This is a genomic window from Ornithinibacillus liuyingii (genome assembly GCF_055550225.1).
In genome coordinates this window covers 1-56,227 of sequence record NZ_JBPWOS010000010.1, presented here as the reverse complement: position 1 = coordinate 56,227, position 56,227 = coordinate 1, and the positions used below count along the sequence as shown (strand labels likewise).

62 protein-coding genes, 1 tRNA gene and 1 pseudogene (1 of these 64 cut by a window edge) are annotated in these 56,227 nt (G+C 37.4%); 39 read left to right on the top strand and 25 right to left on the bottom strand.

Going from position 1 to position 56,227, the window contains the following annotated elements:
- The 3 genes from ACSKT4_RS14140 to ACSKT4_RS14130 all read right to left on the bottom strand — a co-directional run.
- Window positions 1-134: the 5' portion of a GNAT family N-acetyltransferase gene (locus ACSKT4_RS14140; protein WP_186869538.1), read on the bottom strand. Its footprint begins 367 nt before the window's first position; only the first 134 of its 501 coding nucleotides appear in the window; it begins with the start codon at window positions 132-134; its stop codon lies beyond the left edge, outside the window.
- Between the two features lie 18 nt (window positions 135-152).
- Window positions 153-1,286 carry a virulence factor gene (locus tag ACSKT4_RS14135; protein WP_186869539.1) on the bottom strand — a complete coding sequence of 378 codons (1,134 nt, stop codon included), beginning with the start codon at window positions 1,284-1,286 and terminating at the stop codon, window positions 153-155.
- A 74-nt stretch (window positions 1,287-1,360) separates the two neighbouring features.
- The gene (locus ACSKT4_RS14130) at window positions 1,361-1,576 is read right to left on the bottom strand and encodes a hypothetical protein (RefSeq protein ID WP_465823628.1); all 216 of its coding nucleotides are present in this window, start codon (window positions 1,574-1,576) and stop codon (window positions 1,361-1,363) included.
- A gap of 53 nt (window positions 1,577-1,629) precedes the next feature.
- Here ACSKT4_RS14130 and ACSKT4_RS14125 point away from each other — a divergent pair, with 53 nt between their 5' ends.
- Entirely contained in the window at window positions 1,630-1,842 is a 213-nt protein-coding gene (locus ACSKT4_RS14125) for a hypothetical protein (RefSeq protein ID WP_465823627.1), read from the top strand.
- A gap of 148 nt (window positions 1,843-1,990) precedes the next feature.
- A complete protein-coding gene (locus tag ACSKT4_RS14120) occupies window positions 1,991-3,256 on the top strand; it encodes a cytochrome P450 (RefSeq protein WP_186869542.1) in 1,266 nt (421 codons plus the stop codon).
- Window positions 3,257-3,266: 10 nt separating this feature from the next.
- Here the strand turns inward: ACSKT4_RS14120 and ACSKT4_RS14115 are convergent, their stop codons facing one another.
- Window positions 3,267-3,725, bottom strand: a complete 459-nt coding sequence (locus ACSKT4_RS14115) for a YaiI/YqxD family protein (RefSeq protein WP_186869543.1) — start codon at window positions 3,723-3,725, stop codon at window positions 3,267-3,269.
- Window positions 3,726-4,034: 309 nt separating this feature from the next.
- On the opposite strand from ACSKT4_RS14115, the gene ACSKT4_RS14110 reads away from it, so the two are divergent.
- The 9 genes from ACSKT4_RS14110 to ACSKT4_RS14070 all read left to right on the top strand — a co-directional run bounded on the left by ACSKT4_RS14110 (window position 4,035) and on the right by ACSKT4_RS14070 (window position 9,898).
- Window positions 4,035-4,394 (top strand): PadR family transcriptional regulator, encoded by a 360-nt coding sequence (locus ACSKT4_RS14110; protein ID WP_186869544.1) that lies wholly within the window; start codon window positions 4,035-4,037, stop codon window positions 4,392-4,394.
- The gene (locus ACSKT4_RS14105; RefSeq protein ID WP_186869545.1) at window positions 4,381-5,382 is read left to right on the top strand and encodes an HAAS signaling domain-containing protein; all 1,002 of its coding nucleotides are present in this window, start codon (window positions 4,381-4,383) and stop codon (window positions 5,380-5,382) included. Before ACSKT4_RS14110 ends, ACSKT4_RS14105 begins: the two co-directional genes overlap by 14 nt.
- Window positions 5,383-5,495: 113 nt before the next feature.
- Complete coding sequence (locus tag ACSKT4_RS14100; protein WP_186869546.1) at window positions 5,496-6,002, top strand: GNAT family N-acetyltransferase; 507 nt, start codon at window positions 5,496-5,498, stop codon at window positions 6,000-6,002.
- Window positions 6,003-6,014: 12 nt separating this feature from the next.
- Window positions 6,015-6,821, top strand: coding sequence for a GNAT family N-acetyltransferase (locus ACSKT4_RS14095; protein ID WP_186869547.1), 807 nt, complete (start codon window positions 6,015-6,017; stop codon window positions 6,819-6,821).
- A 192-nt stretch (window positions 6,822-7,013) separates the two neighbouring features.
- Window positions 7,014-7,394: a GntR family transcriptional regulator gene (locus tag ACSKT4_RS14090; RefSeq protein WP_186869548.1), complete on the top strand. Its 381-nt coding sequence runs from the start codon at window positions 7,014-7,016 to the stop codon at window positions 7,392-7,394.
- A 2-nt stretch (window positions 7,395-7,396) separates the two neighbouring features.
- Window positions 7,397-8,302: an ATP-binding cassette domain-containing protein gene (locus ACSKT4_RS14085; protein ID WP_186869549.1), complete on the top strand. Its 906-nt coding sequence runs from the start codon at window positions 7,397-7,399 to the stop codon at window positions 8,300-8,302.
- Window positions 8,274-9,002 carry a hypothetical protein gene (locus ACSKT4_RS14080; RefSeq protein ID WP_186869550.1) on the top strand — a complete coding sequence of 243 codons (729 nt, stop codon included), beginning with the start codon at window positions 8,274-8,276 and terminating at the stop codon, window positions 9,000-9,002. The genes ACSKT4_RS14085 and ACSKT4_RS14080 overlap by 29 nt, the downstream gene beginning before the upstream one ends.
- Window positions 8,999-9,691 carry a hypothetical protein gene (locus ACSKT4_RS14075; RefSeq protein ID WP_186869551.1) on the top strand — a complete coding sequence of 231 codons (693 nt, stop codon included), beginning with the start codon at window positions 8,999-9,001 and terminating at the stop codon, window positions 9,689-9,691. The genes ACSKT4_RS14080 and ACSKT4_RS14075 overlap by 4 nt, the downstream gene beginning before the upstream one ends.
- 57 nt (window positions 9,692-9,748) lie before the next feature.
- The gene (locus ACSKT4_RS14070) at window positions 9,749-9,898 is read left to right on the top strand and encodes a hypothetical protein (RefSeq protein ID WP_186869552.1); all 150 of its coding nucleotides are present in this window, start codon (window positions 9,749-9,751) and stop codon (window positions 9,896-9,898) included.
- A 278-nt stretch (window positions 9,899-10,176) separates the two neighbouring features.
- On the opposite strand, the gene ACSKT4_RS14065 is transcribed toward ACSKT4_RS14070, so the two are convergent.
- Window positions 10,177-11,334 carry an AI-2E family transporter gene (locus tag ACSKT4_RS14065; RefSeq protein WP_186869553.1) on the bottom strand — a complete coding sequence of 386 codons (1,158 nt, stop codon included), beginning with the start codon at window positions 11,332-11,334 and terminating at the stop codon, window positions 10,177-10,179.
- Window positions 11,335-11,524: 190 nt separating this feature from the next.
- On the opposite strand from ACSKT4_RS14065, the gene ACSKT4_RS14060 reads away from it, so the two are divergent.
- Window positions 11,525-12,553: a hypothetical protein gene (locus ACSKT4_RS14060; RefSeq protein WP_186869554.1), complete on the top strand. Its 1,029-nt coding sequence runs from the start codon at window positions 11,525-11,527 to the stop codon at window positions 12,551-12,553.
- 214 nt (window positions 12,554-12,767) lie between these two features.
- Window positions 12,768-13,556 (top strand): squalene/phytoene synthase family protein, encoded by a 789-nt coding sequence (locus ACSKT4_RS14055; RefSeq protein WP_425516496.1) that lies wholly within the window; start codon window positions 12,768-12,770, stop codon window positions 13,554-13,556.
- A gap of 55 nt (window positions 13,557-13,611) precedes the next feature.
- On the opposite strand, the gene ACSKT4_RS14050 is transcribed toward ACSKT4_RS14055, so the two are convergent.
- From ACSKT4_RS14050 to ACSKT4_RS14040, 3 genes are all read right to left on the bottom strand, one after another.
- The gene (locus ACSKT4_RS14050) at window positions 13,612-13,842 is read right to left on the bottom strand and encodes a DUF6199 family natural product biosynthesis protein (RefSeq protein ID WP_186869556.1); all 231 of its coding nucleotides are present in this window, start codon (window positions 13,840-13,842) and stop codon (window positions 13,612-13,614) included.
- 106 nt (window positions 13,843-13,948) lie between these two features.
- Window positions 13,949-14,146 carry a hypothetical protein gene (locus tag ACSKT4_RS14045; RefSeq protein WP_186869557.1) on the bottom strand — a complete coding sequence of 66 codons (198 nt, stop codon included), beginning with the start codon at window positions 14,144-14,146 and terminating at the stop codon, window positions 13,949-13,951.
- Window positions 14,147-14,208: 62 nt separating this feature from the next.
- Window positions 14,209-14,655 (bottom strand): hypothetical protein, encoded by a 447-nt coding sequence (locus ACSKT4_RS14040; protein ID WP_186869558.1) that lies wholly within the window; start codon window positions 14,653-14,655, stop codon window positions 14,209-14,211.
- Between the two features lie 309 nt (window positions 14,656-14,964).
- On the opposite strand from ACSKT4_RS14040, the gene ACSKT4_RS14035 reads away from it, so the two are divergent.
- The 3 genes from ACSKT4_RS14035 to ACSKT4_RS14025 all read left to right on the top strand — a co-directional run bounded on the left by ACSKT4_RS14035 (window position 14,965) and on the right by ACSKT4_RS14025 (window position 17,622).
- Complete coding sequence (locus ACSKT4_RS14035) at window positions 14,965-15,960, top strand: LytTR family transcriptional regulator DNA-binding domain-containing protein (RefSeq protein ID WP_255488107.1); 996 nt, start codon at window positions 14,965-14,967, stop codon at window positions 15,958-15,960.
- 109 nt (window positions 15,961-16,069) lie between these two features.
- Complete coding sequence (locus tag ACSKT4_RS14030; RefSeq protein WP_186869560.1) at window positions 16,070-16,918, top strand: ABC transporter ATP-binding protein; 849 nt, start codon at window positions 16,070-16,072, stop codon at window positions 16,916-16,918.
- The gene (locus tag ACSKT4_RS14025; RefSeq protein WP_186869561.1) at window positions 16,915-17,622 is read left to right on the top strand and encodes an ABC transporter permease; all 708 of its coding nucleotides are present in this window, start codon (window positions 16,915-16,917) and stop codon (window positions 17,620-17,622) included. Before ACSKT4_RS14030 ends, ACSKT4_RS14025 begins: the two co-directional genes overlap by 4 nt.
- Before the next feature lie 227 nt (window positions 17,623-17,849).
- Here the strand turns inward: ACSKT4_RS14025 and ACSKT4_RS14020 are convergent, their stop codons facing one another.
- Window positions 17,850-19,871 (bottom strand): prolyl oligopeptidase family serine peptidase, encoded by a 2,022-nt coding sequence (locus ACSKT4_RS14020; protein ID WP_186869562.1) that lies wholly within the window; start codon window positions 19,869-19,871, stop codon window positions 17,850-17,852.
- A gap of 178 nt (window positions 19,872-20,049) precedes the next feature.
- Here ACSKT4_RS14020 and ACSKT4_RS14015 point away from each other — a divergent pair, with 178 nt between their 5' ends.
- Window positions 20,050-20,379, top strand: coding sequence for a DUF4870 domain-containing protein (locus tag ACSKT4_RS14015; protein ID WP_186869563.1), 330 nt, complete (start codon window positions 20,050-20,052; stop codon window positions 20,377-20,379).
- Between the two features lie 303 nt (window positions 20,380-20,682).
- On the opposite strand, the gene ACSKT4_RS14010 is transcribed toward ACSKT4_RS14015, so the two are convergent.
- A tRNA-Ala gene (locus tag ACSKT4_RS14010) sits at window positions 20,683-20,755 on the bottom strand.
- A 138-nt stretch (window positions 20,756-20,893) separates the two neighbouring features.
- On the opposite strand from ACSKT4_RS14010, the gene nagZ reads away from it, so the two are divergent.
- Complete coding sequence (gene nagZ, locus ACSKT4_RS14005) at window positions 20,894-22,573, top strand: beta-N-acetylhexosaminidase (RefSeq protein ID WP_186869564.1); 1,680 nt, start codon at window positions 20,894-20,896, stop codon at window positions 22,571-22,573.
- Window positions 22,574-22,597: 24 nt separating this feature from the next.
- Here nagZ and ACSKT4_RS14000 read toward each other — a convergent pair whose 3' ends face one another.
- The 3 genes from ACSKT4_RS14000 to ACSKT4_RS13990 form a co-directional block, all read right to left on the bottom strand.
- A complete protein-coding gene (locus ACSKT4_RS14000) occupies window positions 22,598-23,167 on the bottom strand; it encodes a hypothetical protein (RefSeq protein WP_186869565.1) in 570 nt (189 codons plus the stop codon).
- Window positions 23,168-23,322: 155 nt separating this feature from the next.
- The gene (locus ACSKT4_RS13995) at window positions 23,323-25,386 is read right to left on the bottom strand and encodes an ankyrin repeat domain-containing protein (RefSeq protein WP_465823626.1); all 2,064 of its coding nucleotides are present in this window, start codon (window positions 25,384-25,386) and stop codon (window positions 23,323-23,325) included.
- Window positions 25,352-25,894, bottom strand: a complete 543-nt coding sequence (locus ACSKT4_RS13990) for a sigma-70 family RNA polymerase sigma factor (RefSeq protein ID WP_186869567.1) — start codon at window positions 25,892-25,894, stop codon at window positions 25,352-25,354. The genes ACSKT4_RS13995 and ACSKT4_RS13990 overlap by 35 nt, the downstream gene beginning before the upstream one ends.
- Window positions 25,895-26,093: 199 nt before the next feature.
- Here ACSKT4_RS13990 and ACSKT4_RS13985 point away from each other — a divergent pair, with 199 nt between their 5' ends.
- The 4 genes from ACSKT4_RS13985 to ACSKT4_RS13970 all read left to right on the top strand — a co-directional run bounded on the left by ACSKT4_RS13985 (window position 26,094) and on the right by ACSKT4_RS13970 (window position 29,660).
- Window positions 26,094-26,378: a YhdT family protein gene (locus ACSKT4_RS13985; RefSeq protein ID WP_186869568.1), complete on the top strand. Its 285-nt coding sequence runs from the start codon at window positions 26,094-26,096 to the stop codon at window positions 26,376-26,378.
- Window positions 26,375-27,862, top strand: coding sequence for a sodium/pantothenate symporter (panF, locus tag ACSKT4_RS13980; protein ID WP_186869569.1), 1,488 nt, complete (start codon window positions 26,375-26,377; stop codon window positions 27,860-27,862). The genes ACSKT4_RS13985 and panF overlap by 4 nt, the downstream gene beginning before the upstream one ends.
- 233 nt (window positions 27,863-28,095) lie before the next feature.
- Window positions 28,096-28,491 carry a thiol-disulfide oxidoreductase DCC family protein gene (locus ACSKT4_RS13975; protein WP_186869570.1) on the top strand — a complete coding sequence of 132 codons (396 nt, stop codon included), beginning with the start codon at window positions 28,096-28,098 and terminating at the stop codon, window positions 28,489-28,491.
- Window positions 28,492-28,592: 101 nt separating this feature from the next.
- A complete protein-coding gene (locus ACSKT4_RS13970; RefSeq protein ID WP_465823625.1) occupies window positions 28,593-29,660 on the top strand; it encodes a DUF4097 family beta strand repeat-containing protein in 1,068 nt (355 codons plus the stop codon).
- 179 nt (window positions 29,661-29,839) lie between these two features.
- Here ACSKT4_RS13970 and ACSKT4_RS13965 read toward each other — a convergent pair whose 3' ends face one another.
- The 4 genes from ACSKT4_RS13965 to ACSKT4_RS13950 form a co-directional block, all read right to left on the bottom strand.
- Window positions 29,840-31,819, bottom strand: coding sequence for an acetoacetate--CoA ligase (locus ACSKT4_RS13965; protein WP_186869572.1), 1,980 nt, complete (start codon window positions 31,817-31,819; stop codon window positions 29,840-29,842).
- A gap of 228 nt (window positions 31,820-32,047) precedes the next feature.
- Window positions 32,048-32,572: a type 1 glutamine amidotransferase domain-containing protein gene (locus ACSKT4_RS13960; protein WP_186869573.1), complete on the bottom strand. Its 525-nt coding sequence runs from the start codon at window positions 32,570-32,572 to the stop codon at window positions 32,048-32,050.
- Between the two features lie 87 nt (window positions 32,573-32,659).
- Window positions 32,660-32,905 carry a DNA alkylation repair protein gene (locus tag ACSKT4_RS13955; protein WP_186869574.1) on the bottom strand — a complete coding sequence of 82 codons (246 nt, stop codon included), beginning with the start codon at window positions 32,903-32,905 and terminating at the stop codon, window positions 32,660-32,662.
- 60 nt (window positions 32,906-32,965) lie between these two features.
- Entirely contained in the window at window positions 32,966-33,415 is a 450-nt protein-coding gene (locus ACSKT4_RS13950; protein WP_186869575.1) for a YueI family protein, read from the bottom strand.
- 111 nt (window positions 33,416-33,526) lie between these two features.
- On the opposite strand from ACSKT4_RS13950, the gene ACSKT4_RS13945 reads away from it, so the two are divergent.
- Window positions 33,527-33,715 carry a hypothetical protein gene (locus tag ACSKT4_RS13945; protein ID WP_186869576.1) on the top strand — a complete coding sequence of 63 codons (189 nt, stop codon included), beginning with the start codon at window positions 33,527-33,529 and terminating at the stop codon, window positions 33,713-33,715.
- Window positions 33,716-33,727: 12 nt separating this feature from the next.
- Window positions 33,728-33,994, top strand: a pseudogene (locus ACSKT4_RS13940) (lysoplasmalogenase family protein); the annotation flags it as partial.
- 186 nt (window positions 33,995-34,180) lie between these two features.
- On the opposite strand, the gene ACSKT4_RS13935 reads toward ACSKT4_RS13940, so the two are convergent.
- Window positions 34,181-34,354 (bottom strand): YfhD family protein, encoded by a 174-nt coding sequence (locus ACSKT4_RS13935; protein WP_186869578.1) that lies wholly within the window; start codon window positions 34,352-34,354, stop codon window positions 34,181-34,183.
- Window positions 34,355-34,457: 103 nt separating this feature from the next.
- Window positions 34,458-36,452, bottom strand: coding sequence for a lipoteichoic acid synthase (gene ltaS / locus ACSKT4_RS13930; protein WP_186869579.1), 1,995 nt, complete (start codon window positions 36,450-36,452; stop codon window positions 34,458-34,460).
- Between the two features lie 250 nt (window positions 36,453-36,702).
- Between ltaS and ACSKT4_RS13925 the strand changes: the two genes are divergently transcribed.
- Complete coding sequence (locus ACSKT4_RS13925) at window positions 36,703-37,566, top strand: YitT family protein (protein ID WP_186869580.1); 864 nt, start codon at window positions 36,703-36,705, stop codon at window positions 37,564-37,566.
- Window positions 37,567-37,705: 139 nt separating this feature from the next.
- Here the strand turns inward: ACSKT4_RS13925 and ACSKT4_RS13920 are convergent, their stop codons facing one another.
- Window positions 37,706-38,326, bottom strand: a complete 621-nt coding sequence (locus tag ACSKT4_RS13920; RefSeq protein ID WP_246521609.1) for a spore coat protein — start codon at window positions 38,324-38,326, stop codon at window positions 37,706-37,708.
- 214 nt (window positions 38,327-38,540) lie between these two features.
- Between ACSKT4_RS13920 and ACSKT4_RS13915 the strand changes: the two genes are divergently transcribed.
- Complete coding sequence (locus ACSKT4_RS13915; protein ID WP_186869581.1) at window positions 38,541-39,488, top strand: MBL fold metallo-hydrolase; 948 nt, start codon at window positions 38,541-38,543, stop codon at window positions 39,486-39,488.
- 147 nt (window positions 39,489-39,635) lie between these two features.
- On the opposite strand, the gene ACSKT4_RS13910 is transcribed toward ACSKT4_RS13915, so the two are convergent.
- Window positions 39,636-40,391 (bottom strand): exodeoxyribonuclease III, encoded by a 756-nt coding sequence (locus ACSKT4_RS13910; RefSeq protein WP_186869582.1) that lies wholly within the window; start codon window positions 40,389-40,391, stop codon window positions 39,636-39,638.
- Between the two features lie 307 nt (window positions 40,392-40,698).
- Between ACSKT4_RS13910 and ACSKT4_RS13905 the strand changes: the two genes are divergently transcribed.
- The 6 genes from ACSKT4_RS13905 to ACSKT4_RS13880 are packed head-to-tail and all read left to right on the top strand — an operon-like array spanning window position 40,699 to window position 45,917.
- Window positions 40,699-41,088, top strand: coding sequence for a GntR family transcriptional regulator (locus ACSKT4_RS13905; protein WP_186869583.1), 390 nt, complete (start codon window positions 40,699-40,701; stop codon window positions 41,086-41,088).
- Window positions 41,085-41,774 carry an ABC transporter ATP-binding protein gene (locus ACSKT4_RS13900; RefSeq protein ID WP_186869584.1) on the top strand — a complete coding sequence of 230 codons (690 nt, stop codon included), beginning with the start codon at window positions 41,085-41,087 and terminating at the stop codon, window positions 41,772-41,774. Before ACSKT4_RS13905 ends, ACSKT4_RS13900 begins: the two co-directional genes overlap by 4 nt.
- On the top strand, window positions 41,771-42,601 hold the full coding sequence (locus ACSKT4_RS13895; protein WP_186869585.1) for a hypothetical protein: 831 nt from the start codon (window positions 41,771-41,773) through the stop codon (window positions 42,599-42,601). Before ACSKT4_RS13900 ends, ACSKT4_RS13895 begins: the two co-directional genes overlap by 4 nt.
- Window positions 42,602-42,605: 4 nt before the next feature.
- A complete protein-coding gene (locus ACSKT4_RS13890; protein ID WP_186869586.1) occupies window positions 42,606-43,880 on the top strand; it encodes a hypothetical protein in 1,275 nt (424 codons plus the stop codon).
- Window positions 43,881-43,896: 16 nt separating this feature from the next.
- On the top strand, window positions 43,897-44,589 hold the full coding sequence (locus ACSKT4_RS13885; RefSeq protein WP_186869587.1) for an ATP-binding cassette domain-containing protein: 693 nt from the start codon (window positions 43,897-43,899) through the stop codon (window positions 44,587-44,589).
- The gene (locus ACSKT4_RS13880; RefSeq protein WP_186869588.1) at window positions 44,586-45,917 is read left to right on the top strand and encodes an ABC transporter permease; all 1,332 of its coding nucleotides are present in this window, start codon (window positions 44,586-44,588) and stop codon (window positions 45,915-45,917) included. Before ACSKT4_RS13885 ends, ACSKT4_RS13880 begins: the two co-directional genes overlap by 4 nt.
- 93 nt (window positions 45,918-46,010) lie before the next feature.
- Here ACSKT4_RS13880 and ACSKT4_RS13875 read toward each other — a convergent pair whose 3' ends face one another.
- A complete protein-coding gene (locus ACSKT4_RS13875) occupies window positions 46,011-46,535 on the bottom strand; it encodes a CotY/CotZ family spore coat protein (RefSeq protein WP_186869589.1) in 525 nt (174 codons plus the stop codon).
- Between the two features lie 416 nt (window positions 46,536-46,951).
- On the opposite strand from ACSKT4_RS13875, the gene ACSKT4_RS13870 reads away from it, so the two are divergent.
- Complete coding sequence (locus tag ACSKT4_RS13870; protein WP_186869707.1) at window positions 46,952-48,022, top strand: D-alanyl-D-alanine carboxypeptidase family protein; 1,071 nt, start codon at window positions 46,952-46,954, stop codon at window positions 48,020-48,022.
- Here ACSKT4_RS13870 and ACSKT4_RS13865 read toward each other — a convergent pair.
- Window positions 47,998-48,561, bottom strand: coding sequence for a hypothetical protein (locus ACSKT4_RS13865; protein WP_186869590.1), 564 nt, complete (start codon window positions 48,559-48,561; stop codon window positions 47,998-48,000). The two genes, ACSKT4_RS13870 and ACSKT4_RS13865, sit on opposite strands and share 25 nt — an antisense overlap.
- A gap of 196 nt (window positions 48,562-48,757) precedes the next feature.
- On the opposite strand from ACSKT4_RS13865, the gene ddlA reads away from it, so the two are divergent.
- Window positions 48,758-49,858: a D-alanine--D-alanine ligase gene (gene ddlA / locus ACSKT4_RS13860; protein WP_186869591.1), complete on the top strand. Its 1,101-nt coding sequence runs from the start codon at window positions 48,758-48,760 to the stop codon at window positions 49,856-49,858.
- A 259-nt stretch (window positions 49,859-50,117) separates the two neighbouring features.
- On the opposite strand, the gene ACSKT4_RS13855 is transcribed toward ddlA, so the two are convergent.
- Entirely contained in the window at window positions 50,118-50,681 is a 564-nt protein-coding gene (locus ACSKT4_RS13855) for a nitroreductase family protein (RefSeq protein WP_186869592.1), read from the bottom strand.
- A 194-nt stretch (window positions 50,682-50,875) separates the two neighbouring features.
- On the opposite strand from ACSKT4_RS13855, the gene ACSKT4_RS13850 reads away from it, so the two are divergent.
- From ACSKT4_RS13850 to ACSKT4_RS13840, 3 genes are all read left to right on the top strand, one after another.
- Window positions 50,876-51,328, top strand: a complete 453-nt coding sequence (locus ACSKT4_RS13850) for a DUF2269 family protein (protein ID WP_186869593.1) — start codon at window positions 50,876-50,878, stop codon at window positions 51,326-51,328.
- A 191-nt stretch (window positions 51,329-51,519) separates the two neighbouring features.
- Entirely contained in the window at window positions 51,520-51,981 is a 462-nt protein-coding gene (locus ACSKT4_RS13845; RefSeq protein ID WP_186869594.1) for an SRPBCC family protein, read from the top strand.
- A gap of 14 nt (window positions 51,982-51,995) precedes the next feature.
- Window positions 51,996-52,538 carry a histidine phosphatase family protein gene (locus tag ACSKT4_RS13840; protein ID WP_186869595.1) on the top strand — a complete coding sequence of 181 codons (543 nt, stop codon included), beginning with the start codon at window positions 51,996-51,998 and terminating at the stop codon, window positions 52,536-52,538.
- A gap of 46 nt (window positions 52,539-52,584) precedes the next feature.
- Here ACSKT4_RS13840 and ACSKT4_RS13835 read toward each other — a convergent pair whose 3' ends face one another.
- Window positions 52,585-53,652 carry a D-alanyl-D-alanine carboxypeptidase family protein gene (locus ACSKT4_RS13835; protein ID WP_186869596.1) on the bottom strand — a complete coding sequence of 356 codons (1,068 nt, stop codon included), beginning with the start codon at window positions 53,650-53,652 and terminating at the stop codon, window positions 52,585-52,587.
- A gap of 181 nt (window positions 53,653-53,833) precedes the next feature.
- Between ACSKT4_RS13835 and ACSKT4_RS13830 the strand changes: the two genes are divergently transcribed.
- Window positions 53,834-54,850, top strand: a complete 1,017-nt coding sequence (locus ACSKT4_RS13830; RefSeq protein WP_186869597.1) for a serine hydrolase domain-containing protein — start codon at window positions 53,834-53,836, stop codon at window positions 54,848-54,850.
- Between the two features lie 63 nt (window positions 54,851-54,913).
- Window positions 54,914-56,098, top strand: a complete 1,185-nt coding sequence (locus tag ACSKT4_RS13825; protein WP_186869598.1) for an MFS transporter — start codon at window positions 54,914-54,916, stop codon at window positions 56,096-56,098.
- Window positions 56,099-56,227: the final 129 nt, after the last annotated feature.

The following is a 56,227-nucleotide window of genomic DNA, read 5'->3' as shown; positions in this document are numbered from 1 at the left end:
ATGTTCTTTTGGCTTTCAGAAGAAATTTGTCTCTCTCCAGCTTCCCAAAGCATGTACTCAGAGCTTGCTTCAACCTGTAGGATCAGCTGTGCTAATTTTGGCGCATCACTTAGAATTACTTCCCTAATTCTCATTTCTTTCCCCCTTTTTCTCTATGGCTTGTCTTTATTGATTAACTGTGTCATTTGATGCCAAATAGACCCTTTCGCTTCTTCTCCCCCTTGGATTCTAGCTAACGCCATTTTGACCTGCATTCGCACTTCAAATTCCGGATCGTCTTGTGCTTCGAGAAGGGCAGGGATAGCGGATTCGTCACCAAGCTCATACAGGAACATCGCAGCTCGCCAGCGTACTAATCTACTTTTATCTTTTAATGTTTTTATCATTTCGGGCATTGCTTCTGTAAAGCTTAAGTCTGATAAGCAATCACCAGCTGTTCGTCGTACATTTACTGCTTTATCTTGTAAGGCTTTATATAAGTATGGTAATACCTTTTTGTCATCTATCATGCCTAAGTATGCTGTCGCAAGTCTACGTATAGAGGCTTTTTCATCATCTAATGCTTTATCCAATACGGGCAAATCTTCGATAGTTGGATCCATTCGATCGAGTGCGGCATAACGTGCTCGCCAATCCGAATTATCAAGCATCTCTAGCGTAACTTTTTTCCATGGGGTTGGAACGGTTTTATTGTCTAACGCATACGTCACGAGCTCCTTTAAGCGGTTATCATCATAGGAAGCAGAGATTTCCTCGACTACTTCACTTCCGATTTCTTTTACATCACCGTAACGTGGGCTTTGTTCCACCCATTTACGCTCCATTAACATATTATCGGATGCTGCGGATGCCTCCATTGCAGCATTCATAAACCGCTCAGGTAATCCGAATCGTTGTTCTATTTCGCCGTCTTCTAGCTTTACTTGCATCGGAATGTAGCGGAACATTTGAATGTACACTCTTACTTCGCCGTAATGGTCATCAATGGATGCTTCGGAAGTTTTTGTGTCGCTTTCATTTTCTTCTACAGAACCAAGCGTTTTCCGTACCTCTGGTAAAACTTCCTCCCAAGGTGTCCGAGCATCACGCTCAAGGGCAATAAAGTCAATAACGCGGTAAATTCCTTTCACCCCATTAATGGCAAATAATTCTTGTATATAGAAAGGGGCATTTGATAAGTCATCGCCAAGTTTGTAGTTTTCTGTTATACCATCTGGCATCACTTCGTCGACAATTATTTTCATGGAGTATGGACTTGGTGTTGGTTCAATCGATACAATCCTCATAGAAATATCCCCCTAGGTTTTATTATAGGTAAGTCAATTCTACCAAAGGGGGAACCTTCTAGCCATTCGTTTAATTAATAATGTGCTAATAATCCCTTTTTCATAGCAATACGTTCACAATATAAGAAGAAAATTAGCCCGAGTAAGAAGTAGAATATCGCATTAAAAAAGAGCGAGAAATAATCAAAAGCTGTAAAGTCCGCTAAAGATAACCCATCAATCATCGTAGCTCGAATTAGATCGACACCTTTGACTATTGGAAGAAAGGCTAGGAATGGAGCAGTGGACAAAGGGACAAAAACTAATCCACTAAAGAAAGCATTACCACTACTACCGTAAACTATTGAATGATACACATGCAGGAGTCCATCCAATGGATGTAGCGCTTAGAGAAGTGAATAAGTCTTATCAAGCGCTCTGCTATATGGAATTAGGAGACGAAGAAAAGGCGGAAAAAACAGCCAAGGATAGCGTTGCAATACAAAAAATATATCCCCGTACGACCTATTATCACTTTGCACGCAATGTACTAAAGGAAGTACAACAAATGAAATAACCTGAAGCTACTTCGGGTTATTTTTTTGTTTCCTATTACCCTAAGAGCTTATCTATTCATTATATGAAATTAAATGAACGGTGTATAAAGTTTTTGAAGGATAACAGACTATACAAGGAACAGAACTTAAGAGAAGTGAGTGATACATATGCCATATCGAGAACAGATTCCAATTGATACAGGTATCGACAATACTGTAAAGCTATTACTGGAAGGCTATAACTATATAACGAATCGCAGAAATCAATTTGGTAGGGATATATTTGAAACAAGGCTACTTGGTGGGCAAAAGGCAATCTGTGTTGCAGGGAAAGATGCGGTAAACATGTTCTACGATGAGAAAAAGCTGATTCGGCAAGGGGCAGCACCGAAGCGGCTTCGACAAACCTTGTTTGGAGAGCATGCGATTCAAACGATGGATGGGGAGAGTCATCGACATCGTAAGGAATTATTTATGTCTTTGATGACAAGCGAACGTCTAGACGATATCAAGACCATTATGAGGAAACATTTAGAACGAGCTTCGGAAAAGTGGGTGAAGCAACAAGAGGTGGTGCTATATAGTGAAATGTGCCAGCTGCTGACAAAGGTAGCCTGTGAATGGGCTGGTGTACCACTTAAGGAGAATGAATGGAGCAAAAGAGCGAATGAGCTTGAGGCAATGTTTGATAGTGCAGGGGCACTTGGGGGGAGGCATTGGAAAGGCAGAAATGCTAGAAATTTTGCAGAAAGTTGGTTAAAGGGTCTTGTTCAAGATGTCCGCAATAATGCTATAGAGGTTCCTCAAAATACGGCGCTATACAAAATGGCGTGGTATCAGGATAAAGATGGTGTGCTTTTACATGACCAGATCGTTGCAGTAGAATTGTTAAATATTTTACGACCAATTGCTGCGATAGCTGTTTACATTACCTTTGGTGCGTTAGCTTTATATGAGCATCCAGCAGAAAAAGAGAAGCTTCAAACAAAACCTAGTGTTTATTTTGAATTGTTCGTCCAGGAGGTAAGACGTTATTACCCATTTTTCCCAGTATTAGTTGCAAGAGTTCGTGATGATTTTCTATGGAATGGCCATGATTTTCGTAAAGGAAACCTCGTGTTACTTGATATTTACGGTACGAATCATCACCCTGATATTTGGGAGTATCCAGACATGTTTGACCCAGAACGCTTTAAGGATCGTGATGATAATCTGTATGATTTTATTCCTCAAGGTGGTGGGGACTACTATCGAGGTCATCGCTGTCCAGGTGAATGGTTAACAATTGATTTAATGAAAGAAACGATGGATTTTTTAATCAATCATGTGGAATATGAAGTACCGAAGCAAGATTTACGATTTAGTATGAGACGATTTCCAAGCTTGCCTAAAAGCAGATTTATCATTCATCACATTCGTCAAAAAAACGGATGAAAGGGAGCGGTTAAGTATTGCTCCCTTTTATTTGTTTAATTGTTTTCTCCAGCAATTCTTTAAACTTTTTACGGTCCTCATCGGTAAATGGTTTCGGTCCTTTCGTTTTTTGACCACTTCTTCTTGCCTTTGCACTAAGGTGCCTTGTCTGTAGCAATTGGTCGATGTTTTCATTCGTATAGGCAAAGCCTTTGTGATGTAATACAAGACAACCCTTCCCCAGTCCTAGAGAAGCAAGACCATAATCTTGGGTAATGATTAAATCTAATCGTTTAGCCAGCTGCATGATCCGATAGTCTGCTGCATCGGCTCCTGTATCAACGTAAATCGTCTGTACCCCATCCACAAGTTCATCATGTGAGTAGTGACTAATGCTTTTAACTAATACGACTGGTATCTGATATTGTTTCGCAACTGAGATGACGATATCTTTCACTGGGCTTGCATCTGCGTCTACATATATTTTCATGTTAATTCTCCGTTTCTTTGTGTCTACTTCCATGAAAGCGAATTATTGATGATTTGTCAATCACTCTTGCTTTTTATTCGTGGGAGATGTTGGATTGGCTTGCTTACCGGTATTCAGTAGTGTACTAATAAAAAAATAGCTGAGGTTAATATGGACTCCTAACGACGATAAGGGCGATCGAACTAGCTTGGAGAATATCCAAAAACATGATTGGATTGTGTATAATCCATCATGTTTTTTATTTTATAATAATATGCACTTTACAATAGTGTGCGTCATACACTATAATGAAAACAGGAGTTGATCAAGATGAACGAACAAGAACATATTGATAAGTTATTGCTTGAATTACGAAGAGGTACAATCACCATTGGTGTTCTTAGCCAGCTATCTAATCCCCAGTATGGTTATTCACTTGTTACGAGATTAAACGATAGGGGAATTCAAGTAGAGCCTGGAACTTTGTATCCACTACTCAGAAGATTGGAGAAGCAAGGTTTACTGGCTAGCAGTTGGGATACCAATGAAGCAAGGCCTAGGAAGTATTATGTCTTAAGTGAAATGGGTAAAACGGTTTACAAGCAACTATGTACAGAATGGGAAAGTATGGTCGAGAGTCTGGATAGTCTTATTCATAGGAAAGGAGCAAATGAAGATGGAGATGATTGAACGGTACATTTATGCAGTTACCCAAAAGCTACCGCAATCCCAACGAGAAGATATTGCAGTTGAGCTTCGTGGGTTAATTGAAGACATGGTGGAGGAACGTGTTGGAGATACTGCAAATGAAAAAGTGGTGGAAGAAGTTTTATTAGAATTGGGCAGCCCAAGGGAAATGGCACTAAAATACACAGGGAAGAAAAGGTATTTAATAGGTCCAGAGCTTTTTGATCCATTTCTTACTGTTTTAAAGATTGTATTAATATCGCTGACAGCTGCACTTGGTATCGTCTTCGTGATTCAAACTATGATTAATCCGATTGATTTATTAGATGCCTTTGTAGGGTTGATTGTTTCGTTAGTTACAGCAATACCACAGGCAGTAGGGTGGGTTATCCTCATCTTTGCATTGGTGGAGTACAATGGTGGATATAAGGCAGAGGATTTAGCTCTGGATAAAACGTGGAGCCCGTCATTACTACCAGAGATTCCGGATCGTAAACGACAAATTAAACGCTGTGATCCAATAATTGCGATTGTTTTTTACGTCTTGGTGATGGTGCTATTTACTTTCTCTAGTAATTTCTTTGGTGTATATGTATTTCAAGATGGAACATTTCAGCATGTGATTCCTTTTTTAAATGAGTCTACCCTTTCACAATATCTACCATTCATATTGCTATCACTTGCTTTATTTATTGTCAAAGAATGTCTAAAGCTAATTTCCGGTAAATGGACGATGAAACTGGTAGCTTATACCTTGATTATCAATTTGATTGGGATAGTAGCTGTTATTTTCTTAATCACCGGAGATGCATTCTGGAATACTCAATTTATGAGTGACTTGGCGCAAGCAGGAGTTGTTGCTGAGGGGTCGGATGGATATTCTGTTGTCGAAGCCATTTGGATTAATTGTACGAATATTGTACTCATCATACTATTAATTGGATTAGTATGGGATGTAGTAGATGGATATATCAAGGCAAGAAAACAATAATATGCTTTTCAATAAGCAACGAATTGATTATGATAAAAATAATTAATTCGTTGTTTTTTAAAGAAAAGAAGGCATCAAGTTTTGGATAAGTTAAAAGAATTAGGGTGGAATAGATGACAAATACACATATTGAAATTGAAGAAATGAAAGCAGAAGATTGGGAGTTTGTTCGTAGTATTTATATGGAGGGTATACATACAGGAAATGCAACATTCGATATAAAGCCACCTAGCTTTGAAGAATGGGATCATGGCCATATTACGGATTGTCGGTTAGTAGCCCGATATAATGGACAAGTAGTTGGGTGGGCTGCCTTAAGCCAAACGGCCCATAAAGAAGCTTATCGTGGTGTGGCAGAGGTGAGTATATATGTCTCGATTACAAGCGCCGGGCAGGGGATTGGCTCGTTATTACTAGAGCGGTTGATTCGGTCTAGTGAGGAGGCAGGATTTTGGACGTTACAGGCATTAATCTTCCCAGAAAATACGAATAGCATTAAGCTACATACTCGTTATGGATTTGAAATAGTGGGAACAAGAAAACGCGTTGGGAAGTTACATGGTGTATGGCGAGATGTTGTATTCTTAGAAAGAAGAAGTGAGGTTGTAGGAGTAGATTAGGAGGGATTAGAGGTGGTTCATGTGCTCACAAAGGAGTTAGCGAGAAGAATTGAAGTTTCTGAGATTGATGGACTTAAATCAAGACTTTCTGCTATTCAATCATTACCAGGTAATCCGATGGGGATACATATCAGGCAGTTTGGTACCGCAACTGCTTTTATAGCAGAAGGGATTCCAGGGCCAGCATTTAATACCATTAGAGGACTCACATCTGAAGATATTCAAGAGCTGGATGGGATTCTTGATTACTACAAGGAACATAACATTAGAGTTCAACTTGAAATTGCACCAGGATCTAGTAGTGAGGATTTGCTCCGAACATTAGCCGATAAGGGACTCTGTCAAAAGGGGTTTCATAGTGTTTTATATGGCGATAGTATGGATTTAATTGGAGAGGTAGATTCTACCATAACTGTACGAAAGCTGCATTCAGATGAGTTTGACTTATTTGCAGATTTATATGTGAGAGGATTTGGTTTACCTAGCTTTATTAAACAAGGTATTGCTCAAAATAATCAGGTCTTATATCCGCTCGATTCTTGGAGCTTTTATGTTGCAATGGTAGATGGCGAGCTAGCTGGTATTGGTGTTTTATTCATTCAAAATGGAATCGCCACGCTATCAGCATCAGCAACTGTCCCAGAATTGAGGAGGAAAGGCGTTCATCGTGCTCTCATTTTAGAAAGGGCAAAAGATGCAAGAGATAGAAATGTAGAGTACATAACGGGTCAAGCTAAATTCGCAAGTATTAGCTCAAACAACATGGAACGACTCGGGTTAAGGATTGCGTATACAAAGGGGATATGGGGAGACATGTAGGTTGTTTTGAACGTTTAAGTACCCATGAAACTAGATACATTAACAGCAGGATTAGATCAAGTTATTTACCAATTAAATAGTTAAGTGAAAATGCTCTCACTCAATGGAGGGCATTTTTTCTTGTCAAAAAAGCACAAATCATATATACTACATTACAACACTAATGCACTATGTTTGTGAGGGGGGTACGGTATGCTTTTAAATTCGGGTAGTACAACTCCGATCTATGTACAGATTGCGGAATGGCTAGAGAATGAAATTTTAAATGGCAATCTCGAAAAAGGTGATAAAGTATTCTCCCAATATAAGCTTGCGGATAAGTTTACTATAAATCCTGCAACTGCTGCTAAAGGCTTGAATCTCCTTTATGAAGAAGGGATTTTATATAACAAGCGGGGATTAGGTAAGTTTGTTTCCGAAGAAGCAATGGAGATTATTTTAGAAAAACGTAAAAATCAGAAATTAAAAGGTCTGCTAGTTGAAGCGGTTCAAGAGGCAAAGCGGCTCCAGGTCTCGGAAAATGATCTGTTACAAATGCTGAAAGATATGATGGAGGAGAAAAAGGGGGATTAGTTGTGAATGTAGTTGTGGAATGTAATCGTCTTGTGAAGCAGTATGGTAACTTTAAGGCATTAGATGAATTAACTTTTTCTTTAAAAGAGAACACCATTACCGGACTGATCGGTCGAAATGGGGCAGGTAAGACTACATTACTAAAAATATTAGCAGGATTTTGGAGGGAAACAGCTGGAGAGGTTAGCGTATTTGGTAAACGTCCGTTCAATACTCTTGATGTATCCATGAACGTTATATTTGTTGATGACATGATGAGTTTTACGAATACCTTAACCTTGAAAGAGATATTAGATGAAGCGGGGAAGTTTTACCCGAACTGGGATCATGAACTGGCCTTGGGATTGATGGATTATTTTCAATTCCATCTAAATCATAATCATCATAGTCTATCAAAAGGGAAACGGAGTACCTTTAATATGATAGTGGGCCTTGCTGCCAAATGCCCGCTTACGATTCTAGATGAACCTACTACAGGGATGGATGCAGCAGTAAGGAAGGATTTTTACCGTGCATTGTTAAAGGATTATTTGAATTCTCCTCGTACAATTGTTATTTCGAGTCACCATTTAGAGGAAATGGAAGATTTACTAGAGGATGTCCTTTTAATTGATGGGGGTAAAAATATCTTACATCTCCCAATCGATGATCTAAAAGAATATGCGGTAGCTTTAAGTGGGAAATCTGTTGCGGTTCTACAAGCAATAGAGAAGAAAGAGGTCCTATATAAACAAAATATAGACGCTGATAATTGCTATGCTGTTGTTCGGAACGATTTTTCTCATGATGAAATGAAACAATTAGGGATAGGGGTTGTGCCGGTTACGCCTAATGATCTATGTGTCTATCTCACGAATCAAACAAAAGGGGGAATTGATGATGTCTTTAACAAGCACAAGTCTGTCTAGTATAGTACTTACGCAATTCCGTTATAAAATGAAAGCTTATATAGGAGTATTTCTTGCGTTAATTCTTGTTCAGGTTCTAGGAATATTTCTTGCGATTTTAGGGACGTCATTCTGGTCAGTATCAAATAATTTGTATACCATTTACTTTGAAGGTTACTCCTCTAGCGCTGTTATAATTCTCACCTTTATTTGGGCATTTATGAATGCCATTTTAATTACAACAAAGGCTTATCGTGAGGATGACTTTACGTTTGTATCAACCCGAATATCGTATAATCTCGCTAATATGTTGTTTCTCATCACAATAAGTGGCATTGGAGCAATAACGGCCTTACTATCCAATGGAATAATCCGTTTATTCGTATACTTCACCGCTGATGTTGATGTATTTCTGGCACTAAATAGTGAAGTGGGAATCTCCCATTATGGAGTAGGGCTTATTTCTACGTTTTTGTATGTCTTACTATTTGGAATAGCAGGCTACGTAATTGGCATGATGATTCAAATTAGTAAACTATTTCTATTATTAATCCCAGCTATCTTTATTACCTTTACGTATCTAGAGCGTTTAGAAATGATAGTCGGATTTTATTTCATGGAACAGTCCTTTCTTGTATTTGTCGTAAAAGTAATAACTACTATACTAATTGGTAGTACCTTCATATTAGTACTATCCAATCGATTGGAGGTAAGACGATGATGGCTCTCGTGTCTCTTCTTCCAATAGTAATTGTAATTGGAATAATCATCTTCTTTGTGCTTCTCAACAAACGATTTCAAGTGAAACCTGTAACGTTTCGGAAATCAAAATGGATTATCATTGGTTATGTTTCGATTCTGTTAGTTGCGGCGATTGGTTCCTTGTTTCTCCCATCAACTAAGGCGAAAGTAGTTGATAATAATCTTGATGAAGACTGGGAGAATAGTTACTATCAACAAGCGCTAAATGGTAATTTTTCTTCAATAGACTCTAAAGAGATTAAAAAGAGTTGGGAATTCCCATTAACAGGTAATACTCTTTCTTTCGATTCATCCAACTATGAAGAAGCGTTTATTATAGAGCGGAATTCGGACCTAAAGGATAAAGTGGAGGTGTATTACATTGAAAATTGGCATGTTATGGAAGCGGGTTCGGTAAAGGTCGACATTAGTGATTATATACCAGATGTTAATATCACTATGGATCAAAATGTACTTCGAGTGATAGGGAAAGGTACAACCAATGTAAAAATTGCTTATTCTGATCCAGAGTTTACCACGGCACAATTCTTATCAGAATATGACTTAGGCAATGGATATACTGGATCCCGCTTTTTCTATATCCGTGTCCCGGAGAACTTGAACATAGAAAATGCTAATGAAATATTAGCTGAAGAAGTAAACAATTAACCAATACATATCCCCCCGAATATACTGACAATGACATTATATTTGGGGGTCCTCACTATGAGCTATGTAAAAAGTGGTCTAGCCTTTTTGGGATTTTTAATTACCGGAATGGGAATTGGGTTGTTCTTTCATAATATGGAGGCTGGAGGAACGGTAGGGTTCGGATTAGGAATTTTATCTATCGTGCTGCTGCGTAAAGATAATTAATGAAACAATGTACCCCGAGGAATTCTTTATAACACTAGATAAGGATAGAAAATAAACAGGCTTGAGGGAGATTACTGCCCTAGAGCCTGCTTGTTTATGATGAGATTTATGTAAGTAGGTTTAATAATCAATCTAAACTAGGGTCCGATAAGAATTGAACGATAAGGATCATCAATTTAAACACCCAATTTATAACGAACAATAGAAAGCCTTTATCATTCATCAGCGGCGAGAATGAAGCTAAAATGAACAATAAAGGCAAATTTAACTATTTATAATTATTCTTCATCAATCTGATAAGGACCGTATTTCTCACCATAAAATCGGTTGTATCGCTCTTTAAATTTTTGATACATGTATGAAACAATGACTTTTAAGATGGCATATCCTGGTATACCAAGAACGACACCTATTAGCCCAAATAAATTACCAGCTACTAGTAATACGATCATAATCGTTAATGGGTGGATTTTCATCGTTTTTCCCATAATATTAGGCGATATGAAGTTCCCTTCTAAGAATTGAACAACAACCCATACGATTGCCAGCTTTAATAGCATTAACGGTGAATTAACTATCGCAATAATGACAGCTGGGATAATGGAAAGGGTTGGACCTAAATATGGAACGACACTTAAGATACCTGCTAAAATTGCTAATGTGATAGCGTAATCTAATCCGATGATAAAGTAGCCGATATATAATAGGATTCCTATACAGGTTGCAACAATAATTTGCCCCTGAATATACGATCCTACTTGTGCATCCATATTGACTAATACTTGATTCGCATCTCTTCGATATTTAGGTGGTAATAATTTTAAACTATATTCCTTAAAGCGATTACCATCCTTTAATAGGAAAAAGAGAACGAAAGGGAAAGTTACCATGGCTACAACAACATTCGTAACGGTTCCCGCAAAGCTTCTTACCCCTGCAAATGCATCTAATACATAGGAACCGATAACACCTGGAATATTACTGAAATTAGACACAACCCAGTTATAAGCCTCGTCATAATAAGGTTCAAGAAGTGTATTATTCTGAATCCAATTGTTTATATCCAACCATAATGTTTGTACATAATTTGGGAATGCAGTGATTAAGTCGGAAATTTGTTTTTCGATAGCTGGAGCAATTAATAGGATTAATCCAGTTGCTAATCCACCGATCCCAATGATAATAATCACAATGCCCCAAATTCGTTGTATCTTAAGCTTTTCTAGTAAATCAACAATAGGATTTAATAGGTAAAAAGCAATAAAAGCTAGAATAATTGGCGGTGTTATGGTCGATAAGATTACGATTAACGGATAAAAAACAAAAGAAATCTTGTTATAGATTAAAACCGTTATCCCAATCAAAATTAGTACAGCTAAGACGAATACTATGTTTTTTCCCCCGAGGAACTTGATGAATTGATTATCTGAATTCATAGAATTGGGACTCCTTTTTTCTTTTTATTATAGAGGAAGCGAGAGTAAGATGCCATTTAAGATTTACAATTTATTTCTATTTATAGTAAAAAGGTATGATGCTAGGTTGATAAATTAAGTATAAAGTCCTGTTGATGATGATTATGTCCTATGTCTATATAATAGTTAAGATCAAAATAGGAGTGGGATAATGAAAATGAGAGTAGAAGGCTTTATTGTTCTTATTATAATACTTGTTATTTTAGCTGCATGTAGTAATTCAGAGGAACAGACAAATGGTAACGAAAGTGAAGAAGAAATAAAGACAAGTGAAGTGGAGAAAATAGAAGAGCAGGAGGAAGAAGAGCAAGATTCTGAAAAAGTGTCATTTGAAGTTAAGGATACAACTGCTCCGGAAGACCAAGGGGATTTAAACGTATGGTTTGAAGGGGATTTCCATGTTGTTGGAGATAAAGTGAGAGTAAATGGAACAACTAATCTATTACCGGGTTCTAAACTTCAACTGATGACAACCCCAGTGGCAGGAACGTTTATCGGTGGTGGCGCTCAAGGGAAAGTAGAGGAATCTGGTGCCTTTGAATTAGAAGCGAATCTTCCAGACGATTACGAAGGGATATTACATATTGAATTAACCTTTAAGGTGGGGGACCAATATACAGAAGAATTAGCAGAGTATTACATAGAAGGAATTAGGGGTGATTTTGCTCAAATCTATTATGACGCTTTTGAAGAAGCGATGTTCGATAAGGCATCCTTTGCTCAGATTGTAGTAATTGATGGGTCCAAACAATCTTTCTCCATTACAAAGCCTGAATGGAACATTCCAGATGATTTAGGGAGTAAGCATGTTAGAATAACGCCTACATTAGAAAGACAAGGTGATTATATTGTACTTAATATTGAAAGCAATCTACTGGAAGAGGCAACCATTCATGCTCGTGCCGAAATACCAAATTATATTACAAGTGGATTCCAAGGGACAAGTGAAGTAAATCCAGATGGAACAGCTGTTATTTATATAGTAGACCCAGAAAAAGACGATAGAATCAAGGACTTAGAAGAATACGAGATAGTTATTTCATTTGAACCGGATAATAATCAAAGTATCAATGTGGTAGAAGCATACGGTGAAAACGGTGAAGAGCTAGAAGGGGATTTAGTTGTAAATACAGAAAATGGGAAAAACGTCGTGCAAAGACTATCAATCACAGTAGAGTAGGCGCGTAAATTGAAGCAAGTTCTGTAAAAGTTTGTTATACTTTAGTTATATTAAGAGTAAAATGGGAATAGATTGATATAACGTATAAAAAATGGGGATTCTAAGAAAGTGTGTAATCTTTCAAGGAATCCCTTTGACACAAACAAACTTAGGCTTAGTTTTTTAAGGAGGATTTACCAGCTTGAATGACGTGGCGAGATTAGAAAAAGAAGCAATGCATATGCTTAAAGAAACTAGTAGAACTTTCTATATACCTATAAAGATTTTGAAACCAACATTACGAAAAACGGTTGCATCAGCTTACCTTTGTATGCGAGCAATTGATGAAATAGAAGATCATGAAGAGCTGGACTCGGATTCAAAGCAATATTTATTACGTTCGACTAGTGAATTGTTAAAAGGGGACTTTAATAACGAATCATATAACCAATTAATTAAACCTCATGAATCCATTTTACCAGAGGTAACCAAGCGTTTAGGGGATTGGATCCATTTCTGTCCGAAAGATATTGTGGATAAAGTATTAGAATCAACTAGTATCATGGCGAGAGGAATGGCAGACTGGGTAGAGAAAAACTGGAATATTAAAACAAAAGAAGATTTAGATGACTATACATACTATGTTGCTGGACTTGTCGGTGTTATGCTTTCCGACATTTGGCGATGGTATGATAATACGGAAACGAATAAAGACTTGGCAATTGGCTATGGAAGAGGTCTTCAAGCTGTAAATGTATTGCGTAATGTAGATGAGGATAGAGAGCGCGGTGTACAGTTTTTCCCTGATAATTGGACAAGAGAAGATATGTTTGAATATGCATCTGCCAATCTAGCGAAAGCAGATGAATATATGAAGTCTATTAAGACGAAAAACATCATTCTATTCTGCAGAATACCACTTGCTTTAGCTAATCGAACCCTTCATGCGTTGAAAATGGGCAAGGAAAAAATATCTCGTCAAGAGGTAGAAGCAACCGTAGATGACATACTAAAAAATAGCTAGAAAACCACGGCATAATGGTCGTGGTTTTTTCTTTGTAAGCAAACAGATATTTGGTTTATGAAAAGTAAAATATTTTAAGTAGGATGCCTGCCAGTACACTTATCGCGAGAAATATACTGATAACACCACTAATACGAACCTGCCATAAATATGCCTCGGATGCTTCTTCTGCGTCCAATGTCTTCCATTTTTCTGAGTTTTCCCAACCAATCTCTGGCTTTAAGATAGCTAAAAGACCATAAACAATAAGAATTACAATGAGAGTAAGTAATAATACATATTCCATCCCAATCCCCCTCACTTATTATTACGAATTCAAGTGGTAATTGTTTCATAAAAAATAGAAAAAGAGACCATATGGCCTCTTACTTATTATAAGATAAATAATATAACTAATTCGTACTCTTACTAACGAGTGCTCGAAGTGCTAGGTAGATTATTGCGATAGCAAAGACAACAATGACAAGTCCACCTATTAGTTGAAGGATTTCCGCAATTTGCTCTGTAATGATGGTCGAAGTAGGTACGTTAGCAAGCGCAAATCCTGCTAAAATTGCTGCAATATATAGTCCTACAAGTCTATCCCACATACATATCCCTCCTTCCACTATAGGTTATGCAGAAGGAGGGGACATTGTTTATTACATTTGTCCTAGAAGCATTGGAAGGACGCAACACGATCTAGGTCAATGCCAAAGTATACCCAACGATTAAACTGCCATCTGAATCCGGCAACGGAATTTCTTCCGACAAATGTTGGATAGAACCAGAAGGCGTTACCGTTCTCTAACCAAATATAGGTAAATCGAAATAAGCAGCCTCTAATTGCTCCAGGGTCAATAGCAAATGTTTGAAATTGTGGTTGTTGTGGTATAAACGCCGGTGGCGGAGTAGTTGGAGCTCCTACTTGCCCCCCACCGGGTTGGCCAGGAAAACCTCCACCAGGGAATTGTCCTCCAGGCTGACCAGGGAATGGCCCACCTGGGAAGAACCCTCCAGTTTGCCCTCCTCCAGGAAATCCGCCAAAAAACTGTCCTAATAAATATCCAGGTAAATTAAATTGTCTCTCATCATCATGTGGTGGCCAAAATTGATTCAACTCGTATTCCTCCTTAAAATGTCTTCCATTTAATATATGGGGAAAACAACTAGGATGGGAGTCTATTGGGGAAGAATGGGCTAATATAAAAAGAAGCACTTAGTTTACTAAATGCTTCCTTCTTTTCATGAATTAACAAATAAAGACTAGAAAATTCTGGTTAGTCAAGCTAAGATTAATTAAAGACTGTCTTGACCGATGATAGAATGAAAGACTATGCATTCGTTAACGAAGTCAATAATTGTTATGAAATATTACTAGGGAAAAACGGGGGATAATGGTTTCATGAGTGTTCTCGCTATACATAATTTGGAAAAACAAGAAAAGGATATGCTGCTATTTCCAGCTTTTGAACTGGGAATAGAGAAGGGACAAGTCGTTGTCATTCACTCTAATCTTAATATTAGAGTAGCTATATTAGAGATGTTAGCTGGTAAAGAGCCGATATTCAAAGGGGAAATAACGCTATTAGGGGAGAAAATCTATAAAAAAAAGAAGGAGACGGAGCTAAAGTTAGGAATATGCTTCTTTGAAGTGGGGCTTTACCCTAGATTAACGGTATTGGATCATATTAATTTTTATAAGCAGCTTTATGGTTCAGAGCTTTCCAATGAAACCATTCTAGATGTGGTACAGCTGGGGGTTGTAAAGAATAAAAAGATAAATCAGCTGACTTTTTCTGAAAAAAGACGGGTTCACTTTGCCCTTATCCTCATACAAGATCCAATTGCGTATATATTTGAAGAGCCAGATTTAAATGTTGATATGGAAACAAAACGAGTATTTCTAAATATTCTTGAGGAATTAAAAGAAAAGGACAAAGCGATACTTGTATTAACCAATAATATGGAAAGTGCTATTACGATGTCTAATGATGTATACCGATTAGGTCAATCGGGTTTAAGTAAAGTACAAATGGAAGATGGATCAGAGGCTAAAGATAAAGAAGAGGGTCAGGTTGCTCTTAATTTTAATAAAATTCCTACTAAGGTGAATGAGAAGATCATTCTCTTTGACCCACCTGAGATTGATTTTATTGAAAGTAATGATGGTCAATCCATTGTATTTATAAAAGGAGAATCATTCCCAAGTGTATTTACATTGAATGAATTAGAACAACGGTTAAAGCCGTTTGGATTTTTCCGTTGTCACCGTTCTTATATTGTGAACCTGCAAAAGGTGCGTGAGGTTATTACATGGACAAGAAATAGTTATAGTTTAGTTTTAGATGATAAACCGAAGTCCTCCATTCCACTTTCAAAGGCAAAAATGGCCTTACTAAATGAAATGTTGGGCCTAAAATAAGCTCCATTCAATCCCAAATATGCTCTTTTCGCGGAAAAAATAGTGCAGAAACCCTTATTTTTCAATAATCTATGAGTACAAGAGAAAATAACTATCACGGAGGAGAAAAATGGAAAATATCATTCAAGTTAAAAATTTAGCCAAGATTTTTGGGAATCAAACGGCATTAGAAAATGTAAATTTTAATGTAGCAAAAGGGGAAACGTTTGGATTTTTGGGACCAAGTGGGTCTGGAAAAACTACAACGATAAAAATATTAACTGGTCAGCTACTGCAAACTTCTGGTGAAGCGGAAGTTTTTGGGGTAAAGAATTCTGCACTCAATAAAGGATCTTACCGGAAAAGAATAGGCGTTTTATCGGATAATAGTGGTTTATATCAAAGACTTTCGATAGAAGATAACATGAAGCTTTATTGTGAATTATATGATGTTCCGAAAAAAAGAATGGATGAAGTGTTAGATCTAGTTAACCTTCTAGAAGAAAAGAAGAAAATTGTTTCCAAGCTATCAAAAGGGATGACCCAGCGTGTACTTTTAGCAAGAACATTATTACACGAACCAGAATTGTTATTCTTAGATGAGCCGACTTCTGCATTAGACCCAGCGAACTCTAAGCAAATTCATGAAGGGTTACGTCGCTTAAATGAAAAGGGGATAACCATCTTCTTGACTACACATGACATGAGTGAAGCTGAAACACTTTGTAATCGAGTGGCATTTTTAAATAAAGGAAAAATCCAACTATTAGATGAACCGAAAGCATTACGCAGGAAGTTTGCAGATGGAACTTTAATAGTGGAATTGAAGGATGGTAGGGTCGTTCAAGTTCCAGGTGGTGCAGAAGGGGCGGATGAGGTTTATACCTATATGTCTAAGAATGAAATTGCTTCGATTCATTCCAATGAGCCAACATTAGGAGATATTTTCGTAGAGATTACAGGGAGGGAATTAGTATGACATTATCATGGAAACGAATTTATGCGATTTTTAATAAGGATTTAAAGGATTTATCTAAAAATATGTATGTTAGTTCTGTCCTTATCATGCCAATTGTCTTGGCCTTTCTATATAGTAATATGGGGGAAGTAACGATAGAGCTACATTACCTAGTTATTAACATGACGTTAGCGTCCGTAACGGCATTTATCCAGTGTGCGGTTATAGCGGAGGAAAAGGAAAAACATACATTGCGAGGACTCATGCTCTCGCCGGCTTCCTTAACAGAGATTCTTACTGGAAAAAGCCTAGTCAGCTTCTTTTTATCAATTATTGCGATTGTAGTATGTGCCATGATTACAGGCTATGAACCTACTAATCTACCGGTCATTGCTGTGGCGTTAGTTATTTCCATGTTATTTTACTTAGCGCTGGGAACGATTATGGGGCTATTATCAAGAACGGTTTTAGAAGCATCGGTTATTTTCTTACCAATTATTTTTCTGTTCGGTTTTGGTTCCCTGTTAGTACTGTTAGTGGAACAATACCCTGCATTATCGTTTATCGAGTACTTACCCAATATCCAATTGGTTGAAATCGCTTATGATGTAGAAGCGGGATTAGGATTTGGTGATGTATGGTTGAATTTAGTAATTTTACTAGCATGGGCTGTCGTTCTCTCTCTGTTAACTGCCTTTGTTTATAAGAAGAAGGAAATGGATTAAAGCGTTAGAGGTTTTAACCCTTTTGGAAGAGAATGTAGCAAATTTAAGCAATAAATACCCTAAAGCTGCACAGGTATTCTATTCTATAGACTGCTGGTTAGCAAGGGCTACTATTAAAGTTCTTAGTAGCCCTGCTCCTAGTAGTCTTTTTGCGTATGCTACTTACAAGGAGGCAATATAGAGTCTCCTTGAGTTAATTCCAATAAGATGCTTAACTTGTCTTATTTTTACTGTAATTCCTTATCTAAGAACGCATAAAAATCTACCCATTCTTCAATTACCTTCGAAGTTGGCTTCCCTAATCCATGTCCAGCTTTAGCCTCTAGACGTAAGATAATGGTAGAATCTTTATCTGCCTTTTCCATTAAGGTTGCTGCAAACTTTTTGGCATGTGCTGGTACAACACGGTCATCACTTTCAGCAGTGGCAATGAGAACCGGTGGATATTTAACACCATCTTCAATATTATGAAGTGGTGAATATTTATAAAGGAATGGGAACTGCTCTGGATTATCTGCACTACCGTATTCTGGAATCCAATAGCGACCAATAGTAAATTTATGATAACGAAGCATATCAATTACAGGAACACGGCAAATAACAGCGCCATAAAGGTCTGGTCTTTGCACCATACAAGCAGCAACTAATAATCCGCCATTTGATCCGCCCATAATAGAAAGCTTTTCTTTTCGTGTATAGTTGTTTTCAATTAACCATTCTCCAGCTGAAATAAAATCATCAAATACATTTTGCTTGTTTTCTAACATTCCAGCACGGTGCCATTCTTCTCCGTATTCAGTTCCTCCACGAAGATTGGCTACAGCGTAAATGCCGCCTTTTTCTAACCATCGTAAAATAGCAGGATTAAAAGAAGGTGTCATATTGATGTTGAATCCACCATACCCGTACAAAATAACGGGATTATCACCATTTAATTCTAAGTCCTTTCGATGTGTTAGGAACATTGGAACCTTTGTCCCATCCTTTGAAGTATAGAATATTTGCCTCGTTTCAAAATCTGATGTATCGATTGGCAATGTTGACTCTGCAAAAACAGTAAGCTTCTGGGAATCAAGATTATACTGATAGACAACGGTTGGACTTAAGAAAGAGGTTACGCCAAAGTAAATCTCATTATCATCTTTGCTACGTGAAATATCGGTCAAAGAGCCAAGGATTGGTAATGGGATATCATTTTCGTAGGCTCCATCTAGACGATATACCTTTAATTGATGATGAGCATCATGCAATAATCCAATTACTAGCTTGTCATGAAGAGCAATAACAAAATCTATTACATCAGACTGTTCCGGTATTACCTCTTCCCAGTTAGAAGGGTCAGGATTATCCAGATTAATGGCGATTATTTTGCCATTCGGTGTGTTTAAATCTGTTTTAAAATAAAAGGTAGTATCTTTATTCGTTACATATTGGTATTCAGCATCTGATTTATCTAATAGCCTAGTGAAAGGTTCATCAGAATCAATTGGTCGTAAGTAGAAACGATTTTCTGTAGCTGTACCTAGGAATACATATAAACAGAGATATTTATCATCATCACTAATAAAGGATGAAAACATAAGCTCTTTGTCTTCTGGCTGTTCGTGTACTAATTGATCACTTGCTTGTTTGTCCCCGATACGATGGAAGTAAACTTTATTATAATTACTTTCGTCCTCAGGTGCTACACTACCTGGTTCTGGAAAACGGCTATAGAAGAATCCAGAGCTATCAGGAGACCATATAATACTAGTAAATTTAACATGTTGGATATGGTCCTCTAAATCAGTGCCTGTCGCTAAATCCAAGACGCGAATCTCTTGCCAGTCACTTCCGTGGGTAGAGGTTGCGTAAGCTAAGTACTTGCCGTCTTTACTGAAGGCGTAATTCGTCATCGCGACTGTTCCGTCTTCACTAAGTTTATTAGGATCTAGCACGACTGTCTCCTTTTCATTGTCTTTTCGGAAAAGGATGGCTTGATTTTGTAGTCCATCATTCTTTTGATAGTATAGCTTGTCCTTAATCTTCTTTGGTACAAAATATTTAGGATAATTCCACAGTTCCTCTAATCTCTTTCTATCTGTATCGCGAGTACCGATTGGGGCAAAATAATCGTAGCATTGTTTTCCCATCCAGTTACTCCATTCCACTGTTTCACTAGAATTAGCATCCTCTAACCATCTATATGGGTCACTTACTTTTGTACCATGGTAATCTTCTATAATCGAATCTTTTTTTACTGTTATCATGTTCGTCCCCCCTGTAATATAGCTACTTACATTAATATTCGAGAAAGTTGGCTTAAATCCTTTTTATTATTGAAAAAACTTCGAGTATCGTAAATAAAAATATTCATAATAAATGTATACTTGTTATATATAAATAAAGGTATAATAAACTCAAATTAAAAACGTTGGAGGAGATAAAATGGGTTCTACTGAAGATGATCGCTTGTTTGCCATGTTATTGTACGTGTTGAGTTTTCCGTTTCCGGTGCTAGGTCCTTTATTAATTTGGCTAATTAAACGGGATAGTTCAGATTTTGTCGACTATCATGGGAAGGAGTATTTTAACTTTATTATTTCCTTTACGATTTACTCGATCGTTAGTAGTATTTTAATGATCATCTTAATTGGATTCTTGTTAATCGTAGTGGTTGGTATTGTGTGGTTTATCCTAACTATCGTTGCTGCAGTTAAAGCATATCAAGGGGAGACATATCGTATTCCATTGGTTATCCGATTTATTAATAATTAGTAAAGGGAGAAAACGTTCAAGCTCAGGTGCTTGAACGTTTTCTCGTGTTACATGATAAGCTTAGCTACAATTTCTCCATCTACCATGATGCATGTCTCTACAAAACCAACGGAATGATAGAGATGTCTTGCTACCTTATTTTCTGGACTATAAGAAATATAAAAAGCCCCTAAGTGGGTGTCCCTAGATGAAGCTATTGAGCAAAATGAAAGTTTGATGGTTCGTTTGGATAAGAATGATTGGATAGTGAGGGAGACTCTTGTTTTAAAGGAACTGAGGAAGATTCTTGAAGTAAAAAAGTAATGGAGCATAGCGGGCTCGAACCGCTGACCTTTGCACTGCCAGTGCAACGCTCTCCCAGCTGAGCTAATGCCCCAAACATTCTAGTAATATTATAATCATTCCTTCGCTTTATTTCAATACTGTTAGATTACGAGTATAGTGAAAGGAAAAAGACACTTCTCGGATATTTCGTCTAATCAAAGGATAGAATAAAGGAGAGGGAGTGTGTTTAATGAAAAGATTTCTGGTTATTATTGGTATCACCGTAATCCTTCTCATAACATTAGCTATCGTAAATAATGCAGATAATCGAAGTACTTCTTCTGTGAAGGATGCGCAGCAGGCAAGGCATCATCCTGTTGAAAAAAGTCTTGATCAACAAAGTTCGATAAACCGATTCATTTCTGATATACAAGCACAAGCGAAGGAGGGCAAACTACCCGGAGTATCATTCATTGCTGGGGAGACACTATTGGATGATGTTACCGATCAATGGGGAGATCCCGCTGATTCAAGTCCTTCCGGTGAGACTGTATATATCGATTATCCAGATAAGAAAGTAGCCTTGGGCTATAATGGGGATATTATATTCGATATCCGTTCCTTTGAAGATAGGCTCTCAGACATACGCTTTGCTGATATTATCAAGTCGTTAGGTGAAGCAGATGAACAACGTTATTATGAAGATGATCAAGTGGACCAAATTATTCTCGTGTATCAAGTGAACGGTACATACCAACTAAAATGGGTGCTGCCAAGACCAACAGATAAGGAGGGTAATCCAGCACTCCATCATATTTCATTATCGATTGACCCTACTAAGTTAACCAGTAATCAACCAAGCGTTCTAGAGACGTTGACTCTTGATGAAAAAATAGGCCAAATGATTATGGCTGGGATTGAGGGGACAACACCAGAACCAGAAACAATACGTTTACTTGAAAATTATAAGGTTGGTGGCATTATATTCTTTCGTAAAAATTTAACTAGCTATTCGCAGTCTTTGCAGCTAGTGAATGGAATTAAACGTGTAAATTCGGTCAATCCAATTCCATTGTTTTTATCTGTCGATCAGGAGGGCGGCCGGGTAACTAGACTTCCAGGCCTTGAAGAACTGCCTACTAATAAAGAGATTGGTTTACGGAATGACCCTAAATTGTCGTACCAAATAGGAAGTATATTAGCAGAAGCGTTACACGCATTTGGTATGAATATGAACTATGCTCCAGTAATCGATGTGAACAGCAATCCTAAAAATCCCGTAATTGGCGACCGTTCCTTTGGAGATAATCCAAGTTTAGTAAGTACCCTTGGCATTCAGACGATGAAGGGTACGGAAGCGAATGATATTATACCAGTAGTCAAGCATTTTCCAGGACATGGGGATACATCAGTTGATTCACATCTAGAACTTCCTCAAATAGATAAGAGTTTAGAGGCGTTACATGAATTAGAGCTTATCCCATTTATCGATGCGATTGATGAGGGCGCTGATGTCGTCATGGTTGCGCATATACTTTTCCCTTTACTCGACTCAGAATTTCCGTCATCGATGTCCAAAGCGATTATGACGGATTTACTAAGGGAGGAGCTACATTTTGATGGTGTTATTGTAACCGATGATATGAATATGGATGCAATAGTCAATCATTATGAACCGGGAGAGGCTGCTGTTCAATCTGTAAAAGCTGGAAGTGATGTGATTTTAATTAGTAAGGAATATAACGATATCGTTCGTTCAATTGAGGCAATTAAGTCTGCTGTTGAAAAAGGTGAAATCAGTGAAGAGCGAATAAACGAGAGTGTTCAAAGAATATTAGCTGTAAAGGGAAAATATCAGATTACCGATGAGCAGGTAGCATATTATGACCTGGAACAGATTAATAAAAAAATTAAAGAGGAGCAGCAATAGGGGCTTTCTGGTAAGTTCCTATTGTTAGTCCTCCCAATAAAATAGCGCATCAAAAAGCTTATACGGTGGATCGGCGAGAATGGTAGGGATTTTTGTTTGAAAAGGAAGTGGTTCATTCAAATAGGTCTTATCTAAAATGGTGAAGTGGAACTTCTCTAAGACTCTTTTTATCTCACTTATCTCATCTTCCCAGTCTCCTGGTGGAAGCGAGCCGACTGAGTGATTTGAAATGAAATCACTAGATCCACCATTTCTATGTTTCGTAATCTCGCTTTCTCCGAATATAGCTACCGGGGCAAGCCGATTAATATATACCCTAATTCCATCAATCCATAGCTCATAATCCTTTTGTTCCGAAGAGCTACCGTCCTTTTTATAGCAGAATACATCTACATAAGAAGCATAACCACTTCCATAGCTATCAAAGTTTGCCTCAATAGCTAGATTCTTAATTGCGGAGATTGATCCAACTACACTAGCAATATAATCATTCACTGCCTCATGGTCATATTCCTCCAAGTTATATGGATGAAATTCGCCAACCGGATTTCCCTTAATAATTCTTTTTAGTTCTTCATTTGTGAATGTGGACATAACTACCTCCTAAGTAAAAAAATCCTATCATATTAAAACAATGTCGATACTAGTGATGTACTTTCATTATACATCAAAAATGAGTGGGGATATATTATGGTTGCAAGTGGAATTGGAAAAGGAGAAAGGCACAACAGCCTTCCTCCTTTTTTTCATCATGGTGTCCATGCATTGTGCAATATTCCTACTAACTTCCATTCGTTGTTGTATGGTTCAAAGATTAACGTCAATTGAAGCCAGCTTAAATCATCTCCTGGTATAGTTTCATTGAATGAATACTGGACCATGTGGGCATCAGGGTATTCTCCTCGTATAATGTCGGTAAAAAACTCTGGACCACTTAGGTCTTGTTGATTGATAAAGATAGAATCTGGTTCTTGTTTGGTATAAACATAGTTATCCAAGTACTCAGCAGGTGACATATCAATCGGTAAGCCGCTTGATCCATGGTCTCCCCAGTGATAAACCGTTTTATTCTGTAATAACCCAGAAATCTCGTTAGCTTGGAAGATTACTGGTTCGTGCTCTTCTGTTAATGGTGTTGAATTTAGCTGTAGGAATGGTGCAAAGACAACACCTTTTTCAGGGTGAACATGATTAGCGAGTTCAGTCATATTTCTTGTTGCAAGTAAATCGAATACGGTTTCTGCATGTTCAACAATACCAGGTTGTTTGTAAAGTAGCTCCAGTGATAAAATAGCTGTTTCTTCCTTTGGATAGGTTACGGTACCATCAAAAGAAAACCGGAGCTCATAATGATCTAAGCTATAGGATAGATAGCGTAATCCGTTTGCTTCATCCATATAGGTGGAACTTGGCTGCCCTAATGCCGCTTCGATATCATTTACAGTTACATTATCACCAGGATTTAATTCATACTGGTATTTCGTATATAGATTTTCCCCCCCGGACTTAATAAATAGATGGTCGCCATAAACATCTGCCACACCATTCTCTACTGTAAATGATTCAAACGCTTCCCCGTACTGATTAGGGAAGATGGAAGAATCTGCTGGAAGCTGAATGGTCATTAAATTAGGTAATCTCCCTATAGAGGCATAAGAAAGTAAATCAGCCGTTAGCATTTCTTCAAGCGTTGGAATCTCAGATGCCATCCATCCTTCATATTCATACCCTTCCACTAATTCAGCCCCATGTTGAATGAGCAGGTCTTTAATAGACTGATCATTAAATTTACTAGCCATCCATAGTACGGTCACATCATTATTAGAAGTAACGGTTGTATTGGGATTGGCATTAGCTTCTAATAAAAGTTTCGCCATCTCGGTCTGATGTCCATAAACTGCTAGAACTAGTGCATTATAATCACGTGCATTGCGGTGTTCGATATTCGCTCCATTTTCGATAAGCAGGGAAGCGACTTCTGTACTAGTTGTCAATGTTAGTGGGGTGTCCTTATTTTTGTCTAAACTGTTCGGATCAGCTCCAGCAAGAAGTAATGATTCCACCACTGTATCCAGGTTATCTTTCGCAGCAAGCTGTAGGGCACGATCTGGATTTGCTCCTTCTTGTATATGCCCTAAAATAGTGTCCCAATCTCGTTCGCTAGGTGCCTTTGCTAACTCTTGATCTATTAATTCCTCTACATTTATACTTTCCTCTGGCTGCTCTTCTGGTTCATCTTCCGAATCTTCTACAACTAAATATTCATCGGTGTAGAAAACTTCTTTGAAATTCTGCCATTCTGCTGTATTCATCTCATACTGTTTACCATCTATCATAACCACATTGGAATCACTGAAATGAAAGGCTCCTATTAGCTGATTCTGGTTGTTGTATACCTCTAGTGTTTCAGCAAACTGGGTATCGCTAGCTACAGTTTCTACTAGTTCCGTATCCTCCATCGTCTCGTAGAACAAGTTAATGATAGCTTGATCGTCTGAGGTGTAGGTATTACCGTTAAGCTCTCCACTAATTTTAGAAACCTCATCCTCTATAAAATTAGTTAATAATAAGGTGGACTGCTGTTCTTTGCCAAGGGCTCCATACAGTAATAGGCTGAATATAAATGCTGCTGCTAAAGCACCGATTGTAGCGGCTATACCCTTATAATTTCGTTTTTTCTTCGGTTTAATATTCGCTGCTCTAGTATTTAAGATGGTTCTCTTTATCTGTAATTCTCTTTCTTTATTTAAGTTAGGCTTTGGCATTATACGTAAGTGTTCATCTAGCTGCTCTAGGTGATTTAGTTTCTTCATAAGAGAAACACCTCCTTAACTCTTCGTGTAAGGCTATTTTTGCCCGATGATGTGTCGACTTTACTTTACTTTCGCTCCATTTCAATATATTGGCCGTTTCTTGTACAGAAAGTTCCTTGATTCCACGTAGAATAATCACATCTTGGTAATTAGGCTTTAAGAGTTGAATGCATTCATAGATAGCCTTTGTATCTTCATTTAAGTCTAGTATGGCTTCGGGAGAATTCACTGTTTTAGGTTCATTGGCTTGATCAAGTGGCACGGTAGTAGCGTATTTTTTGGCCTTCTTTTTCCTAGTTTCATCAATGGCTAGATTTCGCGCGATACTAAATAGCCATGTTTTCGGTGTAGCATTTTCTTTAAAGCTTGTAAACCCCTTCAATGCTTTTATAAAGACTTCCTGCAGCAAGTCTTCAGCATCTCTTGGGCCAATCCTGTATAGTAAAAAATGATAGATATCATTTCCATACTGTTCAAACCAATTCGATATAATCTCATTATGCGACACAATCCATCACCTCCTGGTTTTCAATAAATTAGACGTAGAACAGAAAAATAAATTGCATTTTATTCGGATATTTTTAATAAATAGGCTAGGCTACAATTATCCTATTTTTGATATAAGGACGCTGTATTGCTATTTCATTCTAGTTATCTATATAATTGTAGAAGTATATAGCTTTACATAAGATTAAGGGGGGATTACAGTGCAGAACAATAAACATAATTTAAATAAAATTGCTAATCGAGAAGCATTAATAGGTGTCGGGTTAGCCGTCATTAATTTTATTTGGTGGTATGCTTTTGCATATGGTTTAGGAAGTAAGGACCCTGCGGAGTATAAGTTTATCTTTGGTTTACCAGATTGGTTTTTTTATAGTTGTGTAGTGGGATTTATTGTAATGGTAGTTTTAGTCATCATTGTTGTCAAGGCATTCTTTGTAGAGGTTCCCTTTGAGGACGAAGATGAAGAGGGGGATAGTGAACGATGAATATAGTTGCAATCATACCATTATTTGTATTTTTAGTACTTATTTTTCTAGTTGGGTTGTATGCTAGCAGATTTGTGCAGTCGTCTAATTCGTTTATGCAGGAGTATTTTCTAGGGGAGCGTAGTTTAGGAGGATTTGTCCTTGCGATGACAATGACAGCTACATATGGAAGTGCAAGTAGTTTTATTGGTGGACCAGGAACAGCCTATACACAAGGGCTTGGTTGGGTTCTACTTGCAATGTCTCAGGTGGTTACTGGATATTTTGTATTAATGGTATTAGGGAAAAAGTTTGCTATCGTAACGCGGAAATATAAAGCGATAACGATGGTAGATTTCTTGAAGGGACGTTATAAATCACCAGTTGTCGTAGTACTTTCAGCAATTAGTATTGTTGTCTTTTTATTCTCTGCTATGGCCGCACAGTGGATTGGTGGGGCTAGATTAATTGAGTCCTTAACCGGTATGTCGTACACCACAGCCTTATTTATCTTTGCGGTTTCCGTACTCATTTACGTAACCATTGGAGGATTCCGTGCCGTGGCGTTAACGGATGCCATACAAGGAAGCTTCATGTTTGTAGGGACGTTAATCCTGCTTATTGCAACCATAATTGCAGGTGGAGGCATTCCTAACATTATTGCGGATTTAACTGCTGAAAATCCAAACCTTATCTCTCCTTTTGGAGCAGAAGGAACCTTATCACCTGCCTATGTATCATCTTTTTGGATTTTAGTTGGTGTAGGGGTAGTGGCATTACCACAAATCGCTGTTAGAGCTATGTCTTATAAAAGTGCCAAATCGATGCACCGTGCTTTGATCATTGGCACGATTGTTGTTGGTTTCATCATGCTGAATATGCATCTAATTGGTGTATTTGCTAGAGCCATTCTTCCGGGTATAGAAATTGGAGATCAAGTAATGCCATTAATTGCTTTAGAAACGATGCCAGCATGGTTAGCAGGAATTGTACTAGCAGCTCCAATGGCGGCCATTATGTCAACAGTAGATTCATTGCTTATTCTAGTTAGTTCCACGGTCATTAAAGATGTATATATAAATTATGTTAAACCAGATGCATCACAACAGACCGTTAAAAGGATGAGTCTATCGGTTACGGCAATACTAGGCGTAATTGTCTTTATAATGGCCCTTAATCCACCTGAGTTGATTATTTGGCTTAACCTATTTGCCTTCGGAGGGCTAGAGGCGGCGTTTATTTGGCCGATTGTTCTAGGTCTTTACTGGAAAAACGGAAATAAGTATGGTGCAATTGCCTCCATTATTACTGGAGTAGGAATTTATTTGTTGTCCGATCTTTTACCAACACTATTACCATCGTACAATGATACCTTCGAGGTCATATTCAAGCCTTTCGGTATCCACGCTGTAGTAGTCCCAGTTGTTGTGTCATTCTTTGCCTATGTCATTGTTAGCTTAATTACAAAGAAATCGATACCAAATGAATTAAAACCAACTTATTAAAAGGAATAGACCGGGGAGAGAGTAAAACTAAATGTCAGACTGAGTGATATACGGTACTAGCTCGGGAAGTATATGGTTGCTTTATCGGGTGGTTGAACTTATTGTTCGTTTAAATGACACCTGTAAACTGTAAGTATGTTTCCTGAATGAAGTCTTTATTAATCATTCGGTATTGGGTTTTCTTCAATATTATTGTCCCGGTCTTTTTCTAAAAGGGAAAGAAGGTTTTGTGAATGAGAAGAATCATCCTATTCGATGGGGTTTGTAATTTTTGCAATTCTAGTGTCCAATTTATCATTAAAAGAGATACAAAAGGGCGCTACAAGTTTACCTCATTACAAAGTCCCATTGGCCAACAGCTATTAAAAGAGAATGAGATTCCAGATGAATTGGATAGCTTTATCTATTTAGAAGGAAATACAGTTTATTATAAATCGACGGCAGCATTGAAAGTATGTAAAGGGTTGAAGGGACCTTGGAAGTTCATGTATGCATTTATAGTCGTACCTAGACCGATAAGGGATTTAGTGTATGGAGTTATTGCCAAGAATCGCTATAAATGGTTCGGTAAACGAGAGAAGTGCATGATACCAACTCCTGAGCAGCGGGAACGTTTTTTAGATGCATAATTCAGCCTTAAGACGGAGCTTCACTACTTCATCAGTACGTTGTGTAATCTGTGCCCTGTATTAAACTAGAGATAGTAAATCGTTCACAGGAGGATACGGGTATGGTTACGGATATTATCAGTAGGATATTTGGTGGTACGAAACAAAAGGTTGTTCAAGAGGAATCCATTGCTATTCACAAATTAAGTGACTTGATTATCTCGGTTGATTCGGCAGAGGTGGAGGTTATTCCACATGAATCGCCGTCAGTAGATATAAAGCTTGAGTCTTTTGAAGGTGGGCCAGTTTTAGAGACTACTAAAACAGACGACACATTATTGATTACAGCAAAAAGAGAACGGCAGGGTATCGTTTTTCTATGGGGTAATGTAACGAAGTGTAAACTACAACTCCATATCCCTGTTGATATAGCGGATAATGTAGACATTACAGCGACATCAGGAAAAATAACTTTAACCCACCTAATTGCCAATACAGTTCGAATAATGGCAACCTCTGGTACCGTCAATCTAGCAAAGGTAACTGCTAGTAAGCTGACGTTAAATACAACATCAGGGAAAATAAGAGCGAAAGAATTAAAAACAGAGAAGCTATCCTTCGTAGCAAACTCTGGTATAGCAGAAATCCATTCATCTTATGGGAATATCCATGGGAGCGTTGGTTCAGGCAGTATACGATTAACGGAAGCTAAGGGAGAAGAGTTAGAATTAAAAGCGGGTTCTGGAAAATTGATCCTAAGAGAAGTCTATATGAAGCAAGCTACGGTTCGTTCCAATTCCGGGATGATTGAAGCAAAAAGCTTCTATGGCGAGACAACAAATGCCCATGTAGGTTCTGGTAAAATTAGCTTTCGTGACTTTAGTGGAGCGTTAAAGGCTAACGCTTATTCAGGTAATATTAATCTATCTGTTTCGGAGAACGCTGGCTTAGATTTAAAAACTGGAAGTGGTAATATTCGCGTAGGGTTCCAAGAATATGAACTAAATTCCGTGTTTGATATTAAAACGGGATCAGGTAGTATTGTTACGAATCTCCCTATGAAGATAGAACAACGAGAGAAACATCATATAGTAGGTAAATCTGGTTATGCAGATAATCTGATTCGCGTCCGTACCGGTTCTGGAAATGCAGAACTATACACAGAAAAATCATCGATTATGAATCAATAAAGGAAGAGAATTGTCTCTTTCTTTTTTTGATGGGGAAGATTTGTGCATAATTTGGTGGATTCGCTTGATACTCAAACCATAACAATGATGATGAAGAAAACTTTTCTAACTGAGAATAATTAAAAAAGATGACGAGAAATAGTCTCATCATCTTTGTGTAACGTATAAAAGTTCATAGCTTAAAGTCGTTCCTTAGCAAATCTCACAAAGTAAACAAGAGATTCAGGGTTACTTAACGAGCCTTTATTAGCTACTTTTTCCAATGGCTGACCCATTAATATCTTTTTAACTGGTATTTCTAGTTTTTTCCCATTTAATGTTTTTGGTATGTCTTGAACAGGAATGACCTCCGTTGGAACATGTCTTGGTGAGCACTGGGTTCGAATCTGATACTTAATGGCATCAATAATTTCCTCCGTCAGCTGTTGATGATCTGCCATGATTACAAATAATGGAACAAGAGAGTCGCCGTTTTCAAGCGGAATATCAACTATTAAACTATCCTTGATTTCTTTGATCTGGTCTACCGCACGATAGATTTCACTTGTACCAATTCGTATCCCACCACGGTTAATCGTAGCATCAGAGCGACCATATATGATACAAGTACCTCGCTCCGTAATTTTAATATAGTCGCCATGTCGCCATATTCCTGGGTACATATCAAAATAGCTATGATGCATCCTACTGCCATCTTCATCATTCCAGAAGTAGATTGGCATAGCCGGGAAAGGCTCCGTTAAAACCAATTCCCCAACTTCATTTATCTTTGGATTACCATCATCATCGAAGCTTTCTATTTTAGCTCCTAGTCCCAGGCATTGCAATTCCCCAGCATAGACTGGTAGTATTGGTACACCTAAGATAAAGGCTGTACATACATCGGTACCTCCACTAATCGAAGCAATGGATAGGTCCTCTTTAACGTGATCATAGCACCATTTAAACCCTTCTGGAGGAAGTGGAGAACCGGTGGAACTAATCGTCTTCAAATGACTTAAATCAAATTCCTCTAAAGGAGAGAAGCCCTCTTTCATACATGCTGTAATATAGCTTGCAGATGTTCCGAATATCGTCATTTTCGTTTCTTCTGCTAACTTCCATAGCATTCGTTTATCTGGATAAGTAGGATTTCCATCATAAAGGATAATCGTACTTCCAGTTAATAATCCGCTCACTAAATAGTTCCACATCATCCAACCAGTCGTGGTAAACCAGAAGAAGCGGTCCTCCTCATGTAAGTCTGTATGGAATGTTAGTGCTTTTAGGTGCTCGATTAATATACCACCTTGGCTGTGAACGATTGGCTTTGGCTTGCCTGTCGTTCCGGATGAAAATAATATCCAAAGTGGATCATTGAACTCTACATCATGATATATTAACTCCTGCCCTGTATAATGGGTTGCATCATTCCACAACGTAACGGACAGTAAATTTGAAAATGGCTCTGTTGTATGGAGATAAGGTATGGCAATCGTTGCTTTTAAAGTAGGGAGTTCAGCCTGTACTTCCTTCACAACGTCCATTCGATTATATTCTTTTCCACCATAACGGTAACCATCTACTGTAATCATGACCTTTGGTTCAATTTGTTTAAATCGGTCAATGACACTTTGCTTACCGAAATCGGGTGAAGCACTTGACCAAACCGCACCAAGGCTTACTGTTGCTAGTAGGGAAACAATTGATTCATATATGTTTGGAATATACCCAACAACGCGGTCGCCTTGTTTGACACCAAGATTGATTAATGTTTGTTGCAGTGCTGCTGTATCTTCATATAGCTTTTCCCATGTTACTTCATCACGATTTGGCCGTACTTCTGATGTATGAATAATAGCGGTTTTATCCTTCTTATAATTACGAAAGATATGCTTTGCATAATTAATAGAAGCACCTTCAAACCACTTAGCACCAGGCATGTCATGGGAAGATAGTACATGATGATACGGCGTAGACGATTGGATATGAAAGTACTCCCAGATGGTTTCCCAAAATTCTTCTATATGTTGCACGGACCATTCCCAAAGGGATGTATAGTCCGGCATTGAAAAGCCTTTATTCTCGTTCAGCCAGTTCATATAGGTTATAATATTGGCTTGATCGATACGTTCTTTCGTTGGCTTCCAAAGTAACGTACCTTCTTGAACTTGTTTCATGTAAATCCTCCCCCGATTTTCATAACTACTTTCATTATATGAAAACGGTTTCTATGTGTAAAGAATAGACCAGTTACGGTACAAACATAGAAAAACCCATTACTACAAATAATGGGTTTTGTATTTAAAAAAGAAAATCTCTGATTTCTAGCAGCTAATATTGCAATACTAAATTTCCATGAAGGCAAGGCGGAATTTCACGCTACCAAATGGGGTATGGGGCTTGTCTTAATTTCCTGCTAGTATATCCGCAAACTCCTTAACGTAAGGTGGTAAATCTGGTGGACGGCGACTAGATATAATGTGTCCATCTACGATAACGGCTTCATCATACCATGTGGCACCAGCATTTGTCATATCGTCCTTGATGCCAGGAGTACTTGTAACCTTTTTACCTTGAAGAATGTTGGCTGAAATTAACACCCATCCTGCATGACAAATTTGCCCAATAGGTTTCTTTGTCTCATCCATCTCTTTTACAAACTGAAGAACTTCAGGGTAGCGTCTTAACTTGTCTGGAGCCCATCCACCTGGGACTAAGATGGCATCATAGTCATCTGTCTTTATATCGTGAAATGCGTAATCTGATTCTGCTGGAACACCATATTTGCCTATATATTTTTTCTTCGCTTCTTTTCCTACTAGGTGAACAATTGCCCCTTCTTCCTGTAAACGTAACACAGGATACCAAAGCTCTAAATCTTCAAAATCATCTTCAACAAGAGCAATAACCTTCTTATTTTCTAACCGCATCAAAACACCTCCATGATAAGTTTAACAGAAAATAGAGCATTATATGTACTTATATGAAATATAAAAACCACAGATGCGTCTGTGGTTTTACACCGGCCGTTCCCCAAACTTAGCAAATGTATTTTCATCTTCTACTAATCCACATGAACCACATTGGATTCGGTATTTTGGTCCGTTATACACAGCATGAAATGGCTCGACTTCACCAGTTGAATAATCATTTATTACCGCACCAGTTTGCGGGTCTAATTTAACCGGTTTTGCTATTTGTTCAATGATATTAAAGCGTGAACGATTTGTTTTGCAATTGGGGCATCGATATTTTTGTGCCATCTTTCACACCTCCATTGTTAGTATGAAACCAACATGCTTTTTTATACGAGGAGGGGAAAGCTAAAAAAGTCGTTTTAGCTTAGATAGAAAACCAGTCTTTTCCTTATGATCTGTATCTTCTTCAGAAGGGGTATCTTCATTATTTTCATTCATAAAAATTGCTTCTTTATCTATGGCATAGTCATAGGTTAGAACAGCACCAATATCAGTTTCTACTGCTTCGTTATTGATTACCGTATAAGAAATATTATATTTATTTGCTAATTCCTTCTCAGCTTTAAGAAATCTGGATGCAATTTTCCCATTAAATAATAGCTTGGCATCGGGATAATGTTTCATATTTTCTTCTAGGATTTGTATCCCTTTATCCGTCATTACCTGACCAATTGTTAAGGCGATGACAATTCGCTCTCGTAATGTACCAAGGAAATAATCTCTTTCTTCCTGCTTGGGTAATCGAGTACCATATATACCTTCTGTAAGATAGTCCTCAACGTTTTTCTTACTCATTTTGAATACCTCGCTTTTCATCCTAATTGTAAATGAGAACATGCACTGCTGGCAAAGAAAAGAGGAGTTTTTCACTAAGTTGTAGAATTTGTAAGAGGGAGGGAGCGCATCATGCAGGAAATACTGCTTGGCGTAATAATTTTATCAACTACGTTATATCTTATTCTGGCTATTTACTTTCAAAATAAGCTAGTTAAATACATATTAAAGCTTGGAACAATGCTATTTATACTAGTGCTCGAGGTATATGGGTCGGGATTAAACAGCATGTATAGTTATTTCATTGTACTAGCACTCTGATTATCACTAGTTGGTGATATCTTTTTAATGCTTACGGATAAGTGGTTTATTCATGGACTGGTTAGTTTTTTATTAGCTCATATTATATATATTTTTGCATTTTGGTATGGTTATTCTTTTTCTATTGCAATGGATCTTTTAATTGTTGGATGTGCGCTTCTGTTTCTTGCCTTAATAGTCTTTTATATATTGTTCCAAAGTGTGAAGCAGGTTGGAAGGTGGAATTTAGTTGTTGCAGTTGCTATGTATATGACAATTATCTCCACATGCTTGGATTAGCTATTCATACTAGCGAAAAAATTCTCATTATCACAGCAACATTATTCTTTATCTCAGATGCGGTGCTGGCGATATATAAATTCTAGGTTCAATTTAAATTAGCAGATTACATGGTGATGAGTACTTACTTTGGTGCACAATTATTATTTGCTATAAGTATAGGTGGCCTAGTGTAAGGCCACCTATTTATTTTTCCTTCGCACGTCTGTCAGCGGCTCTACTTCTCGCTTGAGCTACTTTGTCATCGTGATCGGCAAATTCCTCTGAATACTCTACATCAATTCCATCAGATAATTGATTTTTCGGAGTCTGAGCAAAGAAGTTCTTACCTGTTGCTCTATTATGGTCACCACGTCCCATAACGTTCACCTCTTTCTGGAGTATTCATGTCATAGTATGAACGAAAATGGCAAATAAAAACGAGTAATCAAAAGGAAAAAATTCCTAATGATTACTCGTTTATTTATTTTTCTAATGAAGGCTCTCTTGGATCAATTGGTTTTTCTGGTTGTTCTTCTAGTTGGAAAGGAACGATACCAGTTTCATTTCCGTAACGATATTGAGTCGGATCAACAGGTGTCCATTCTTCATTTGGTGTATAGAAGCGTAATAAGTCACCATTTAACAATTTATCGGAGAGCTCAAGCTCACGAAGTGCCTCATCTCTTACTTGAATCATTTCTTCCGTAGGCTCGATTTCCTCACCAGTGTCATTATCATAGAAAGTACCAGAAATAACACTGTATTCCGGGGTAATTAAATCACCATTACGGAATGGAACGTATTCCTTATGGCCATCAGAGAATAAATCTGTTCCAAATTGGATATAATCTTGTGCATCAATTCCTACTAAGTGTAGTAAAGTTGGCATTACATCGATTAATCCACCATATTTGTGGACTGTTCCCATTCCTTCAACACCAGGAATTTTTATAATGAATGGAACTCGTTGTAATTGAGCATTTTTAAATGGTGTAATTTCTTCACCAGTAATTTCTTTCATTGCACGATTATGGTTTTGAGAAATACCATAGTGATCTCCATATAGGAAAATCACAGAATCCTCATATAGACCAGCTTCTTTTAAATCATTAAAGAATTGCTCTAACGATTCATCAAGATAACGAGCGGTTTGGAAATACGTATCAACAGATTTATCTCCTGTTTCCGCAGGTGCAAGTGAAGCTTCTTCATCACCTATAATATACGGATGATGGTTTGTTAAAGTCATCATATGGGCATAGAATGGCTGATCCAATGACTTCAACATTGGCATAGATTGTTCGAAGAAAGGCTTATCCTTTAGGCCATAGTTGATAACATTTTCTTCGCTCATGTCATAATAACTAGCATCGAAATATACATCCACACCAAATTGTTTATAAATTTCATCACGATTCCAGAATGATTTATAATCACCATGGAAATTGGCTGAAGTATAATCTTGTTGCTGGTTCAGTATCGCAGTTAATGATTGGTATGTGTTAGTACCTCTAGTTACGAATGCAGATCCTTGTGGTAACCCATAAATAGAGTTGTCCGTAATTAGCTCTGCATCAGCTGTTTTACCTTGTTCGGTTTGATGGAATATATTATCAAAATACGTAAAGTCTTGTTCAGGATCATTTACTAATGAATTTAGGAAAGGAGTAACTTCTTCCCCATGTAATTTATAATTGATTAAGAACGTTTGGAATGACTCTAAGTGAATTTTAATAATGTTCTTACCTTTAGCAACACCAAATAATTCTGGATTTGGCTCTGCATATTTATTCTTCGTATAGTTTTCAACTTCTGTAATATCATCACTATCCGCAAGTACTCGTTGTGAAGATGATTTAATATTTTGTGCTGCATCATAAATTGCAAAGTTATAAAGTCCTATATACTTTACAATATAGTTGCGGTCAAATGTTCTTTTTAGTAGTTCTGGTCGATCTGCTTCAGCAAGACCTAAATTCAATGAAAATGCAATTAGTCCTATAATAAGCACCAGTATAGGCTTCTTACGACTAATTCTTTCTGTGCTCCAGCCTTTTTTAAACCAAATAAATAAGGCGATAAGGATTACTAGATCTAGTACAAAGAATATGTCTGTCCATTGTACAAGACTTACAATACTGCTTCCTAAACTTCCGAAGTTGCTTGTTTGTGTTAAGGTTGGAAGTGTAATGTAGTCGTTATTAAAACGATAGTACACGACATTGGCATATAATAGTATGGTCATTAATGTATCAACTACAATAATCCATAATCCTACCCGTTTTCCTTTAGCAAATAATGCTATTCCTAGGAAAATGAGGGCTGAGCTCAGCGGGTTAAAGAAAAGTAAAAATTCTTGTGTCCCATTTTTTATATCTAGGTTGAATTCAGTTACGTAAATCAGATACGATTTTAACCAGATTAGTAACACGGCTACAAAAAAGAAGGACATTTTTGATGTTAAAAGTTTTTTCATCTTATTTCCCCCATCTTTTTTTGCTTAAATTGATAGATTTCTTTTTGTGATGAAATCTAAAATAAAGTTATCAAGTTATGATTTTAACTCAAATTAATCTATGAATCAAGTGAATTTCCAAAATTTACTATTGGGAAAGTATGGTGAGGGCTTGTCCGTATTGCACTCAGACATTATTGATTGTATTCAATTAAATAGAAACTATGATAGAATAATATTTGCTTGTTTGTTATAGAAAGGACACAAAAAGATGAAACAACAACATAGAACCGTAATAAAAGAATATGTACTTGTTTTAATTGGTGCTACATTAGTCGCATTATCTTATAATGTATTTTTATTACCATCAAAATTAGCCGCTGGTGGTATTTCTGGGATTAGTACTGTTTTATATGAATTATTTGGATTTAGTCCAGCAATGACGCAATTTGTGATAAATATACCAATATTTATCATTGGTTGGTTAGTCTTAGGAAAGGACTTTGGTGGGAAAACTTTACTCGGTACTTTCTGGGTGCCATTTATAATTGGTTTAACGGCAAATACACCAATTACCATTACCAATCCGGTTCTGGGTGCAATTTATGGTGGAATAGTATTAGGAATTGGACTAGGTATTGTTTATATTGGAAAAGGTTCGACTGGTGGAACTGCCTCAATAGCACAAATCCTGAAGAAATTCACAGGAAAATCCAGTGGTTATACGCAGTTAATTGTTGATGGAGTGGTAGTTTTATCTTCTATATTTGTTTTTAGTTTAGAACTGACACTTTTCGCATTAATGGCTATCTATATTTCGAGTAAAACAATCGATTTTGTTCAACTGCGAACTTCTGCTACTAAGTTAATTGTGATTATTACAGAAGAGGAAGAAAAGGTTCAGGAATTGATACGAACTGGTATTGATCGTGGCTTAACAAAGGTAAGGTCTGTTGGAGGCTACTCCAATATGGATAAGACACTAATATTATGTGTAGCCGAGCAGCAAGAGGCTGTAAAATTAAAAGGAATGCTTCAACAAGAAATTCCGACATCATTCGTCATTTTCCTGAATGCATCCGAAATATTAGGAAGAGGATTTTCGATAGATAAATACTATGGGCAAAAGCTTTAACGAAATAGAGGCAGTTCAAAATAGTTGAACTGTCTCTTTTTATTATTTCTCCAACTTTCATTCCATCTTATATGTATAGAATCATTCAAAAGCAAAAGGATGCCCGTAATGAGCATCCTTTAATAGATAGCACCCCAAATTAATGAGGCATGGTTCCTTGAATTGGAGCAAAACTGTTTATATAGTTTTGCATGTCCTCTTGCTTTAACTGTGGTACTTGATAATATTGATGTTTATTTTGATATAGGAACACTTCATATGCCATCTCAATAATATTTGGAACACTATCGGCAAATACTCTTCTTAAGACAGGGTTAGTGGATTCTAGAGCTGCCATTGTAAAGGCAGATGCATTGGACTTTAGAACTCCCATCATAAAGCCAGTCACACATTCATCATTAATCTCTTGAGGAGACTGTGCAGGTTTTTTCGGTTGGGATGGTGTCATTCCATACAACACATCATTACTCTCGGCCATATTGTACGTTTGTGTCTTAACGGTGGGCTCATTTCCTGTTTTAAGTGTTTCTACCACAGTATTATATAACTGGGTTAGGAATGTTTTATGTTGGTTCATCATGGATTTCAGCTGCGGATCCTGTGCATATTGCTCATAAATCATATATTGCTCCATACCACCAACTAAACCACCGATGGCTTCATGTGCATCAAAAAGCTCGTGACCACCATGGCTTACTTCTGCAGGCATTTGTGAAGTGCCAGTTAATTGTTGGTTTTGCATTTGGTTATTCATGTTCATATTCAAATTAATAACCTCCTTAAGAAGAATCAGGTTTATTATTATCTGTTTCACTGGAAATATCCCAGCCATAAATTAGCTAAAATACGTTTGATTGGCATTCTTTTTTGGGGAGATATGGGCAACACTAAAAAGAAGAAAACGATTGCGAAGAACATGAATTTATTTAGAATACGTGCTACGATGATGGTAGTTAGAATAGGGGGGATTAATCATGCAAGGAAGATTACCAATTCGTCTTCATGATCGAATTCACTTAATTGATGGGTTTGATATGGGAATACCGTCTCGAACAGGTACGTATGTATTGGATGAAGAAGAATTAACTATTATTGAAACAGGACCAAGTCCGTCCATTAAGTATATTAAGCGTGGCTTAGAGGATTTAGGTCACACATTAAGTGAAGTGAAATACATAATTGTCACGCATATTCATTTGGACCATGCAGGTGGTGTAGGTATACTGCTGAAATTATGTCCAAATGCGAAAGTAATTGTCCATCCGCGTGGTAAAAGGCATTTAATTGATCCAAAAAGGTTAACTAGTGGTGCTAGAGCAATTTATGGAGATAGTTTTGCCGAATTCTTTGATCCTGTTGAACCAGTCCCTGAAGAAGCAATCATAGAAAAGAGTGAAGGAGATACACTACTAATAGGACCTAATTGTACATTGCAATTTTTAGATACACCTGGTCATTCACGACACCATATTAGTATTTATGACCCTGTAAGTAATGGGTTGTTCACAGGAGATACTGCTGGGGTAAAATATGAACAGTTGGATCCATTGGGGATTGATTTCTTCTTACCTTCCACATCACCAAATCATTTTGACCCGACAGCTATGCACGAGTCCATTGATCGCTTTATGGAAATGAATGTAGACTTTATTTACTTTGGGCATTTTGGTGCGACATTGAAAACTACTGCAGCATTGCATCAGGTGTCAGAGTGGTTAGATATTTTTGTGGAGGAAGGCGAGAAGGTATTTAAAGAAGGTAAAGGCTATGATGTTTTATCAGGGCGACTGTTTACACGTGTAAAAGAGCACCTTAAGGAACTTGGCGTGCCTGATGATCATCCTGTTTATATATTAATCAATCTGGATATGCAGGTTAGTGCATTAGGAATTATTGATTACTTCCAAAAGTTAAAGCAATAAGAATTAAGTGTATAACGCACTCCGGAAATATACGTAAGGTAAAGGAAGATTAGCTTTTGTATATTTCCGGGGTGTTATAGCTGTGAATGGTAAAGTTTTACATTCAGTTCTTTTTATTTGATACCTATTCCATTCCCCTATTTACTGTTAGATTTCAATTTCCAACATAATTGGACAATGATCGCTACCTAGGATAGCGGAATGTGCATTAGAGTCAATCAAGTTGTCCTTCAGCCTTTCGGAGACAATAAAATAATCAATTCTCCAGCCAATATTCCTCTCGCGCACCGTTTTCATGTAGCTCCACCAAGTGTAAATACCTTCCTCATCAGGATAGAAATGGCGAAGCGTATCAATGAAACCTGCATTCAGAAAGCGTGTCATCTTTTCTCTTTCTTCATCCGTAAATCCGGAATTACCATAGTTTGTTTTGTAATTACGAATATCAATCTCTTGATGGGCAACATTTAGGTCTCCACATAATATAACGGGTTTAATTTTATCGTGTTCCATTATATGTTGAAACAAAGCGTCCTCCCATTCTAATCGAAGACCCAATCGAGCTAAATCACGCTGTGAATTAGGGGTATAAACATTGATTAAGAAGAAATCCGCAAACTCCATCGTAATAATACGACCTTCTGGTTGTGTTTCTTCCTCACCGATTCCGTATTTCACCGATAGAGGCTTCTGTTTCGTAAATACAGCAGTACCAGAATAGCCTTTGCGTTCTGCATAGTTCCAATATTGAAAGTAGCCATCTAGCTCTAACTCAATTTGCCCCTCTTGTAGCTTCGTTTCTTGAACACAAAAAATATCAGCATCTATTTCATTAAAGTAATCTAAAAAACCTTTGCGCACACAGGCACGCAATCCATTAACATTCCATGATACTAATCGCATAATATCTCCTCGTAATTTCTCTGCTTTGTAAAGTGGTTGTTTTTTTAGGTCGAAACAAAGTAAGCTAGTCCTCAGTAGAAACAACCTTTTTAGTTTGTACTCATCATATCACCTTCAGCAGAAATGTTCATGAAAGGCGTCTTTGGGAAAACTATTTTTTAAATGAGGTTGACTCTATTGGTGTATTAATCGTATAATACACTTAATCGGTGTATTAAGCCCTTAATACATATTTTTTTGCCAAGTGTGTATTAAGGGGTTAATACAGTAAGGAAACAGTTACCAAGTAAATATAGGAGTTGTAGCTATGAATATAAAGTTTAACAACCGAGATCCTGTCTATGTTCAGGTAATTCGACATTTTAAGGAGCAAATTGCTACCGGTAATTTTGAACCTGGTCAGGAGATTCCATCTCGACGTGAACTAGCAAATCAAATGAAAATTAATCCTAATACAGCGCAAAGGGCGTATAAGGAAATGGAGGAACAAGGGTTGATATTTACGGAGAGAAATTTACCAAGTCGTATTACGAATAATGCAGATGTGATTAAAGCAGTTAGAGAGGAATTGATTCTAGAAGCAGTCCATTCATTTATTGCTTCTGTACAAACGATTAATGTCCCACTAGATGAAGTGCTTCATCTAGTGAAGGAAAATTACGAAAAGAGATTGGAAGAACAGGAGGGAGAAGCATGATTGAGATAAAGGGTATAACCAAAAAGTTTGGTAGAAAACCGGTGTTAAAAGGGGTTAGCTTTGCTGCAAATAAAGGTGAAATTACGTGTTTAATCGGAATAAATGGTGTCGGAAAAACGACTATCTTAAATGCGATTATGAATCTAACACCTATTAATAGTGGTGAAATACTAATTGATGGTGAGAAGCTTCACAAAGGTAGCTTTGAAAAGGTGACCTTTATTCCAGATGCGATTACGATGCCTCCTAACATGAAAATTTCCGATGCGATGACATTTATGGCGGATTTTTATCAGTCATGGAATCAAAAGCGAGCAGAGGATTTGCTAACTTTCTTTAAGTTGGACGCCAATGACCGCATTTTTTCTCTGTCAAAAGGGAATACAGCTAAAGTGAATATGCTACTTGGTCTTGCATTGGATGTTGATTATCTATTAATGGATGAGCCATTTTCGGGGATTGACATATTTAGTAGAGAACAAATTGCCAATGTATTTACTAGCCATCTAGTAGAGGACCGAGGCGTCATTATTACAACACATGAAATCAATGATATTGAACACTTAATCGACAAGGCAGTTATTTTAAATGAGGGAGTTGTCTTACGAGAGTTCAATGCGGAAGAAGTACGAGAAATAGAAGGAAAATCGATAATCGATGTAATGAGAGAGGTGTACCAGCCATGATGCGCTATTTAAAATTGACTAACTTTGAACTAAATCGCTTCTTCAAAATATATGTAGTGTTAATTGGAATTACGCTCATTATGCAGCTAATAGGCGTAGTATTTATCTCGAATAATTATATAGGAGATATAGAAGAACTTATTTCAGCAGGTAATACAATAGAGCAGGCAATAAAGGATTGGGGGATTTTCTCTTTTAGTGCAATCTCAAGGTCATTATGGTTTACAGCACCTATCTCATTATGTGTTGTTACCTTGCTAATCTATGTGTTTTTCATATGGTATCGGGATTGGTTCGGAAAAAACACATTTGCCTACCGATTACTAATGTTACCGACAGCTAGAATTAATGTATTTTTTGCAAAGGCATCTGCCATCTTTTTAATGGTACTTGGGCTCGTTGCTATTCAGCTTATTTTCATCATGATAGAAAATGAAGTGATGAAGCTAATTGTCCCAAGTCAGTTGAGAGAAGATCTCACATTAAATGAAATACTATACAGCTTTGATTCTTTACGAGTATTATATCCCACTTCGTTTATCCAGTTCTTCATTCATTATGGAATTGGAATGATGACGGTATTGGTTGCATTTACAGGTGTGCTATTTGAAAGGTGTTTTCGTTGGAAGGGAATTATATTAGGTGTGGTTTTTGCGGTTCTTTCATTCTTCGTATTTATATCTCCATTATTGATTCAGGAGTTTTTAGTGGAGGAATTCTTCTATCCAACTGAAATATTCATTCTAATGGTAGTAGCAGCTCTAATTGTAACAAGCGGTGCCATTTGGATGAGTCATTACTTGTTAAATAAGAAGATAAGGGTGTGACGAAATGATATTGAAACGATTTTGGAAGCTTATAGCGCTAAGTCTCGTGATTATTACAGTACTTGTAACGTACTTTATTTATACATCATTAGTGGTTGCCAAACAATTTCCTGAATTAACACTGAAGACAATTGACGGGGATAAATCGGTCATGAACGACGTCTTACTAGTAGGGGAATATGATGGGAAAAGTAATTATAGTGCCGTCACGGTCAGTACAGAAGGGTCTGTTTATCGAGGACAAATGTCCTTCTTTGAGAATTTAGAATCCCCTTTTGCCATAAATAATGCGACTAAGTTAAAGGAAAAGTATCGTAACTTTATGAGAGGGAAATGGATTTATACAGGAAATTTCTTTGAAAATGACGAATTTGTCGCTTATGTCGCGGTTAAGTCAACATCATCGAGATTACACTACGAGGATGCTGAGAACTATTTTTACGTAGATGTTTTAAACAAGGAGACCAATAAGTCTAATTCATTTGAAATAAAGATACCGGGTCAAGGGCATTATTACGATATCGTAGTGTCAGATGTTCAATTAGTTAATGGAGAATTAAAAGTATTAACAGAGTCTAATCATTATGGGAATAATGGTCGTTATGTTCGTGAGTTAATGGTATACACGATTGATATTTCCTCTCATAAGATTAGTGCAGATGATACCCTGCTAGTAAGTGAGAGCATTGAAGATGCTAATAACTGGGAGGATATTATGTTCTTAAATGATTCAGAAGATATTTCAGAGCAGAAATTCTACTTCTTGCAAAAGGATCAGAACCGACGAGAAGTAGAGGATACTGAACTGGAAACGGAGATAGTAGATAATGAACCAACTGAAATCAGCGTGGTTAATAGGTCCTTCTATTTATATGATTTGGAAAGCAAAGAACTCCAAGAAGTTACCTTCGATAAAGAGATAGCGAACGAATTATTAGATGCGCGTACGTGGGGATTTGTACAGGATAGACAAGTGTATCTGGTCTATGAGTTAGAAAATACAGTTACCATACTAGAGATCAATGAAAAGGATCTATCTGTACAATCCAAAGCAAAGTTTAACCTAGACGATTCAGGATTTCAGGGTTTGTCGAATCTTACAATAGTAAACGATAAAATGTATGCGATAGGTTATAAGGATGATGTTAACTCTGTCAAAGTATTCGTTGGTGCAATTCACAATGGAGAGGTACTGTTTGAAGGGGAAATAGTTATGGAAAACCCAGATGAAGAAAACGGAGAACACGAATTGCGGTTCTATCGATTAATAATGAATTAAACATGGAGGAAATATTGTGATAAAAGTAGAGAAGCTAAGCCACCAATTTGAATTGGGGAAAAAAGGAAAGAAAACGATTGTACCAGTATTAAAGAATATTTCAATGGAAGTACACAAAGGGGAAATTGTTTCCGTTGTTGGGAAGAGTGGTTCGGGAAAGTCCACGCTACTAAATCTAATTAGTGGATTTATTCGTGCTAAAGAAGGAGAGATTTGGATTGATGGGAATCTAGTATCTGATTATTCAGAGGCAAAGTTTGCCGATTTTCGTCTTGAAAATATAGGCTTTATTTTTCAAAGCTTTCAATTGATACCTAGTATGACCGCGTATCAAAATATTGAACTTCCGCTGATTTTAAGAGGGGAAAATGAACCGAATAGAAAAATAATGGTTAACCAATTATTAGAGAGAGTCGGTTTAATAGAGTATAAGGACCATTACCCTAGCGAATTGTCAGGGGGTCAACAACAACGAGTTAGTATAGCAAGGGCATTAGTGCTGGAACCAGCACTAATCCTTGCTGATGAGCCAACAGGAAGTCTAGATAGTGAAACAGAAGCGGAAATACTAGACATTATTCAAAATCTTAATCAAGAATTGGGTATTACGTTCCTTATTATTACGCATGATGAAGAGGTTGCTCGTATCGGCCACCGTTCTATTACGATTAAAGATGGTAGTTTAATGGAAGGGGTGGAAACGATATGAGATTAAAGGACAAGTTTCGCTTTATAAGACAAAACATTAAAAAGAATAAAGCCCGTACTTATATGACTATTTTAGCAACGGCGATGGGATGTGCGTTCTTAATCGTATTAGCTTCTATTGGATATGGGCTACAGCAAAGTGTTGTAAAAGATACACTGGAGGATCAAACTGTAACAAAAATTGATATTTACGGTAAAGAAGTAGATGGTAATTATCAATCTCTTACAATGGAAGATGTACAGTCCTTGGAAAAATTAGATAATGTTAGATCTGTAACAAGAAAAACGCAATTAAGACAATATCCAACTTATTCCCTTGATGACTATGAAATAAGTGCAAATGCAGTGTCGACTCACTTCCCTTCTGAGTTAGCTGCTGGATTGGAGTTAGATGAAGGAAGATTACCTGAAAAAGCAAATGAAGTAGTAGTCGGGTATCATTTTGCGAATAACTTACATTTAGAAACAGAAGAAAATCCATACGATGAAGATACGGGAGAAATAAAAGAGGAATTACGTTATTCTGGTAGTATTATTGGAAAGACCATTACGATGTCCGTTCAAAAAAGTGCCGAAGAAGACAAAGCGGAGGAGATTCCATTAACGATTGTAGGTATCCTAAAGGAGCCTGGAAGAGAGTGGTTGACAAATACCGATGTATTTATCTCTCAAGAAGTATTCCAACAGGTGGAAGCTTATACGGGAACGCCAGGTGGAGAGCTAGGCGTGGATTCTGAGATATTAGAGACTACTTCTCTTACTTCTTATGATGAAGTAAACGTCTATGCGGATAACCTTGAAGCGGTACAAGGAATCGTGGATACGCTTAATGAAGAGAATTATGCATCGTACTCGGTTGTTAGTGAAATGAATCAAATTAATACCCTGTTCACCATTGCAAAAGCAGGATTAATTCTTGTTGGGACAATTGCCTTAGTTATTGCTTCGATTGGAATCTATAATACGATGACGATGGCTGTTACCGAAAGAGCTCCGGACATTGGAATTATGAAGGCTATTGGTGCCAATCCAAAGACAATTAAACAAATCTTCTTGTTGGAAAGTAGTTATATCGGTATCATCGGTGCATTCATTGGGACAATCGTAGCATATGTTATTAGTATAGTCGTGAATATTGCATTACCGATGATTTTGGAAATGGCATTTTCGCAAGAGATGCCTGAGGGATTACAATTCTCTGCTATCCCGTGGAGTCTAGTTGTTATTGCGGTTACCATTTGTTTAGTCGTTACAATCCTGTCAGGAACAGGACCAGCAAAACGTGCTACTCAAATTGACGTACTACGAGCAATGCGTAGGGAAGTATAGTAATGATAAGGATATGGTTAGAAGGAACTCTAACCATATCCTTTAGTAAAAGATTGCCTCGAGTCTACTAAGCCTAGTCTCGAGGCATATTTTCTAACAGCTTTTCGAAGCAGGAGCTACAATTGGTGTAACTGGGTTTAGACATTGAATTCCAGTAAAGTTATTCAAGTCCACGGTTATACAAATACCAGTCTCAACGAATTCACCAGTAGCGTTATTTGGGATGAAGTGGCACAAATCTTTTTTGGAATGACCTAATAAATTCCCGCTACCTTGTGTATCGAATTCTAATAATTCTAATTCAACACAGCAACCTTTTTTAAATTTCTTTGCCTTAAACACTGGAGTTTCCACACAGTCAAATCCAGAGTTGTTTTGAGCAATCCCTGTTGCAAAGAACAAATCACAATCCCCTTTACAATATAACAAAAACGGAATTGTCGTTGGCCCATTAGCAGGAACCGTAGTTGGCGAAAGTAATTGTTCGATTGCATTCTCGCACCCTGTAGTACAGCAATCATCTTGAGCTGCGGCTACTTCGTTTTGAGCTAGAACAATTTTACGAACCACGTCACAGACACATTCACTTGAGTGTTTTCCATGTGAACAACAACTCATGCTATGATCTCTCCTTTTCATATGAATTTTTTATACACTATAATCTATGTTAATTCAGATATCATGGTTGTTTACTAGTCTATTTCTATTAAAAATGATTCAGATATCCTGACAAAAGGAAGAATATGTGTTGGTTCATTATGTCAAAAGCCAACACCGACAAGGGATTAGCGGAGTATGTATAAATTAACTCTACACATGGTAGCTAATAGATTTTAGCCCTACCCATGAAAAAAGGAACCAGTTTACCTAGCTGGTTCTTTATTTTTGGTAATAGATTACATAGACATAACAACTTTTAAATTAACTTTACAATTCATTGATTTTCCCATCTATGTTAATAATTTCTTTTAAAATAGAGAAAGTGAACAAGCAATAAGTGAGGGAAGATTATGAGAATACGAGTCTGTTTGAGTATGTTTATACTATTTTGTCTACATAGTTTACTTTTGGGATCTACACTTGCTGCAGCAGAAGAACGTCAACCACCACGTATTAGTAGTGGAGCAGCTATTTTAGTAGATGCCACTACAAGTACCGTGATATATGAGAAAAATGCTTCAAAAAAACTATATCCAGCAAGTTTAACGAAAATTGCTACGGCCATTTATGCTATTGAGCATGGTGATTTAGATGATGTAGTAACGGTGAGTGAACATGCTTATCGTACAGAAGGGTCATCCGTGTTTCTAGAAGAAGGGGAACAGCTTAGCTTAAGGCAATTAATAAAGGGATTATTAGTTAACTCAGCTAATGATGCAGGGGTAGCAATTGCCGAGCATCTCAGTGGAGATGTGGAACATTTCTCCGATGATCTTAATCAATATGTGAAACAAGTAATTGGTGTTAAGGACACCCATTTTAGCAATCCACATGGGTTATTTGATGCGGAGCATGTTACTAGTGCGGAAGATCTTGCCATGATAACCCAATATGCAATAAATAATGAAGATTTCCGAGAGATATTTGGCTTAACAGAGCTAGAATGGAAAGGGAAGAAGTGGCAGACAACATTATATACACATCACAAGCTTCTTAGGGAAGCACCATATCCTGGTGTAAATGGTGGTAAAACGGGTTATGTTCCAGAAGCAGGCTTTACGTTAGCTACTACAGCAAGTAGAAAAAATCTTGACCTAATTGTGATTACGCTTGATGCATCAACCCAGGAAAGTGCCTATCAGGATACGGTTGCATTATTGGATTATGGATTTGATCATTTCAAAAGCGATGGTAAGGAAGTATCACCTATTCATTTAGATGGGGATGAAGCGTTTAGGAAACTAGCTAATAACAAAAAACGATTCTTTATCGATAGGGAGTGGCCATCATTTACTGATACGGAAATAAATTTGTCCCATCATTTGAAGGTAGCCGAGCTTAAACAGAATTCGATACCAAGCTCACTATATGATGTCCTTATTATTGGCATTGTCTTACTATCGATTTGGTTCATCTTCTATTATCGGAAGTCAAAGAAGGAGTGATTATTATATTGCTCTATGTCTATGATCGGGATATCTTTAATGAGAAAAAATAGTAAGACGATCGTAATCGTATAGAAAAAAGGATGGGTACGAACTGATATCATCCGGTTGCCCTTAATAGATTCTTCGGTTAGGTAGGTCATAATAAGTAAGAGCATAATCGTAAAGAATGCCAATAATTTGATGGTTGCATCTGGGTTGAACATTGGAATCATTTCGCCTAGCATCGCACCCATCATACCCCCCATTATGCCGGATATACTACCATCAATGACGGCGAATAGGTTGAACGGTAATCCAGCTATAAAGCCAATAGAAAGTCCAATTAGAATCGCAAGAAAGGTAGACATAAATAAGTCGCCATTTAGAAGTATTCCAATGACCGTACCAAAAAGGATGCCTGATAACATTCCAAGTGCCATCGATGCAAGCATTCCATGCATATTAGATAAGTGCTTTCGATGTAGGGCATTGAGGATAATGATACTGAGTATTTGACATGTACAAATTACCAATATCGTAGTTAATATAAATGACATGTTTCCAGCTCCTATAAAAGATGATTGATTGTCCCTTTAGAATGTATTCGACTGAGGGAAGAATTATGATTGCTACCTAAGGGGCGGGTCAGGTGCCTCTATATTTTTTTACGTTAGTACTATTACAAACAAGCTAAACTATGCTATTTTAATTGTATGGAATTTTATTTACCTTCTATTAGAAAGGACGTCTAAATTGAAGAAGACAAAAGTAGGTATTATCTTTGGTGGTAAATCTGCAGAGCATGAAGTTTCCCTTCAGTCTGCTAAAAATATTGTCGATGCAATCGATAAAGAAAAATATGATGTTACATTAATTGGAATTGATAAAGAGGGGAAATGGCATTTAAATGATCAATCTTCCTATTTATTAAATTCAGAGAATCCTAAATTAATTGCGTTGAATAAATCGGATGATAATGTTGCGATTGTACCAGGTTCTGCAACAAATCAATTAATCCATGTTGAAAATGCCGTAAGCTTAGAGCAATTGGATGTCATCTTCCCAATTGTACATGGTACGCTTGGGGAGGATGGCAGTTTACAAGGAATGCTTCGTATGGCAAATCTTCCTTTCGTCGGGCCTAGTGTTCTAGGTTCTTCTGTATGTATGGATAAAGATATTGCCAAAAGACTACTAAATGCTGCCGGAATAAAGGTAGCCAAAGGAATTACGGTGAAGCGTCCAAATAAAGATAAGGTAAACTTTGAAGACGCTAAAGAATTGTTAGGGACTCCAATGTTTATTAAACCGGCTAACCAAGGCTCCTCTGTAGGCGTTAGCAAAGTGAAGAATGAAGAAGAATTCTATGCGGCCTTACACGCTGCATTCCAATATGATCATAAGGTGGTCATTGAGGAAAATATTGTTGGTCGTGAAATTGAATGTGCTGTACTTGGAAATGATGATCCAATCGCGTCTATTCCTGGTGAAATATTACCGAATACTGAATTCTATTCTTATGAGTCTAAATATATTGATGAAAAAGGCGCAGAATTAGCAATTCCAGCCGAGCTTACTGAAGAGCAAGTTAGAATGGTGCAAACGACTGCAGTAGAAGCGTTTAAAGCATTAGAATGTGAAGGATTAGCTCGAGTTGACTTTTTCTTAACGGAAAATGGGGAATTGTACATTAACGAAATAAATACGCTACCGGGCTTCACAAAGATTAGCATGTATCCGAAGCTATGGGAGATTAGTGGTATTCCATACTCGGAATTAATCAGTCGCTTAATTGATTTAGCATTGGAACGCAGTGAGAATGATGCTAAGCTAAAGAATACCGTTTGGGAATAATGAAGAAAAGTCTCGTCCAGTGGGCGAGACTTTTCTGACTGATGGACAAGACAAAGCCAAAGATTGATTCGATTAGACAAATTATGATCAAGCTGTATCATATTGTCTAATCGTTTCACCTATCAGACAAAAATCACCACACATGGAGAAAGTTGTCTATTTGATGCATTTCTAGTAGAAAATTTTCATTCATTAAAAAAATTGTCTACTTGGAACAATCTAGGTAGACATTTTTTTCATAAAAACGAAAATTAATCTGTTATTCGACATGAAATGTGGTGAATTTTTCCCTTAATGCGATCCGTTCTTTTTTCTCCGGTTGCTCATCAAAGTATCCCATATGCAGGAATCCAACGATCCGTTCGTTTTCCTGAACCTGAAGAATTTCCTCTACATTTGGGTCGTAAATATGAGGATTGGTTTTCCAAACAACACCAAGTCCTTGTTCCCATGCGAGAAGTTGGAAGTTTTGAATCAAACAAGCAGTGGCACCAAAGTTCTCATCTTGCTTCTTTTGGTTGTCTCCTTTTTCCATAATAACAACAAGAATAGCGTTCGGCTCATTTAAATAGCTCTCTCGGTTTTCTTGTTTTTCTTCTGGATAAGTACTTGCTATTTTCTTGGCGAATTCACGCTTTTGATTTTCTCCAACAAAGATAAATCTCCAAGGCTGCCTCATCCCGTGTGTTGGTGCCCAAATAGCATCCTCTAATAATTGAGTAACGATTTCTTTCTTTACCATTTTATTGTTATATCCTTTTTTTATAGAGCGACGTTCCCGAATTAATTTTGCTAGCTCCGATTGTTGCTTTATCATTTGCATCGTTAACACCTCTTTTGTGTTGTTATTATACTTCCGACTGATAATCGTTTTCATTGATTTAAATAGTAAATGATTTGAATAGGAAAAGCAAACCTATCTTGATCAACATATAGGATTTTGTCAGTGATTTATATCACATCTCTTTTTGCTGAAAAAGTGTATGATATAGGTAGATATATATTGGGGGTCATATCATGTCATTTTATGATGTTTTAGTCTTTGTACATATATTTTCAGCAATTTTAGGCATGGGGCCAGGATTCATGATGATGATGATTGTATCGAAGGCAACCAATTTAACAGAATTAAGACATGCTTATGTAATACGAAACAGAATGCATCGTTACACTATGGTTGGTGGTACATTGCTGCTAATTACAGGTATTTTAATGGGGACTATCAATACGTATCTATTCCAACAGGGATGGTATATTACTAGTCTTGTCCTTTTCCTTATTGCACTAGCTTTTGGGCCGTTATTACTTTCACCAAGATCAAAACCAATCAAGGAGCTTTTAAAGCATGCAGAAGGGGAGAAGATACCAGCAGAATACGATGTAATGGCAAAGAAGCTATTCTTCGTAGAGAGAATTGAAAATGTCATTTTTCTCGTTATTATTGCCTTAATGATTATAAAGCCTTTTTAGTGAAGCGCTCTCTTGTGGAGGCGCTTTTTTCTATGATTGGATCAATCCTGAAAGACAGCGGGTAAATCCTGAAGTTAGGTGCTGAAGTCCTGAAGAATATGTAAACTCCCGTATTTTTAAATGGCGAGCCTATCCTGTTTGCTTTATTCCTATGATAAAATAGAGAAAAATGCAAACAAAGAGGGAAAATGATGAAAACATGGACAAGAGATATTGAAATTCATGCACCAATTGATCAAGTATGGAAACTTCTAGATGGGACACTTGAGGATATGCAAAAAATAATGCCAAATGTAGTCGAAAACACATTGGTTAAAGGAACAGAAAATGCTGTTGGAGCAGTGTATCGTCAGAAGTATCGTGAGGGAAAGAGGATGCAAGAATATGATGTCGAAACCATTGAATATGAGAATGAAGCGGATTTTAAGAAGTTAAAAGTAACCTTTACCCTTGCGAATATGTTTGAAATTACGACATCATATGAAGCGAAAAAGCTGGAAGATCATAAAACATACTTCCGATATACGACAACGAATAATCCATTAAAATGGTTCACAAAATTACTTCTTAAATTAGTAAATAGCGATAAAGTAGTGGTGCAATTTGTAGAGCGAGTAAAACAAGTTGCAGAAGAAGAGGTCCGAAAGCGATAAGGAGGGGGATAACGATGGGGAAGAAGATTTATCTTGTAAGACATTGCCAAGCGAATGGTCAGGAATTGACAGCTTCATTAACTGAAGCGGGTATAAACCAGTCTCTAGAGTTAGTAGAATTCTTTGCGGATGTTCTAGTTGAGCGGATTATCTCCAGTCCATATCATCGTGCCATTGATTCCGTCACGCCACTTGCTAAAGAAAAGGATATTCCAATTGAGATTGATGATCGACTATCTGAACGTGTATTAAGCACAACGTTCTTTCATGATTGGCGAGAAAGACTAGAACAGACCTTTGATGACTTGGACCTTGTATTTGAGGGGGGAGAATCTAGTGCTCAAGCTATGAGGCGTGGGATTGAAGTCATTAAAGAATTACTGGAAAATGAGGAGGAGCATATTCTATTAGCTACACATGGGGGACTAACCTCATTGATTTTGAAATATTTTCAGCCTAGCTTTCGTTTTAAGGATTGGGAGAATCTTACCAATCCAGATGTGTTTGTCATAGCCTATTCTAATGGAGAACTAGAGATTACTAGACTGTGGAAATAAAAAAACAGGATATCTCATAAGGTCCCTTGAGATATCCTGTTTCTTTTTAACTTTGTAATTCTTCAAGGTATTCTTCTAACGTTATATCACGTTCCATGATTTCGCTAGCTGTTTTAACACCAACATACCGTATGTGCCAAGGTTCATATTGATATCCTGTAATGTCTTCTTTTCCTTTAGGATAGCGAATGATGAAGCCATATTCCGCTGCATGATCCTTTAACCATTTTCCTTCCTTTGTATCTCCGAATTCTATAACTAAGTCAAAATTGACTTGTGGGCTTGTAACATCCATTGCAAGACCAGATTGATGTTCACTTTCACCAGGTCGCGCACTGAATTTATTAGCCTCTTCCTCGCCATGATTGCTCACATAGGATGCAAACAGATATTCCTGGGTTTCAAAGGAGCGAAATCCGGATTGTGCATATAAATCAAGACCTTCTTGCTCTGCCGCGGCAAACAATTCCTCAAGTGCATCAGCAGCAACTTGACGTATTTGCTTTTTCGGTAAATCTTCTACAAATGGAAATGGTACATCTGGGAAAACTAGGTCCGCTGGCACATAATCTGCAGGCAATGCGTGTTGCTTATTAATTAAGGCAAGTACTTCAAATGGATTACTTAGTTCAACAGTTTCCTCATCTAAAGGCTTATCCTCCGAGTAAGCTAAACCTTCACCGGAAGTTACTGTACTCTCTTGATCTTGATAATCCTCTATAACAAGCCTTGTCGCTTCATCATATTTTCCTGTTATCATCAGGTCTTCTGACTGTATTTGTAAATCGGTAATTGCCCATACGGTTTCTTTGTCATACGTACCAGTAGTGGGAATCTCATACCCAATTTTGATTAGAGCTTCTTGTAGTCCTATAACATTATCATTTTGATCACCTTTTTGGAGATCCTCTGTTGGGAGAACGAATCCTTCTTTAGCCTTAGGATTTTCTGCATTCTGTTCATCCTCTTTTGTTGGGTTAGGATTATCTTGTACCTTTTCTTCGCTTGTTTTTTCAGACGTATCCCCTGTTGTAGGCGTACTGTCACTACAAGCTGAAAGTAATATCAAAAGGCTTATAAGGGTTAATAAATAGATAGATTTGTAGTTTTTCATTGGTGTTCTCTCCCTTTTGAAAATTGAATACCCTACTTATTATACTACGATGAAAAATGAAAACAGTATAAAATGAGAAAAATAGTTCGTTAGTTCTACTGGATATTTTTGGTATATATAGATTATACTACAATTGCAGGGAATTTAATTGTGCTTTTTCTAATGGAAAGGAAGAGGCAGAATGAAGCAACAATTTGATAGTAAAGTTAAGGAAGCAGTCACGGAGGTAGGATTTTCAGGGACAATTTTAGTTCAGAAAAACGGGGAAGTTATTCATGAATCCGCATATGGTTTTGCTAATCGTTCGGATCAATTAAAAAACACGGTGCATACAAGATTCGGTATCGCGTCCGGGTGTAAGCTATTTACAGCGATTAGCACTGGGATTCTAGTAGACGAAGGAAAAATTACCTTTGATACTAGATTGAAAGATTGCTTGGATATTCAATTTTCTAATTTTTCAGATGAGATAACAATTCATCATCTTTTATCCCATACTTCGGGTATTCCGGATTACTTCGATGAGTCGGTTATGGATGATTTTGAAGAGCTGTGGAAAACAAGGCCGATGTATTCGATGCGTGAGTTAAAGGATTTCCTTCCTATGTTTCAACATCGTGACATGATGTTCCAGCCAGGGAGTCAGTTCCATTATAATAATGCAGGATTCATTGTGCTAGGATTGGTTATTGAGCAACTAGCCGGGATGAGCTTTACTGATTTCGTGGAACAAAAAGTGTTTGCAAGAGCGGGCATGAAGGATTCTGGTTATTTCTCACTTGACCAGCTTCCAGCAAATACAGCAATAGGCTATATAGATGATGTAGCATCTGGAACTTGGAAGAGCAATATGTATTCTATCCCTATAAAAGGTGGAGCTGATGGAGGAGCATTTATTACCGTCCATGATATGGTACGCTTATTTGATGCCTTGTTTAGTAAGAAGCTATTAACCGAGAGCACAACGGAAAGACTGTTATCCGTTCAAGCTGAGGGAGAAGATGACGAGTTCTATGGTTATGGAATTTGGATGGATAAGCAGGCGGATGAGATTACGAAGCACCATGTAATGGGATATGATCCTGGTGTAAGCTTTCATGCTGCAGTCTATGCGAATGGGGTAGAGGTTGTAATTGCTTCGAACAAGAGTGAAGGTGCTTATTCGATTATGGTTGCGATTGAAGAACTGTTAGACTAGGCAAGCACACATTCCCATATCTCTTCATATCTTTTTAGAAGATCGTATGAAGGGGTGGGGAAGATGGCTGAAACTGTATTTGTGGAACAAGCAGCACGTGTCCGTCACAGATGGATAAATTTTGTGTTATTTTGGTGTGCATTAATTGTTGTTTCCAGTGCTTATGTGACGACACCTCTCTTTTCTATCTTTGAAACTACGTTTGACGTCTCGAAAACGATGTCTGCATGGACTAGCAGCTCGTTTTCTTTTTTTTATGCGGTTGGTTTTCTATTATTTGGACCATTAGCGGATCGAATCGGTAGAAAGCAAGTCATTGTATTTGGCATGATTTCATTAACGATTGTAACCCCACTGATAGCGATGGCGAGCAGCTTCTGGAGTCTTGTTGTACTTAGAGGGATTCAAGGGTTTGTTGCGTCAACGTTTGCCCCATCAGCACTTGCTTATGCGTTTGATGTTATTCCATCTAAGAAAATTGTTACGACGATTGGCTTTATCAGTTTTGGCTATGTAACTTCTGGCATTTTTGGGCAAGTGCTTGGGGATGCATTTTCTCAATGGGGAAGCTGGAGGATGGTCTTCTTATTCTTTGGCGGTTTATATTTTATTACGTTCCTAACAGTGTTGCTATTACTTCCGAGTCCAAAAAAGCCAGGGCATAAAGAGGGTATTAGCTTTTACCTTTACCATAGCAAGCTTATTTTCAAGCAACGTAACTTTGTGTTCATTTACCTCATCACGATAATGCTCTTATTAACATTTATGGGAATGTACACCTTGTTAGGGAGCTTCTTAAAGGGAGAGCCTTATTACTTGAATGATAGGGAAATATTAGGTGTTCGAGCTATTGGCATTGTCGGGATGCTCGTGTCACCTTTTGTCGGTAGGATTGTTGGGGAAATAGGCGTGTTGACAACGCTTAGGTTAGGCTTGTCATTAGCTACCATGGGCTTATTACTACTTGGAATTGGAAGTAATATAACCTTTGTTATTGTGATGAGCATTATCTATGTGTTTGGAATCTCGTTAATATTTCCTGCTATCATGGTATTAATTGGAGAGTTAGGTGGAGATAGAAGAGCGCTTGCTAATGCCTTCTATGCCTTTATCCTTTTTATTGGTGCGATGCTAGGTCCAATTGTTGCTATTTCATTCATGACGTTTACTACTTACTTCTTTACATTGTTAGCTCTGTCTTTGTTATTAGTTCTGGCATTCATTTTTTCGATTTTTATACGGGTATAGCGGTAAGGAGTAACGATTTTGGATAGAGTGATAGAGGCTAACTATATAAAGTCAACAAATTTAGCCCAAAAAGAATAATGTTTTTTATTATAAATTTTGGCATGACAAATAAGCTTGGTGATTACGATT

Excerpts from the sequence above, each read along its gene's own strand:
- ACSKT4_RS13890 (WP_186869586.1), top strand. The coding sequence starts at position 42,606 with ATGATATTGAAACGATTTTGGAAGCTTATAGCGCTAAGTCTCGTGATT.
- ACSKT4_RS13835 (WP_186869596.1), bottom strand. The coding sequence starts at position 53,652 with ATGAAAAACTACAAATCTATCTATTTATTAACCCTTATAAGCCTTTTG.
- ACSKT4_RS13970 (WP_465823625.1), top strand. The coding sequence starts at position 28,593 with ATGGTTACGGATATTATCAGTAGGATATTTGGTGGTACGAAACAAAAG.
- ACSKT4_RS14120 (WP_186869542.1), top strand. The coding sequence starts at position 1,991 with ATGCCATATCGAGAACAGATTCCAATTGATACAGGTATCGACAATACT.
- ACSKT4_RS14025 (WP_186869561.1), top strand. The coding sequence starts at position 16,915 with ATGACATTATCATGGAAACGAATTTATGCGATTTTTAATAAGGATTTA.
- ACSKT4_RS13955 (WP_186869574.1), bottom strand. The coding sequence starts at position 32,905 with ATGGCACAAAAATATCGATGCCCCAATTGCAAAACAAATCGTTCACGC.
- ACSKT4_RS14100 (WP_186869546.1), top strand. The coding sequence starts at position 5,496 with ATGACAAATACACATATTGAAATTGAAGAAATGAAAGCAGAAGATTGG.
- ACSKT4_RS13950 (WP_186869575.1), bottom strand. The coding sequence starts at position 33,415 with ATGAGTAAGAAAAACGTTGAGGACTATCTTACAGAAGGTATATATGGT.
- ACSKT4_RS14115 (WP_186869543.1), bottom strand. The coding sequence starts at position 3,725 with ATGAAAATATATGTAGACGCAGATGCAAGCCCAGTGAAAGATATCGTC.
- ACSKT4_RS13865 (WP_186869590.1), bottom strand. The coding sequence starts at position 48,561 with ATGTCATTTATATTAACTACGATATTGGTAATTTGTACATGTCAAATA.
- ACSKT4_RS13825 (WP_186869598.1), top strand. The coding sequence starts at position 54,914 with ATGGCTGAAACTGTATTTGTGGAACAAGCAGCACGTGTCCGTCACAGA.
- ACSKT4_RS14000 (WP_186869565.1), bottom strand. The coding sequence starts at position 23,167 with ATGTCCACATTCACAAATGAAGAACTAAAAAGAATTATTAAGGGAAAT.
- ACSKT4_RS14070 (WP_186869552.1), top strand. The coding sequence starts at position 9,749 with ATGAGCTATGTAAAAAGTGGTCTAGCCTTTTTGGGATTTTTAATTACC.
- ACSKT4_RS13870 (WP_186869707.1), top strand. The coding sequence starts at position 46,952 with ATGTTTATACTATTTTGTCTACATAGTTTACTTTTGGGATCTACACTT.
- ACSKT4_RS14080 (WP_186869550.1), top strand. The coding sequence starts at position 8,274 with ATGTCTTTAACAAGCACAAGTCTGTCTAGTATAGTACTTACGCAATTC.
- ACSKT4_RS14015 (WP_186869563.1), top strand. The coding sequence starts at position 20,050 with ATGGGTTCTACTGAAGATGATCGCTTGTTTGCCATGTTATTGTACGTG.
- ACSKT4_RS14020 (WP_186869562.1), bottom strand. The coding sequence starts at position 19,871 with ATGATAACAGTAAAAAAAGATTCGATTATAGAAGATTACCATGGTACA.
- ACSKT4_RS13855 (WP_186869592.1), bottom strand. The coding sequence starts at position 50,681 with ATGCAAATGATAAAGCAACAATCGGAGCTAGCAAAATTAATTCGGGAA.
- ACSKT4_RS13840 (WP_186869595.1), top strand. The coding sequence starts at position 51,996 with ATGGGGAAGAAGATTTATCTTGTAAGACATTGCCAAGCGAATGGTCAG.
- ACSKT4_RS14105 (WP_186869545.1), top strand. The coding sequence starts at position 4,381 with ATGGAGATGATTGAACGGTACATTTATGCAGTTACCCAAAAGCTACCG.
- ACSKT4_RS13910 (WP_186869582.1), bottom strand. The coding sequence starts at position 40,391 with ATGCGATTAGTATCATGGAATGTTAATGGATTGCGTGCCTGTGTGCGC.
- ACSKT4_RS14030 (WP_186869560.1), top strand. The coding sequence starts at position 16,070 with ATGGAAAATATCATTCAAGTTAAAAATTTAGCCAAGATTTTTGGGAAT.
- ACSKT4_RS14055 (WP_425516496.1), top strand. The coding sequence starts at position 12,768 with ATGCATATGCTTAAAGAAACTAGTAGAACTTTCTATATACCTATAAAG.
- ACSKT4_RS13900 (WP_186869584.1), top strand. The coding sequence starts at position 41,085 with ATGATTGAGATAAAGGGTATAACCAAAAAGTTTGGTAGAAAACCGGTG.
- ACSKT4_RS13895 (WP_186869585.1), top strand. The coding sequence starts at position 41,771 with ATGATGCGCTATTTAAAATTGACTAACTTTGAACTAAATCGCTTCTTC.
- ACSKT4_RS13875 (WP_186869589.1), bottom strand. The coding sequence starts at position 46,535 with ATGAGTTGTTGTTCACATGGAAAACACTCAAGTGAATGTGTCTGTGAC.
- ACSKT4_RS13995 (WP_465823626.1), bottom strand. The coding sequence starts at position 25,386 with ATGAAGAAACTAAATCACCTAGAGCAGCTAGATGAACACTTACGTATA.
- ACSKT4_RS13975 (WP_186869570.1), top strand. The coding sequence starts at position 28,096 with ATGAGAAGAATCATCCTATTCGATGGGGTTTGTAATTTTTGCAATTCT.
- ACSKT4_RS13915 (WP_186869581.1), top strand. The coding sequence starts at position 38,541 with ATGCAAGGAAGATTACCAATTCGTCTTCATGATCGAATTCACTTAATT.
- ACSKT4_RS13830 (WP_186869597.1), top strand. The coding sequence starts at position 53,834 with ATGAAGCAACAATTTGATAGTAAAGTTAAGGAAGCAGTCACGGAGGTA.
- ACSKT4_RS13850 (WP_186869593.1), top strand. The coding sequence starts at position 50,876 with ATGTCATTTTATGATGTTTTAGTCTTTGTACATATATTTTCAGCAATT.
- ACSKT4_RS13925 (WP_186869580.1), top strand. The coding sequence starts at position 36,703 with ATGAAACAACAACATAGAACCGTAATAAAAGAATATGTACTTGTTTTA.
- ACSKT4_RS13960 (WP_186869573.1), bottom strand. The coding sequence starts at position 32,572 with ATGCGGTTAGAAAATAAGAAGGTTATTGCTCTTGTTGAAGATGATTTT.
- ACSKT4_RS13965 (WP_186869572.1), bottom strand. The coding sequence starts at position 31,819 with ATGAAACAAGTTCAAGAAGGTACGTTACTTTGGAAGCCAACGAAAGAA.
- ACSKT4_RS13935 (WP_186869578.1), bottom strand. The coding sequence starts at position 34,354 with ATGGGACGTGGTGACCATAATAGAGCAACAGGTAAGAACTTCTTTGCT.
- ACSKT4_RS13920 (WP_246521609.1), bottom strand. The coding sequence starts at position 38,326 with ATGAACATGAATAACCAAATGCAAAACCAACAATTAACTGGCACTTCA.
- ACSKT4_RS13945 (WP_186869576.1), top strand. The coding sequence starts at position 33,527 with ATGCAGGAAATACTGCTTGGCGTAATAATTTTATCAACTACGTTATAT.
- ACSKT4_RS14065 (WP_186869553.1), bottom strand. The coding sequence starts at position 11,334 with ATGAATTCAGATAATCAATTCATCAAGTTCCTCGGGGGAAAAAACATA.
- nagZ (WP_186869564.1), top strand. The coding sequence starts at position 20,894 with ATGAAAAGATTTCTGGTTATTATTGGTATCACCGTAATCCTTCTCATA.
- ACSKT4_RS13880 (WP_186869588.1), top strand. The coding sequence starts at position 44,586 with ATGAGATTAAAGGACAAGTTTCGCTTTATAAGACAAAACATTAAAAAG.
- ltaS (WP_186869579.1), bottom strand. The coding sequence starts at position 36,452 with ATGAAAAAACTTTTAACATCAAAAATGTCCTTCTTTTTTGTAGCCGTG.
- ACSKT4_RS13905 (WP_186869583.1), top strand. The coding sequence starts at position 40,699 with ATGAATATAAAGTTTAACAACCGAGATCCTGTCTATGTTCAGGTAATT.
- ACSKT4_RS14090 (WP_186869548.1), top strand. The coding sequence starts at position 7,014 with ATGCTTTTAAATTCGGGTAGTACAACTCCGATCTATGTACAGATTGCG.
- ACSKT4_RS13845 (WP_186869594.1), top strand. The coding sequence starts at position 51,520 with ATGAAAACATGGACAAGAGATATTGAAATTCATGCACCAATTGATCAA.
- ACSKT4_RS14050 (WP_186869556.1), bottom strand. The coding sequence starts at position 13,842 with ATGGAATATGTATTATTACTTACTCTCATTGTAATTCTTATTGTTTAT.
- ACSKT4_RS14045 (WP_186869557.1), bottom strand. The coding sequence starts at position 14,146 with ATGTGGGATAGACTTGTAGGACTATATATTGCAGCAATTTTAGCAGGA.
- panF (WP_186869569.1), top strand. The coding sequence starts at position 26,375 with ATGAATATAGTTGCAATCATACCATTATTTGTATTTTTAGTACTTATT.
- ACSKT4_RS14110 (WP_186869544.1), top strand. The coding sequence starts at position 4,035 with ATGAACGAACAAGAACATATTGATAAGTTATTGCTTGAATTACGAAGA.
- ACSKT4_RS14075 (WP_186869551.1), top strand. The coding sequence starts at position 8,999 with ATGATGGCTCTCGTGTCTCTTCTTCCAATAGTAATTGTAATTGGAATA.
- ACSKT4_RS14060 (WP_186869554.1), top strand. The coding sequence starts at position 11,525 with ATGAAAATGAGAGTAGAAGGCTTTATTGTTCTTATTATAATACTTGTT.
- ACSKT4_RS14135 (WP_186869539.1), bottom strand. The coding sequence starts at position 1,286 with ATGAGGATTGTATCGATTGAACCAACACCAAGTCCATACTCCATGAAA.